This is a genomic window from Streptomyces sp. NPDC058195, assembly GCF_042883525.1.
In the GTDB taxonomy this organism is placed as follows: Bacteria; Actinomycetota; Actinomycetes; order Streptomycetales; family Streptomycetaceae; genus Streptomyces.
Window position 1 is genome coordinate 1 of record NZ_JBHVVM010000029.1, and the last position, 56079, is coordinate 56079.

The window sequence follows — 56079 nt, forward strand, 5'->3', positions numbered from 1 at the left end:
GGCCCCGGGAGTGCGCACTCCCGGGGCCTCTCGCGTACCGGTGACTCAGCCGAGCGGCAGGCCGCCCTGGGTGGCGGCACCGGCGGCGTTGCCGAGGACCTGGCCCGCGGTGCCGGCGGCGCCGCCCGCCGCCTTCTGCACGGTCGGGGCGGCGTCGCCGACGGTCCGCTGCGCGGCCGGGAGGGCCGTGCCGACGAGGCGTCCGCCGGTGTCGCCCGCGACCCGGGTGCCCTGCTTGGCCGTGCCGTCGACCGTCTTGCCGAGATGGGAGCCGTCGACGCTGGTCAGACCGCCGAGGTCCGGCGCCTGCGGGAGCTCCGCGGCGCCCGCGGCTCCGGCCGCACCGACCACGGGGGCCGCACCCGCGGCGATCAGCAGCGCGGCTCGGGCGATCCGGCGGGTCAGGGGGAGGGACATGATGCTCCTTCGACGGAATGAGAAATGCGGTCTGTCCGTTGATCGGACGCAATGACAACCGTCGAAAGGGCGGGGGAGGTTGCGGTGGGCCAAGGTAAAGAGTAGGCAATGCGGCGCGTGGTCCGTGACGGAGGAATCCGGGCGAACGCGGCATTGCGGCGGAGGTTGGTGAACCGTCACTTCACCGCTCCCAGCAGGGAGTTCGCGCGCGGACGGGTGAGTGCGGGAGGGGAGTGCGAGGGGGCGCTCGAAACGGGCCGGAGCGCACCCCTCGGGTGACCGTGCGAACTCCTGCCCGAGCCGGAGGCGGCGTGCCGTCCGCGCCCGGTGCGGTCTACCGCGCGAGCCGGATGCGAACGTCCGTGCCGCTCGCGTCCTCACGTTCCGTACGCCACCCCGCCCCGGCCTCCCATACCCGGCCCGCGTACGAGACCTGGCCCAGCCGGAGCGCCTCGGACTGCGCCACCGCCCAGTGCGCGAGCTCCCAGCCGCGCCGGGCCGCACCGCCGCTAGCGGCGTCCGCGCCCGAACCGCTCCCGGACTTCCGGGCCGCGGGCACCGGCACCGAGACGATGCCCGTCGCCGTCGCACCGGCCGCGCCCGCGCCCGCGCGGGGCGCCTCGTCCACGGCGGGCAGCACGTTCTTGCCGAAGGCGCGCACCAGTTCCGCCCGCACCTTCGCGGGGTCGGCGCTCGCGGCCGTGGCCCGGGGCGGCGCGCAGTTCAGCGCGGCGGGCGTACGGCCGGTCAGCGCGGCCGCCAGCAGCGCGGCGTCCGGCTCGTGCTTCGCGTACGCCTGCGGGAATCCGCTGCGCTGCACCCGCTGCGCGGCGACCGTCAGCGGCAGCCGCGAATAGCCGGGGACCTGGGCCAGGTGGCGGTAGAACTCCCCGGCGGAGTAGACCGGGTCCAGAATCTGCTCCTCGGTGCCCCAGCCCTGGGAGGGGCGTTGCTGGAAGAGCCCCAGCGAGTCCCGGTCACCGTGCTCGATGTTGCGCAGCCCGGACTCCTGGAGGGCGGTCGCCAGCGCGATGGTCACGGCGCGCTCCGGCATCCCCCGAGAGGTGCCGACCGCCGAGATCGTCGCCGCGTTGACGGCCTGCTCCGGACTCATCCGGTACGTACGCCGTTCGCCCGCCGAGCCGTCGGCGGACTCCACGAGGCAGCCGTCGACGACCTTGCTGCTCGTTATGTACTGCACGGTCATGTAGCCGCCGAGGGCGGCGAGGACGACAAGGGCCGCAGTGATACGCAGGAGGCGGCTGCGGCCGGTGTGTCGGCGGGCAGGAGAGACGGTCCGGGGCACGGGCCCACCGTACTTGAGTGTTCCCCCGGGTCCGAGGGCCCAGGGGCCCTCTTCGCGAACCACGGGCCCACGTACCGCGTGGCGCCGCCCGGCCGGGCGCGCCGCCCGGTCCCTTAGGGTCGGTCCCATGCCCGAAACCACACTTGACCTCACCCTCGACGGCCCGGCGCTCACCGCCCGGCTCGTCGACTTCCCGTCGGTCAGCGGTCAGGAGAAGGACCTCGCGGACGCGATCGAGGCGGCGCTGCGCCCCCTGCCGCACCTGACCGTCGACCGGCACGGCAACAACGTCGTGGCCCGGACGAGCCTGGGCCGGGCCGAGCGCGTGGTGCTCGCCGGGCACATCGACACCGTGCCGATCGCCGGCAACGTGCCCTCCCGGCTCGACGGCGACGGGGTGCTGTGGGGCTGCGGCACCTCCGACATGAAGTCGGGCGTCGCCGTCCAGCTGCGGATCGCCGCGACCGTGCCCGAGCCCAACCGCGACCTCACCTTCGTCTTCTACGACAACGAGGAGGTCGCCGCGCACCTCAACGGACTCGGCCACATCGCCGACGCCCACCCCGACTGGCTCGCGGGTGACTTCGCGGTCCTGCTGGAGGGCTCCGACGGCGAGGTCGAGGGCGGCTGCCAGGGCACCCTGCGGGTCTTCCTGCGCACCGAGGGCGAGCGCTCGCACTCCGCGCGCGGCTGGATGGGGTCCAACGCCATCCACGCCGCCGCCCCGGTCCTGGCCCGCCTCGCCGCCTACGAGCCGCGCCGCCCGGTCATCGACGGGCTCGAATACCGCGAGGGCCTGAACGCGGTACGCATCGAGGGCGGTGTCGCCAACAACGTCATCCCGGACGCCTGCACCGTCGTCGTCAACTTCCGGTACGCGCCCGACCGGAGCGCCGAGGAGGCGCTGGCCCACGTCCGGGAGGTCTTCGCGGACTGCGGCGTCGCCGAGTTCGTCGTCGACGACCACTCGGGCGCGGCCATGCCCGGCCTCTCCCACCCGGCGGCGCAGGCGTTCATGGCGGCGGTGGGCGGCACCGCCCGGCCCAAGTTCGGCTGGACGGACGTCTCCCGCTTCGGCTCCCTCGGCATCCCCGCGGTCAACTACGGCCCCGGTGACCCGTTGTTCGCCCACAAGCGCGACGAGCACGTGAGGATCGCGCGGATCACCCACTGCGAGGAGCGGCTCCGCTCCTGGCTCACCGGCTGACCCACGGCATTCGCCCGCCGGTAACCTCCGGCGATCTACCCTGGCCTGACCAGGGGCGGCCGTCGCCCGACGGCCGCCCATCGTCGTCGGAGGGAGCAGGTCATGGGCAACCCCGAGGGAGCGCGCGTCCCCGAGGAACAGCGGCTCGGACCGGTACTGCGCCGCAGGGAACAGGTACAGCCCGGCACCACCGATCAGCGGCTGCTGGACAGCGAGGGTGACTCCGAGTGGGTGCACACCGACCCCTGGCGGGTGATGCGCATCCAGTCGGAGTTCGTCGAGGGGTTCGGCGCGCTGGCCGAACTGCCGAGTGCGATCAGCGTCTTCGGCTCGGCCCGCACCCCGGCCGGCGGACCCGAGTACGAAGCGGGCGTGCGCATCGGCAAGGCCCTGGTCGAGGCCGGGTTCGCGGTGATCACCGGGGGCGGGCCGGGCGCGATGGAGGCGGCGAACAAGGGGGCACGGGAGGCGAAGGGCGTCTCGGTCGGCCTCGGCATCGAGCTGCCCTTCGAGTCCGGCCTCAACCAGCACGTCGACATCGGCGTCAACTTCCGCTACTTCTTTGTCCGTAAAACGATGTTTGTGAAGTACGCCCAGGGGTTCGTCGTCCTGCCGGGCGGCCTCGGCACGCTGGACGAACTCTTCGAGGCCCTCACCCTCGTCCAGACGCGCAAGGTCACCCGCTTCCCGATCGTGCTGTTCGGCACGGCCTACTGGAGCGGGCTGGTGGACTGGCTGCGGAACACGGTGGTGGCCCAGGGCAAGGCGTCCGAGCACGACCTGCTGCTCTTCCACGTCACGGACGACGTGGACGAGGCGGTCGAGCTCGTCACGAAGGAGGTCGGCCGGTAGGAGGCGGGCCGGGTCCGGGCCGCGGGGAAAGCGGCGGCCCGGGTCAGGCCAGGCCGCGCCGGGCCACGGCGGGTGCCCGGTGCCCGGCGATGGACGCCACCATGTCCAGCACCTGCCGGGTCTCGGCCACCTCGTGGACCCGGTACACCTGCGCCCCCAGCCAGGCCGACACGGCCGTGGTCGCGAGCGTTCCGATCACCCGCTCCTTCACCGGCCGGTCCAGGGTCTCGCCGACGAAGTCCTTGTTGGACAGGGAGACGAGCACCGGCCAGCCGGTCCCGGTCATCTCGCCGAGCCGCCGGGTCGCCTCCAGGGAGTGCCGGGTGTTCTTCCCGAAGTCGTGACCGGGGTCGATCATGATCCCGTCGGGCCGCACCCCGAGCGCCACCGCCCGCTCGGCCAGCCCCACCGTCACCCGCAGGATGTCCGCCATCACGTCGTCGTACGCGATCCGGTGCGGCCGGGTACGCGGTTCGGCGCCGCCCGCGTGCGTGCAGACCAGACCGGCGCCGTACCGCGCGGCGACCTCCGCGAGCTTCGGGTCGACGCCGCCCCACGCGTCGTTCAGCAGATCCGCCCCGGCCTCGCAGACCGCCTCGCCCACGTCGTGGCGCCAGGTGTCGACACTGATCACCACGTCCGGGTGGCGGCGGCGGACCTCCGCGACGAAGCCCACCGTGCGGCGCGCCTCCTCCTCGGCGGTGACCTCCTCGCCGGGGCCCGCCTTCACCCCGCCGATGTCGACGATCGCCGCACCGTCCGCGATCGCCTGCTCGACCCGGGCGAGCGCGGGCTCGTCGCGGAAGGTGGCGCCCTGGTCGTAGAAGGAGTCCGGGGTGCGGTTCACGATCGCCATGATCACCGGCTCGTGCGCACCGAACTCGCGCCGCCCCAGCCTGAGCCCACCGCTTCGCATCCGCGTCTCTCCTCTGCTCCGACACCCGTGAGTCGCCTGTGACCTTAAGCGATGACGGGGCTGGCGCAGGGACGGCCGTCCCGCCGGGCACCGGCTGTCAGTGCCGCATGGCACGATCGGACCCGGACAGGTTTCCGCTTCCGGGGAGATGCGCGTGTTCTGGTTCTTGCTGGTGACGATGGTCGTGGTGGTCGCCGCGGTCACCCTGGCGGTGGTCGGCGGGGGGAGAACGGCGATCCTCCAGGACGTGGCGCCCGAGCGGCTGACCGACCCGCTGCCCGCGACGCGCCCGGTCGGCCGGGCGGATCTCGACGCCCTGCGCCTCCCGGTGGCCCTGCGCGGCTATCGGATGATGGACGTCGACGAGGCGCTCGACCGGCTCGGTGCCGAGCTCGCCGAGCGGGACGCGCGGATCGCGGAGCTGGAGTCCGCGCTGGCGGGCGTGCAGGCCACGGCGGTCGGCGGCCCCGGCCTGGTCGAAGAGCCCCGGGAGCGGGCTTCCGAGGGGCGGCAGCTGGCCGAGGACCGGCCGAGGTCCCCCTGGGAGGCACCGGCCGACCCGGGGCCGGAGCGGGGCACCGACGGCCCCGGAGAGGAGCCCCGGCGATGAGCGACGGCACCGAGGCGGGACCGGACGGCGCGCCGCGCTGCCCCTGGGGCCTGTCCGCCGAGGACTACCTCGCGTACCACGACACCGAATGGGGCCGCCCCGTCCACGGCGACGACGCCCTCTTCGAACGGCTCTGCCTGGAGGCCTTCCAGTCCGGCCTGTCCTGGCTGACGATCCTGCGCCGCCGGGAGGGCTTCCGGGCCGCCTTCGCGGGCTTCCGGATCGCCGACGTCGCGGAGTTCACCGACACCGACAAGGAGCGCCTCCTCGCCGATACGGGCATCATCCGCAACCGGGCGAAGATCGAGGCGACCCTCGCCAACGCCAAGGTGCTGGCCGGCTGGAGCCCCGGTGAGCTGGACGAGCTGATCTGGTCCCACGCCCCCGACCCGGCCGTCCGCCCGGCCCCGCTGACCACGGGCGACGTCCCCGCGGTCACTGCGGAGTCCACCGCCCTCGCCAAGGACCTCAAGAAGCACGGCGTCCGCTTCGTCGGCCCCACCACGGCCTACGCCCTGATGCAGGCGTGCGGGCTGGTCGACGATCACCTCGCCGACTGTGTGTCCCGCGGCACCAGGGCGTAGCCGGGAGCCGCGGGGGGTGTCCCGGCACCCCCCGCGGTGCCCTCAGCGGCCGAGGTACTTCGGCTTCTCCTTGTTCAGGAACGCCCGCACCGCGATCGTGTGGTCCTCGGAGGCGCCCGCCCGGGTCTGGAGCTCGTCCTCCTTCTCCAGCGCCTCGCCCAGCCCGTGGTCCGCACCGTGGGCCAGGGACTCCTTGAGCGCCGCGTACGCCACCGTGGGGCCGTCCGCCAGCGCGCGGGCCACCGCCGCGGCCTCGGAGGCCAGGTCGGCGGCGGGCACCAGCCGGTTCACGATGCCCAGCTCGTAGGCGTCCGCCGCGGAGATCGAGCGCGGGAAGAACAGCAGGTCGGCGGCGCGGCTCTGGCCGATCAGCCGGGGCAGCGTCCAGGAGACGCCGGAGTCCGCGGTGAGGGCCACCCCGGCGAAGGAGGTGTTGAACGAGGCGGTGTCGGCGACCACCCGGTAGTCGCAGGCGAGCGCGAAACCGAAACCGGCTCCGGCGGCCACCCCGTTCACCCCGGCCACGACCGGCTTCGGCATCGTGGTGATCGCCCGCACAATGGGGTTGTAGTGCTCCTTCACGGTGCTCAGCGCGTTGCCGCCGCCCGCCGCACGGGTGCTTTCGAGCGTGGCGACGTGCTCCTTCAGGTCCTGCCCGACGCAGAACGCCCGCCCGGTGGCGGTGAGCAGCACGGCACGTACGGCGGTGTCGGCGGCCACGGACTCCAGAGCGTCCCGCAGCGCCACCTTGGCCGCGGTGTTCATGGCGTTCATCGCATCGGGACGGTTGATCGTGATCGTCGCCAGTCCGTCGCTCACTTCGCAGAGCACGCTGTCCGCCATGTGGTCGGCCATTTCGTAGTCCCTTCGCACCTCGGCCATGCCTGTCCAGGCAAGCATGGCCGACTCGGGCGGAGGCCGGCATGTGACCTGCGTCTAATAATTGAGGTCCGCTGTGGGGGTACGAGGGGCGGAGTATCGCAGGCGGATCGCCGAATTGGGTGGTTTTGCGAGAGCGCGTTGCACAAGCGATGCAGACCGATGTTGGTCATTGGGGTCTGTGATGCGGGATAATGGCCTGGAAGCAATGTGTTCGATGCCGGTGACACAGCGCCTTTCATTGGGGCCGCCGGTGGCAATGAAGCTGGTTTCAGGAAGGGGAACGAGCATGGCGGCCATGAAGCCGCGGACGGGCGACGGCCCGCTCGAGGTGACAAAGGAGGGGCGGGGCATCGTCATGCGCGTTCCGCTCGAAGGCGGCGGTCGGCTTGTCGTTGAGCTGACGCCGGACGAGGCCGATGCACTCGGCGACGCTCTCAAGAAGGTCGTCGGCTGAACCCAGGAGCCCATACTTTTGCCGCTGCCCCGGTACGTCGTCCGTACCGGGGCAGCGGTGTGTCCACGGCCTTCCCGCACCCGCCGGGCCTGCCGGGGCCGGTCCGGCTCAGCCCCGGCGCACCGCGCACAGCAGCCCGTCGCCCACCGGCAGCAGCGTCGCCATCAGCTCCTGGCTCTCCCGCACCGCGCGCAGCAGCTCCCGCACCCGCAGCACCTCGGCGGGCTGCGCCGCCGAGTCGACCGTGCGGCCGTCCGCGAACATGCCCTCGAAGCAGACCAGGCCGCCGCGGCGGAGCAGGCGCAACGATTCAGCGAGATATTCCAGGGTCTCCAGCCGGTCGCCGTCGCAGAACACGAGGTCGTACCCGCCGTCCGCGAGCCGCGGCAGTACGTCCAGGGCGCGGCCCGGAATGAAACGGGCCCGGTTGGCGGCGTACCCCGCGGCCCGGAAGGCCTCACGGGCGAACTGCTGGCGCTCGGGCTCCGGGTCGACCGTGGTCAGCACGCCGTCCGGCCGCATCCCGTCCAGCAGGTAGAGGCCGGACACGCCCGTCCCGGTGCCGATCTCGGCCACAGCTTTGGCGTCCGTCGTGGCGGCGAGCAGACGCAGCGCGGCGCCGGTACCTGGAGACACCGAGCGGAGCCCTGATTCGTGGGCCCGGTCGCGGGCCCAGTTCAGTGCTTCGTCCTCGGCGACAAAGGCGTCGGCGAACGCCCAGCTCGTCTGCCGGTTGGCGGTAATGACCCTCTCCTGTCCCCTTAGTTGGCGCAACGGTGACTGTATCCGCTGCGCCCGGGAACCCGCAGATGGGACCGGGCGTTATGTGGGGGCAGGGGAAAGCCTGGGGAAACGGCCCGCGGATCGGGTCCTGTTCCGAGGGCCGGAGGTTCCCGGGGGCGATCCCCGGCCCCAGCAGGAATAAGGCTTATCCGGAGCTAACGGGCGAGGTGGCTATGGTAGGGGCTCCACTGGACACCACCAGAGCCGATAGGGGAGGTGCGGCTGCGCCTGTGGATCGGGGAGGAGTGCTGCGGCGCTTTCTCAGGTCGGCGGGTGAGCCGAAATCCGTGACCAACATCGCTGACCGTTCTTCCAACGACTCCGCAACGACCGCGACCTTCGCCTCCGACGCGGAATCCCAGGCGTGGACACCGCCCTCTTGGGAAGAGATCGTCAGCACGCACAGCGGCCGGGTCTACCGCCTCGCGTACCGGCTGACGGGCAACCAGCACGACGCGGAGGACCTCACCCAGGAGGTCTTCGTCCGGGTCTTCCGATCGCTGTCGACGTATACGCCCGGCACGTTCGAGGGCTGGCTGCACCGCATCACGACCAACCTGTTCCTCGACATGGTCCGCCGTAAGCAGCGGATCCGCTTCGACTCGCTCGGTGACGACGCCGCCGAGCGGCTGCCGAGCCGCGAGCCCTCTCCGCAGCAGGTCTTCAACGACACCCACTTCGACGCGGACGTGCAGCACGCGCTGGACACCCTCGCGCCCGAGTTCCGCGCCGCCGTCGTGCTCTGTGACATCGAGGGCCTTTCGTACGAGGAGATCGCCGCGACGCTGGGTGTGAAGCTCGGCACCGTGCGCAGCCGTATCCATCGCGGTCGCTCGCACCTGCGCAAGGCCCTGCGCCACCGTTCGCCCGAGGCCCGCGCCGAGCAGCGCTCGCTGGCGGGCGTGGCCCTGGCAGGGGAGGGCGGAACGGCGTGAGTGGCACAGGTCCGACCCCCGCGGAACAACACCTGGGGGACCGCCTCGCCGCGCTTGTCGACGGCGAGCTGAAGCACGATGCCCGTGAGCGGGTCCTCGCGCACCTCGCCACCTGCGCCAAGTGCAAGGCCGAGGCCGCGGCGCAGCGGCGCCTGAAGAACGTCTTCGCCCAGTCCGCCCCGCCCTCGCCGTCCGAGGGCTTCCTCGCCCGGCTGCAGGGCCTTCCCGGGGGATCGGGGGGCGGCGACGACGGGCCGGACGGGCCGTTCGGCGGCTCCGGACGCTTCGCGGACGGGTTCTTCCCCGTGATCCAGCCGCCCGGCGGCCGCCCCGACGGGCGGGCGGACGAATCGCTCGGCTTCGGCTACCTGCCGGTTCCGCACGGCTCGTCCGCCGTGCTGCCGACCGGCTCCGCCCGTTCCGGCTTCCGTATCCACGAGGTGGGCCGGGAGGGCGAGCGGTCGCCCTGGCGCGGCCGGAGATTCGCCTTCGCCGCGGCGAGCGCCGTCTCGCTGGCCGCGATCGCGCTCGGCGGCGCGCTGCCCTCGGGCGCCGGTTCCAGCCTCTCGGCCCGGTCCGCGGGCGGCGGCAACGCGGTGACCCCGCTCGACACCGCGCTGCGCGGCGAGAAGGGCGGCTCGGTCAGCCGTCGCAACAGCGGCGGCCAGGGTCTGTCCGGGGTACGCGACCGCTCGACCGCCGCCGTTCCGTCGGCCGCGCCGAGTGCCGCTCCGGCGGAGCCGGTCACCGCCGCCACCCCCGCGGTGCTCTCCGGGAACAGCGTCTCGGGCAGCCCGTTCGGCACGGGGGCGCTGAGCAGCATGTCCACGTCCCCGCTGATACGTCCGACCACCACCACCCCGCTCTTCGCCGAGGTCTTCGGGAGGCTGGCCGCGAAGCCCCCGAAGTCCGCCGTGCCGCCGCTCGGGGCACAGCCGTCATCCCCACCAGGGGCCAGGCCGTCGAGTTCGGCGATGCCCGCCCCCGCCGATCTCCGTCTGCCGCTCTCCTCCCGGCGCTGACCGGGGGCCGGGGCCGGCAGCCCGGGGTCTGCGCACCCATGCGCAAACCTGGTTGAATTCCGGGAGCAGTTCCGGGAGGCACGCCCCCGGCGGGGGCGTGCACAAGCCAGTTGCGGCAGTTGCGGGGAGAGCATGGAAGACGGTAAGTCCACCGGGCCGAAGGCGAAGTGGTGGAGCAGGCCCACGCCAGCGGTCGCCACCCGCACCACGTCGGACGAGCCGCCCACCAGCGAGGAAGCATCGTCCCCGGCCGAGGCACCGGCCCCCGGGCCGCTGCCCGGGGCCCCGGCGGCCAGGCCCGTGAAGCCCCTGCACGAGCCCGACGAGTACAGCACCCCGCCCTACGGCGGCCCCGGCCCCTGGGCCCCCGCTCCCCCCGTGCAGCGGCCGGTCCCGACCCCGGCGCACGGCACCCCCGTACCCCCGCAGTACTCGGGGACGAACGGCGCGGGCATCCCCGCGCCGCCCGCCGTCGCCCCCGCGCCGCCCCAGCCGCACACCGCACAGCAGCCGCTCGCCGCGCCGCAGACCCTTGCGGCTCCGCCGCCCCCGCAGCAGGGGACCTCGTCGCAGTGGCTCCAGTACGACCCCTGGGGCGCCCCCGGGCAGCCGCTCACCAATCCGGGCCCGCCGCTCGGCTCCGGGACCGGCCGCAAGAAGAGCCGGCGCGGCTCCGTGCTGATCGGCGCGGTGCTGCTCGCCCTGGTGGCGGGCGGTATCGGCGGTGGCATCGGCGCCTACATCGAGCGCAACGGCGGGCTCACCCGGGTCGAGCTCCCGCAGGCCTCCCGCGACACCGGCGGCCGCGCGCCCGACAGCGTCGCCGGTATCGCGGCCAGCGCCCTGCCCAGCGTGGTCACCCTCCATGTCAGCGGTTCCACCGAGTCCGGCACCGGCACCGGCTTCGTCCTCGACGCCTCCGGCCACATCCTCACCAACAACCACGTCGTCGCCCCGGCCGGCCGGGGTGGTGAGATCACCGTCACGTTCAGCGGCGGGGAGACCGCGCGCGGCGAGGTCGTCGGCAAGGACAGCGGCTACGACCTGGCGGTGGTCAAGGTCTCCGGCGTCTCCGGCCTCAAGCCGCTGCCGCTGGGCAACTCCGACAACGTGCGGGTCGGCGACCCGGTGGTGGCCATCGGCGCTCCCTTCGACCTGTCCAACACCGTCACCTCCGGCATCATCAGCGCCAAGGACCGGCCGATCACCGCGGGCGGCGAGAAGGGCGATGGCAGCGACATCAGCTATGTCGACGCGCTCCAGACCGACGCACCGATCAACCCCGGCAACTCCGGCGGGCCGCTGGTCGATGTGGACGCCCATGTCATCGGCATCAACAGCGCCATCCGGGCCGCCGACAGCGGTTCGTCCGAGGAGGGCGGTCAGGCGGGGTCCATCGGCCTCGGCTTCGCGATACCGATCAACCAGGGCAAGCGGGTCGCCGAGGAGCTGATCAACACCGGGAAGGCCACCCACCCGGTGATCGGTGTCACCCTCGACATGAAGTACGCCGGGGACGGCGCGAAGGTGGGCGCGCGGGGCGCGGACGGCAAGGACGCGGTGACACCGGGCGGCCCCGGGGCCAAGGCCGGGATCAAGTCCGGGGACATCATCACCGAGGTCGGCGGCCGACGGGTGCACAGCGGCGAGGAGCTGATCGTGAAGATCCGGGCGCACCGCCCCGGCGACCGTCTGGAACTCAAGCTGACCCGCGGTGGTAAAGACCTGTCCATCTCTTTGACGCTCGGCTCGGCCGACGGCACGTGACAGGCCTGGCACGCTACCGCGGGGACAGTTTGGGCGGGTACCGTGGGCCGGGTCCGGACCTCGACCGACATGGTCTCGGAGAACACAGGGAGCAACAGGGTGTTCAATGACATAGGCGTACTCGAGCTGGTGACGCTCGCGGTTCTGGGCATGCTGATCTTCGGCCCGGACAAGCTGCCGAAGGTTATCCAGGACGCCTCGCGCTTCATCCACAAGGTCCGCGCCTTCTCGGAGAGCGCCAAGCAGGACATCCGCACGGAGCTCGGTCCGGAGTTCAAGGACTTCGAGTTCGAGGACCTCAACCCCAAGACGTTCGTCCGCAAGCAGCTCATGGAGGGCGGCGACGACCTCGGGCTGAAGGAGATCCGCGAGAGCTTCGACCTCCGCAAGGACCTGAGCGAGGTCGCCGACGCGGTGAACGGCCGGGAGATCGAGTCCGCCGACACCCGCAGCAGCGTGTCGAGCGGTTCGGCGATCACCGCCGCCAACGGCTCCGCAGGCGCCCCCGACCTGCTCAAGAAGCGTGACCAGCCCGGCAAGGACGACCGGCCGCCGTTCGACGCCGACGCCACCTGACCCCCCGCCAATCCCGGCTCGCCGGGAGGCTATGGCTATCCTCCATCTGTCCGGTTGTGAGTACGCCCGCTGGGGGGCGGGCCGTTCCGGACCCAACGGATCGAGGAGGCGGCCGGGCAGATGGAGACGACCAGTCGGGTGGGCGCGGAAGCCGCGCCAGGCACCACCACCGCGGAAGACCCGCAGGGCACAGCTACCGCGGACGGGGTGTCGGCCGCCCGGCGTACGGTCGTCGACGGCTTTCTGACGGCAGGGTTCCCCTGGTACGGACTGGACGGGGCCTTCACCGGCCCGCGCCGTCTGATGCAGGTGGGCACCGCCGCGGACGGCACGGTGCAGCACGGCTCCATCGGCCATGGCGACGAACTCTCGGTCCGGGAGGCGGGTGCCGAGAAGCAGCGGTTCGCCGTCGTCGTATCGATGGCCAGCAGCCCGGTGCGGCACAGCGGGGACGGTACGGGGGTGCTGGACGCGACCACGGTGTCCTCCGCGGCCTGGCTGGCCGGTTCCGGCCTGCTCGCCTGCACCTGGCCCGCCCAGATGGACCACTCGCTGCGCGACGACTGGCTGGACCAGCAGACGGAGACGGCGTTCGAGCTCGCCGACGATCTGGACGGCCCCGCCTGGTCGGCCCTGTCACTGCCGGTGGACGGCGTCCCGGTGCACTTCCACTACCGCGAGTCCGAGTACGGCTGGGTGCTGGCGGGCTCCACGCCCCAGGGCACGCACCTCGGGGCGTACGGGCGCGGGATGAGCGCGTACGGGCTGGGCTTCTCGCTGATCGACGACATCACGACGTACGTCTAGGAACGGGACGCGCGGTGACCGGGTGGTCCGGTCACCGCGCGTCCCGCCTGTCCGGAACCGCCGCGCGTCTCAGAACTTGTTGCGCGGGGTGATGCCCAGCGACATGCCCGACAGGCCGCGCTGACGGCCGCCCAGCTTGTCCGCGATGGTGCGCAGTGCCTTGCCCGCCGGGGAGTCCGGGTCGGAGAGCACGACCGGCTTGCCCTCGTCGCCGCCCTCGCGCAGCCGTACGTCGATCGGGATGGAGCCCAGCACCGGCACCTCGGCGCCGACCGTCTTCGTCAGCCCCTCGGCGACCCTCTGGCCACCGCCCGTACCGAACACGTCGACCATCTCGTCGCAGTGCGGGCAGGGCATGCCCGACATGTTCTCGACGACACCGACGATCTTCTGGTGGGTCTGCACCGCGATCGAACCGGCCCGCTCGGCGACCTCGGCCGCCGCCTGCTGCGGGGTCGTGACGACCAGGATCTCGGCGTTCGGCACGAGCTGCGCCACGGAGATCGCGATGTCGCCGGTGCCCGGCGGCAGGTCGAGCAGCAGGACGTCCAGATCGCCCCAGTACACATCGGCGAGGAACTGCTGGAGTGCGCGGTGGAGCATCGGTCCGCGCCACACCACCGGGGTGTTGCCCGGGGTGAACATGCCGATGGAGATGACCTTCACGCCGTTCGCCGACGGCGGCATGATCATGTTCTCGACCTGGGTCGGCTTCCCGTCCGCGCCGAGCATCCGCGGCACGCTGTGGCCGTAGATGTCCGCGTCCACGACGCCGACCTTGAGGCCATCGGCCGCCATCGCGGCGGCGAGGTTCACCGTCACGGAGGACTTGCCGACGCCGCCCTTGCCGGACGCGACCGCGTAGACCCGGGTCAGCGAACCGGGCTTGGCGAACGGCACCTCGCGCTCCGCCGTACCGCCGCGCAGCGAGGACGCCAGCTCCTTGCGCTGCTCATCGCTCATCACGTCGAGCGTCACGTCGACCCGCGTGACGCCCTCGACGCGGGCGACCGCGTCCGTCACGTTCTTGGTGATCGTCTCGCGCATCGGGCAGCCTGAGACCGTGAGATAGACCGTGACAGCGACCGCACCGTCAGCGCCGATCTCGACCGATTTCACCATGCCGAGTTCGGTGATCGGACGGTGGATCTCCGGGTCGTTCACTGTCGCCAGTGCCTCAAGCACCGCGTCTTCCGTAGCCATACCGACGATGGTACGGCGCGTGCCGCTACGCGCGAGTAGCCCCGTCAGCGGTCTTCGTCACTCTCGCTCCGTGACAGGGCCCTGTGGTCGTCCAGGTCCCGGATCAGGTCCTCCAGTTCGGAGCGGATCCAGTCACGGGTGGCGACCTCGCCGAGCCCCATCCGCAGCGCCGCGATCTCCCGGGTGAGGTACTCGGTGTCCGCGATGGAGCGCTCGTTCTGCTTGCGGTCCTGCTCGTGGGTGACCCGGTCGCGGTCGTCCTGCCGGTTCTGCGCGAGCAGGATGAGCGGGGCCGCGTACGAGGCCTGGAGCGACAGCATCAGCGTCAGGAAGATGAAGGGGTACTGGTCGAACCGGAGCGTCGGCGGCGCGAAGATGTTCCACGCCACCCAGACGATGATGACCAGCGTCATCCAGACGATGAACCGCCCGGTGCCCAGGAAGCGGGCGATCCGTTCGGAGAGCCGTCCGAACGCCTCGGGGTCGTAGTCCGGGACCAGCCGCCGCCTGGGGGGCTTCGGCTGGTCGAGGCGGACGCGGGGCGGGCGCACGAGGCCCGAGGCGCCCGTCGACGCGGCCCTCGCCCGGTCCTCACCGGCCATGGGGGGCCTCCACACCGTGGAAGTCGGTCTCCCGCCAGTCCTCGGGCAGCAGGTGGTCGAGGACGTCGTCGACCGTCACCGCGCCGAGCAGCGACCCGCTCTCGTCCACCACGGGCACCGAGACCAGGTTGTACGCGGCCAGATAGCTCGTCACGGCCGGCAGCGGGGTGTCCGGGCCCAGGGGCACGAGATCGCTGTCCACCACCGAGCTGACCAGGGTGTACGGCGGATCGCGCAGCAGCCGCTGGAAGTGCACGGTGCCCAGGTACCTCCCGGTCGGTGTCTCGTCGGGCGAGCGACACACGTACACCTGGGCGGCCAGCGCCGGGGACAGGTCCGCCTGCCGGACCCGGGCCAGCGCGTCAGCCACGGTCGCGTCCGGCCGCAGGATGATCGGCTCCGTGGTCATCAGCCCGCCCGCGGTCCGCTCCTCGTACGACATCAGGCGCCGTACGTCGGCCGCTTCGTCCGGCCGCATCAGCGTCAGCAGCCGTTCCTTGTCCTCCTCGGGCAGCTCGGACAGCAGGTCGGCCGCGTCGTCCGGGTCCATCGCCTCCAGGACGTCGGCGGCGCGTTCCTCCTGGAGCTTGCCGATGATCTCCACCTGGTCGTCCTCGGGCAGCTCCTCCAGGACGTCGGCGAGACGGTCGTCGTCGAGCGCGGCGGCGACCTCGGCGCGCCGCTTGGGCGACAGGTGGTGCAGCGCGTTGGCCACGTCCGTCGGGCGCAGCCGCTCGAAGGTGGCGACCAGCGACTCCGCGCCCTGCCCCTCCTCCTCCAGTGAGAAGCCGCGGACCGCCGACCACTCGACCGTCAGGGTCTCGCCCTTGCGGCGCAGCGCCCCGCCCTTGCCCTTGCGTACGAAGTACTTGTCGATCTCCCAGTCGCGGCGGGCCGGGAGCTGCTGGATGGAGACGTCCAGGACGGTGACCTCCTCGCCGGTCTCCACCAGGCGGACCCGCCGGTCGAGGAAGTCGCCCAGCACCAGGCGTTCGGTGGGCCGTTGTTCGAAGCGCCGCACGTTGACCACTCCGGTGGTGATGACCTGGCCGGACTCGATCCCGGTCACCCGGGTCATCGGGAGGAAGATCCGGCGGCGGCTGAGCACCTCGACGACGAGCCCCAGCAGCCGTGGTGGCCGTCCGCCGACCCGGAGCATCGCGACCAGATCGCGCACCCGGCCCACCTGGTCGCCGTTGGGGTCGAAGACCGGCACGCCGGCCAGGTGGGAGACGAAAACCCGGGGGGCGCCTGCCACCATCGCGCGCCTCCTTCTTCCGCTTCTTCCGTACGGGATGTCACCAGCCGGCCCGGTTGGCGGTTGAATCAACCGTTATGACGGGATCAGGCTAGCCCGTACCGCTCCGGGACGCCCCGGCGGAGCCGTCCGTACGGCTGCCTGCCGGAGGGGCCGGGCGGCACGGGTACGCTGCGGTCTGCCACCCCCCGCGATGCAGATGAGAGGCAGCGTGCCTGTGACCTCCTCCGTTCCGCCCGTCCGGGCCCGATGCCGGACCGCCCTGGCCGCCCTGCTCTGTGCCGGGCTGGCGACCGTGCTCACGGCGTGCGGCGAGGATCCGGACGAGGGGACCAACGGTGTCGGCAAGCTGACCGCCCCGGAGATCGAGAAGAAGGCCCAGAGGGCGGCGGACGCCGCTGGCACGGTGCGCCTCGCCGGGACGCTGGTCGGCAAGGGCGGCACGTACAAGCTCGACATGCGGCTCAAGGCCGAGGGCGGCACCGGCTCCGTGGTCTCCAAGGACAGCAGGTTCGAACTGCTGCGGATCGGCGACGAGCTCTACCTGAAGGCGGACGCCGGGTTCTGGAGCCACGAGGAGGAGTCCGGCGGCGACAGCGAGGCGTCCGGCGCGGCGGCGGACAAGCTCCAGAACAAGTACGTCAAGGTGCCCCGGAACGACCCCACGTACAAGCAACTGCGCGGTTTCACCGAGAAGAAGACCCTGCTCGACGGCCTGCTCAGCCTGCACGGCACCCTCAACAAGGGGGACCGGGACACGGTCGGTGCGACCCGGACCGTCCAGATCACGGGCGGCGAGGGCGAGGGCGGCACCCTCGACGTCTCGCTGGAGGGCAAGGCGTATCCGCTGCGCTTCGCGCGCGGCGGCGGCGCGGGGACCGTCACCTTCGCGGACTGGGGCAAGGACTTCCCGCTGGAGGCCCCGGCCCGGGTGGACACGGTCGACTACGGCAAGCAGCTGCCCCGTACGACCTCCTGAGCCCGGGGTTCAGCCCTTCAGGCCGCGCTTCAGCAGGCGCGGCAGCCCCGCGGGCACCGGCCGCCGGGTGGTGGCGGGCGTCGGCAGCGGGGCGGCGGCCAGCGAGCCGTCCGGCAGCCCGGTACGGACCTCTCCCGGCGTCAGCCGCAGCACCCGGCACTCGCGGGCCCAGCGCTCCGTCATCCGCTCGGCGTCCGGCGCGTTCAGCCGCTTGCCCTTGAGCTCGGCGACCGCGGCCTCCCACTGGGGCGACCGGGGGGCGAGCTCGGCGACGGTGGCCGTCCAGGCGACCAGCCGGCCGCCCTTGTCCTTGCTGCGTACGGTCACCTCGGCGACGGAGCCGTCGGTGAGCCCGGCCGGCAGCGGCTGTTCTCCGGGGCCGTCGCCGACCAGATGCGCCGCGCCCTCGTGCCACAGGTGCCACACCGCCCGGGCGGGGCCGGTGCCCCGCACCCAGACGAGGCCGGACTTCTTGGTGGCCTCCTCGACAAGGGCCCGGTCCAGCGACGTACCGGCAGCAGCAGAAGTCATGCCCGCACTCTAGGCGACCGCACCCGGGCGGGCGCCGCCGAGGCTCACAGCCAGCCGTTGCGCTTGAGGGTGCGGTGGATGGAGAAGCAGACCACCCCGATGACGCCCAGCACCATCGGATAGCCGTACGTCCAGCGCAGCTCCGGCATGTGCTTGAAGTTCATGCCGTAGACACCGCAGATCATCGTCGGTACGGCGACGATGGCCGCCCAGGAGGTGATCTTGCGCATGTCCTCGTTCTGCGCCACCGTCGCCTGTGCCAGGCTGGCCTGGAGGATCGAGTTGAGCAGCTCGTCGAAGCCGATGACCTCCTCGTGGACGCGGGCCAGGTGGTCGGCGACGTCCCGGAAGTACTTCTGGATGTCCGGGTCGATCAGCCGCATCGGCCGCTCGCTCAGCAGCTGCATCGGCCGCAGCAGCGGCGAGACGGCCCGCTTGAACTCCAGCACCTCGCGCTTCAGCTGGTAGATCCGCCCGGCGTCCGTTCCGCGCGGGCTGCCCTTCACCGGTGCCGAGAAGACCCCGATCTCCACCTCGTCGATGTCCTCCTGGACCGCGCCCGCCACGGCGATGTACCCGTCCACGACATGGTCGGCGATGGAGTGCAGCACCGAGGACGGGCCCTTGGCGAGCAGTTCGGGGTCGTCCTGGAGCCGGTGGCGCAGTGCGCGCAGCGAGCCGTGGCCGCCGTGCCGCACGGTGATGACGAAGTCCCGGCCGGTGAAGCACATCACCTCGCCGGTCTCCACCACCTCGCTGGTCGCGGTGAGTTCGGCGTGCTCGACGTAGTGGATGGTCTTGAAGACGGTGAAGAGCGTGTCGTCGTACCGCTCCAGCTTGGGCCGCTGATGGGCGTGGACGGCGTCCTCGACGGCCAGCGGGTGGAGGCCGAACTCCCGGGCGATACCGGCGAATTCCTCTTCGGTCGGCTCGTGCAGGCCGATCCACGCGAAGCCGCCCTCCTCGCGGACCTGGAGCATCGCCTCGTGCGGCGTGAGGCAGCCCCGGCGCTCCAGGCGCCGCCCGTCGCGGTAGACCGCGCAGTCGACGACCGCGCTGGAGGCCGAGGGGTCGCGGGTGGTGTCGTAACTGCTGTGCAGGGTGTTGGTCTTGCGCAGGGACGGCCGCACGGCGGCACGCAGGTCACGGATCATCGACATGGCTGGCTCCTTCACGGAGGGCCGTCGGCGGGCACGTGGAACAGCCCGGAATGGGGACGTGTGCTCACGTCCGCAAAGCGGGCGGCACCGCGGCGGCGCGATGACGGCGTTCGCTACAGACAGGCAGAAGGGGAGTGCTCTTCCGTCGTGCGCAACGCCACGCGCGTGGGGCGGGAGGCCGTGGGCGCGGCGCGATGCCTTGAGCCTTGACCGGTGAGTAAGTGGATCACCGGGAAAGGCAGGAGGCGGAAGAGCGGTTGGTACTGCACGATCGACTTCGATCCATGGCAGCCCCACCTCCTCCAGCCGGTCCCCCTTGGGGGATGACGTGTCGCCGGGGCCGAGAGCGACGCTTCTGCGTGCTGCCCCGAACAGCGGCCAAGACTATCAGCCGACTGACGGTCAATCCCTTACTTTGCCCGTTCCATACGCGACCTATGCTCGCGGGATGGAAGAAATTCTTGCTCTGGTCGAGGCACGGTTGCTCACGGCTCTCGGCGAACCGGACGCGCGCGCCTCGGTGACCTTCCTCGGCACGGACCGGATCGAGGTGCTGCGCTTCGCCGACGGGGACGTGGTGCGCTACGCCACGCTCGGGATGTCGGCCCAGCCGATGGCCGATCCGGCCGCCGTCGTGGTGGACCCGCTGAAGGGCCCGCGCGCCGAACTGGTCCTCTCCGTACGGGCCGGGCTCGCCGACACCGACAAGGTGCTGCGCCCGCTGGCCGTGCTGGCGGCCTCGCCGCAGGTCGAGGGGGTGATCGTGGCGCCGGGCGCCTCGCTGGACCTGGGCGGACCGCTGTGGCCCGGGGCGCCGTTCGACTCGGTACTGGTCGCCGAGTCCGGGGGGCTGGTGGAGGATCTGGAACTGGACGCGCCGAGGGAGCCGGTGCGGTTCCTGCCCTTGCTGCCGATGACGCCCAACGAGGCCGCGTGGAAGCGCGTCAGGGGCGCGCAGGAGCTCCAGGAACGCTGGCTCTCGCACGGCACGGACCTGCGCGATCCGCTGCGCGGCTCGGTGTCGCTGGACTGACGCCTGCGCGGGCGTACGCCGGGCCCCGCCGCGCGGCCGGGAGGGGGAGCCGCGGGCGGGGCGGGGCGGGGGAGCGGGTCCGGGTCAGTCGGCGAAGACCGTGACGCTGTCCTCGGTGGCGTGCTTCGGCTCCAGCGCGTGGGCCTCGTGGGTCAGGGCCGAGCGCCGGATCCAGACGACGGCCGCACCGGCGACGGCCGCGATCGCGGCGACGACGAACGGCATGTGGATGTCGCTCCACTCCTCGATCTTCGGCGCGAGGTAGGGGGCGGCGGCCGCGGCGAACCAGCGGACGAAGTTGTAGCCCGCGCTGGCCACCGGGCGCGGCGCGTCCGAGACGCCGAGCGCCAGCTCCGTGTACACGGTGTTGTTCATGCCGATGAAGGCACCGGAGACGATCGTGCAGACGATCGCCGCGGTGTGGTTGCCGTAGCCCAGCACCAGCAGGTCGGCGGCGAGCAGCACCAGCGAGGCGCCGAGCACCTTCAGCGAGCCGAAGCGCTCCTGGAGCCGCGGCGCGACGAGCACCGAGAACACCGCGAGCAGCAGCCCCCAGGCGAAGAACACCGCGCCCGACTTGTACGGCGTCATGTTCAGCACGAACGGGGTGAAGGCCAGGATGGTGAAGAACGCGTAGTTGTAGAAGAACGCGGAAGCCGCGACCGAGGCCAGCCCGCCGTGGCCGAGCGCCTTGACCGGGTCGAGCAGCGAGGTCTTCCGGGCGGGCCGGGGCTGCTCCTTCAGGAACGCGGTGATGCAGAGGAATCCGACGGCCATCAGCGCGGCCGTACCGAAGAACGGGTAGCGCCAGCTGGCGTCGCCGAGCAGGGCGCCGAGCAACGGCCCGCAGGCCATGCCGAGGCCCAGCGCCGACTCGTAGAGCAGGATCGCCGCCGCGCTGCCGCCGGCCGCGGCGCCGACGATCACGGCCAGCGCGGTCGATACGAAGAGCGCGTTGCCCAGTCCCCAGCCGGCCCGGAAGCCGACGAGCTCGCCGACCGACGACGACGTGCCGGAGAGCGCGGCGAAGACGACCACCAGCGCGAGCCCGAGGAGCAGGGTCTTGCGGCCTCCTATCCGGCTGGACACGAAGCCGGTGACGAGCATCGCCACGGCGGTGATCAGGAAGTACGAGGTGAAGAGCAGAGACACCTGGCTCGGTGTCGCCTCCAGGCCCCTGGCGATGGACGGCAGGATCGGGTCCACCAGCCCGATCCCCATGAACGCCACGACGGACGCGCCCGCCGTCGCCCAGACGGCCTTCGGCTGGCGCAGGATGCTTCCGGCGCCTTGATCGAACGGATCCTCTGTCTGCATGGGCCCTCTCGCTCTCCATGGGTTGCCCTGGGTAGCTGTGCTATACACAGAATAAGTTAGACACTCTAATGAGTGTAAGCTACATCTATTTGCGCTGGTGAGGCGCCCCTCGCGTACGGGTGATCTTGCTTGACGCGGCGGCGGTCGTGGAGGACCGTTGGTCGCTATGAGGGGCGAACCCAGTTGCCCGAAGTGCGGAGGCCGGGTCAGGGCGCCCGGTCTGTTCGCCGACACCTGGCAGTGCGCCGAGCACGGCAGTGTGCAGCCGCTCCAGCCGGTGATCCCGCCCAGTGTCGACGCGCTGGGAGTGGTGGTGCGCCGCGCGCGGGTGCCGGTGTGGATGCCCTGGCCGCTGCCGGTGGGCTGGCTGTTCACCGGAGTGGCGAGCGCGGGCGACGACCGCAGCGGGGGCCGGGCCACCGCCGTCGCCTGCTCCGGCCCCGGCCCGGTCGGCGGCATCGGAGAACTGCTGCTCGTCACCGAGGACCTCGGCGTCGGGCTCGGTGCGCGGTACGCCGGGGTCGAAGGCCCCGATCCCGGTCCGTATCTGGACGTCGACGGCCCGCCGGACGTCAAGATGCTCGCCGCCGGCCGCCCCACGCCGCTCTGGCATGTCAAGGGCGCCCCGGCCGACCGGGCGGTCTTCGCGGGAGAGGCGCGCGGGCTCTGGCTCTGGGCGATCGTCTGGCCCGAGCAGTCCGGACTGCTGATGTATGACGAGCTGGTGCTCGCCGATCTGCGCGAGGCCGGGGGAGAGATGGACCTGGTGCCCTGCGGGGCGCTCACCCCGCGCCTGCTCGGCTGAGACCGGGCCGCGCCCGCCCCGCCGAGCCCCCTCCCGCCCTGCTGAGCCCCTCTCGCCGGGCGCGGCTGATACGCCGGTTATCCTTGAATGTCCCCTTGTCCGGCCCCGAGCACTGGAGTACGCGTCGTGCGCATCGACCTGCACACCCACTCCACCGCTTCGGACGGCACGGACACCCCCGCCGAGCTGGTGCGCAACGCCGCGGCCGCGGGCCTGGACGTCATCGCCCTCACCGACCACGACACCGTGCGCGGCCACGCCGAAGCGATCGCCGCTCTGCCGGACGGGCTCACCCTCGTCACCGGCGCCGAGCTGTCCTGCCGGCTCGACGGCGTGGGCCTGCATCTGCTGGCGTACCTCTTCGACCCCGACGAGCCCGAGCTGGCGCGCGAGCGCGAGCTGGTGCGCGACGACCGGGTGCCGCGCGCCCGGACCATGGTGCGCAAGCTCCAAGAGCTGGGCGTGCCCGTCGCGTGGGAGCGGGTCGCCGAGATCGCCGGGGACGGCTCCGTCGGCAGGCCGCACATCGCCACCGCCCTCGTCGAGCTGGGCGTCGTCGAGACCGTCTCCGACGCCTTCACGCCCGACTGGCTCGCGGACGGCGGACGCGCCTACGCCGAGAAGCACGAACTCGACCCGTTCGAGGCGATCCGGCTGGTCAAGGCGGCCGGTGGCGTGACGGTCTTCGCCCACCCCGCCGCTGTCAAGCGGGGCCGGGTGGTGCCCGAGGCGTCGATAGCCCGGCTCGCCGCCGCGGGCCTCGACGGCATCGAGGTCGACCACACCGACCACGACGAGCCGGCCCGGGCCAGGCTGCGCGAGCTCGCCCGCGGCCTGGGACTGCTGACCACCGGGTCGAGCGACTACCACGGCAGCCGGAAGACCGTCGGGCTCGGCGAGTGCGTCACCGACCCCGAGATCTACGGCGAGATCACCCGGCGCGCCACGGGAGCCTTCCCCGTGCCGGGCGCTGGCGGACCTCGCCCCGCGTAACGGCACACGCGCCGGGGCACGTGCCTCCGCCGCGCCCTCGTACCTCACTCCTGTCACCGCGCACCGCTGCCGCGCGCCCCGGCCGTCCGGCCGCCGTCATGGCTGCGCGGTGCGCTCCGCCAGGCCGTTTCACCCCCCTCCGCTCATCTCTCTTCTCGCAAGGCTCACTGTGTTCGACGTCGCTGTCTTCGGATCCCTTTTTCTTACGCTATTTGTGATTATGGATCCGCCCGGGATCACCCCGATCTTCCTCGCGCTCACCGCGGGCCGCCCCGCCAAGATGCAGCGCAGGATGGCGCTCCAGGCGGTCATCGTCGCCTTCGGCGTGATCGCCGTCTTCGGCGTGCTCGGCCAGCAGATCCTCGACTACCTGCATGTCTCCGTACCCGCCCTGATGATCGCGGGCGGGCTGCTCCTGCTGCTGATCGCGCTCGACCTGCTGACCGGCAAGACCGACGAGCCGACGCAGACCAAGGACGTCAACGTGGCGCTCGTACCGCTGGGCATGCCCCTGCTGGCCGGGCCCGGCGCGATCGTGTCGGTGATCCTCGCGGTGCAGCACGCCGACACGGTGGCCGCCCAGGTCTCGGTCTGGTCGGCGATCATCGTCATGCACCTCGTGCTCTGGCTGACCATGCGCTACTCGCTGCTGATCATCCGGGTCATCAAGGACGGCGGCGTCGTGCTGGTGACCAGGCTCGCCGGAATGATGCTCTCCGCCATCGCCGTACAGCAGATCATCAACGGGGTCACCCAGGTCATCCAGGGCTCCTGACCGCCCCGCCCGGCGGACACCACAGCGCCCCCGCACGGACCTTCCGTACGGGGGCGCTTCGTCTTTTTACGTCGTACAGCGTTACGAAGCCGAGGTTTCGGCCGGGCGGATGTAGATGCGCTGGCCCATGGCTGCGGCCTGCTGCACGATCCGGTTGACGGAGGCGGCGTCCACGACGGTGCTGTCCACGGCGGTACCGTCGACATCGTCAAGGCGCATGATCTCGAAGCGCATAAGGCTCCCCTTCGTCTGATCCTCCTGATGGAGAACTGCTGGGAGGACGGATGAACCGTCCGCAAAGATGAGGGCACCGGACATCGCCGTCCTGCGCTCCACACGGGGTACAACGGCTTGCCAGGAGCAAACATTCCCTACGCTAAGGAAATTTTTTGGATGTCTAAGCATCAGTTGGTCACCGGGCGGCCGAGGACGACGAGGCGCGCATGAACGAAGCAGAGATCCGCGAGCGGCTGGACCGCACCAACGAACTGCTCCAGCGGGTGCTCGCCGAGGTGTCGAGAACACCCTCGACCCACGCGATCTTCGTCGACGCGGGCTATGTGTACGCCGCCGCCGGACTGCTCGTCACCGGCACCGAGGACCGCCGCTCCTTCGACCTCGACGCGGAAGGACTGATCGAGGCCTTCATCGACAAGGCCCGGACGATCTTCGCCGACAGCAGGCTGCTCCGCGTGTACTGGTACGACGGAGCCAGACGGCGCATCCACACCGTCGAGCAGCAGTCCATCGCCGAACTCCCCGACGTCAAGGTCAGACTCGGCAACCTCAACGCCAACAACCAGCAGAAGGGCGTCGACTCACTCATCCGCACCGACCTCGAATCGCTCGCCCGGCACCGCGCCATCAGCGACGCGGCCCTGGTCGGCGGCGACGAGGACCTGGTCTCCGCCGTGGAGGCGGCGCAGGGGTACGGGGCCCGGGTGCACCTGTGGGGCATCGAGGCGGGGGAGGGACGCAACCAGGCGGAACCGCTGCTCTGGGAGGTCGACAGCCAGCGTACCTTCGACCTGGACTTCTGCCGCCCGTACGTCACCAGACGGCCCGTCACCACCTACGAGGACGACACCCCGGCGCCGCCGCGCGACGACGTCCGCTTCGTCGGCGCACAGATCGCCGCGGCCTGGCTGGCCGCCCGGGGCCGCGACTCCCTCGCCGACCTGCTGCCCGGACATCCGTATCTGCCGGGCTCCGTCGACCAGGACCTGCTGGTCGAGGCCGAACGGCTGCTCCAGCACTCGCTGCGCGGCCACGCGCACCTGCGCCGGGCGCTGCGCGACGGTTTCTGGCAGCACCTCCAGTCGCAGTACTGACGAGAACCGCCCCACCCCGCCGTACCTGACGAGAACCGGTCGCCCCGTCGCCCTACAGGCTGTCCCAGAACGCGGCGAGGGCGGCCGCCGTCGGCTCCGGGCGGTCCGTGTTGGGGGAGTGCTCGGCGCCGACGATCCGGGTGCGGCGCGCGCCGAGCCGCAGGGCCATCTCGTCGAGCACCGGCACCGGCCAGGTGTCGTCGTGCTCGCCGGAGAGCACATGGACCGCAAGTCCCAGGGCGGCCAGCTCGTCCACCCGGTCCGGCTCGGTCACCAGCTGGCGACCGGTGGCGATCAGCTGGGCGGGCCGGTGCAGCAGCCAGCGCCGCCGCAGCGCCTCGTCGCGCGACACCAGGTCCTCCGGCGGGTCGAGGGCGCGCATGGCCTGCCAGACCCTGGCCATGCTCATCGTCGCGAGGGCGTCGCTGAGCACCTTCACCTTGAGCCGCTGGGCCTCGACGACCGCCGCGGGCCCCGACGACATGAGCGTCAGCGAACGGAACGGCGAGGCGTCGAGCAGCACCGCGGCGCGGGCGATCAGCCCGCCGAGCGAATGCCCCAGCAGGTGGACGGTGCCCGCCCCTCTGCCGCCGAGCGCGGTGGCCTGGGCCAGCACGTCGAGGGCCAGCTCGCCCTGGGCGTACTCCTCCGGGCGGTCCGCCCCGGCCACGGTCTCGTACTGCCCGCGGCCGTCCACCGCGACGGTGCGGTACCCGGCGGACGCGAGCGGTTCGAGCAGCGCGACGAAGTCCTCCTTGCTGCCCATGTACCCGGGCACCAGCAGGGCGGTGCCGCGCACGGCACCGGGCGGCGAGGCGTCCAGCACCGCGAAGTCGCCGCGCGGGGTGCGCAGCTCGCGGGCGTGGGCGCAGGGCGGCGGGGTGAAGGTGTGCGGCCGGCTCATGGGAGGAGGGTAAGCCGTGGCGCGCCGGGCGGGCAGGTGCGGGGCGCGGGAACGCCGGACGGGCCCGAGGTCGTCCTCGGGCCCGTCCGGCGTATCGGGTGCTGAGCGGTGGCCGCTCAGCCCTCGGTCTTGGCAGCGGCCGCACGCGGCGCCCGGCGCCTGCGCGGCTTCGCCTCGCCCTCGGCGGCCGGAGCCTCGGCCACCGCCTCCGTCTTCGGCTTGGCGGCCGTACGGGTGCGGCGGCGCGGCTTGCTCTCCGGGACCGGCTCGGAGATGGGCGCGATCTGGAAGTCGACCTCGTCCTCGGGCTTGACGACGCGGACGCGGCGACGCGGCTTGGTCACCGTCTTCGCCGGGGCGGCCGGCTCGGAGATGGGCGCGATCTGGAAGTCGACCTCGGCCTCGGCCGGCTTGGCCACCCGGGCACGGCGGCGGCGCGGCTTGGCCGCGGGCGCCTCCTCAGCGGTCTGCTTCGGCTCGGCGGCGGCCTGCGGCTCCACCTCGATCACGGCCTCCACCGTGCTCAGTACCACCTCGGCCGCGGCCTCCGGTCCGGCGGAGACCCGGGTACGGCGACGGCGGCGCGGCGTACGCGGCTCCGCCGGGGCGTCGGCTGCCGCTGCCTCGGCCGGGGCCGGTGCGGTGGTGGCCGCCTCGTCGGCGACGGAGGCTCCGGCCCGGGTACGACGGCGCTGGCGCGGGGTGCGCGGCGGGCGCTCCTCGCGCTCCTCGCGCGCCGCGGGCGCGGCGGACTTCCGGCCGCGGCCACCCGTCTCGCCCAGGTCCTCGATCTCCTCGGCCCGCAGCCCCGCCCGGGTCCGCTCGGAACGCGGCAGGACACCCTTGGTGCCCGCCGGGATGTCGAGCTCCTCGAAGAGGTGCGGCGAGGTGGAGTAGGTCTCGGCCGGGTCGTTGAAGCGGAGCTCCAGCGCCTTGTTGATCAGCTGCCAGCGCGGGATGTCGTCCCAGTCGACCAGCGTGATCGCGATGCCCTTGGCGCCCGCGCGGCCGGTCCGGCCGATGCGGTGGAGGTAGGTCTTCTCGTCCTCCGGCGACTGGTAGTTGATGACGTGGGTCACGCCCTCGACGTCGATGCCGCGGGCCGCGACGTCGGTGCAGACCAGGACGTCCACCTTGCCGTTGCGGAAGGCGCGCAGCGCCTGCTCACGGGCGCCCTGGCCGAGGTCGCCGTGGACCGCTCCGGACGCGAAGCCGCGCCGCTCCAGCTGCTCGGCGATGTCGGCCGCCGTGCGCTTGGTGCGGCAGAAGATCATCGCGAGGCCGCGTCCGTTGGCCTGGAGGATGCGGGAGACCATCTCCGGCTTGTCCATCGAGTGGGCCCGGTAGACGTGCTGCGAGATGTTCGCGACGGTCGCGCCCTCGTCGTCGGGCGAGGTGGCGCGGATGTGCGTCGGGTGCGACATGTAGCGGCGGGCCAGACCGATGACCGCGCCCGGCATGGTCGCCGAGAACAGCATCGTCTGCCGCTTCGCCGGAAGCATGGTGATGATCTTCTCGACGTCGGGCAGGAAGCCCAGGTCGAGCATCTCGTCGGCCTCGTCGAGCACCAGGGCGCGGACGTGCGAGAGGTCGAGCTTGCGCTGTCCGGCCAGGTCGAGCAGCCGGCCCGGGGTGCCGACGATCACGTCGACGCCCTTCTTCAGGGCCTCGACCTGGGGCTCGTACGCCCGGCCGCCGTAGATCGCGAGAACGCGGACGTTGCGCACCTTGCCGGCGGTCAGCAGGTCGTTGGTCACCTGCTGGCAGAGCTCACGGGTGGGGACGACGACGAGCGCCTGCGGCGCCTCGGTCAGCTTCTCGGGCCCGGCCCGGCCCGCCTCGACGTCCGCGGGCACGGTGACGCGCTCCAGCAGCGGCAGACCGAAACCGAGGGTCTTGCCGGTGCCGGTCTTGGCCTGGCCGATCACGTCGGAGCCGGAGAGCGCGACGGGGAGCGTCATCTCCTGGATGGGGAACGGGGACACAATGCCGACGGCTTCGAGGGCCTCGGCGGTCTCGGGAAGAATCCCGAGTTCACGAAACGTAGTCAGGGTGCTGCCTCTTCTGTGAGACGCGGCCCGAGGCGAACGCGGGGGGTCGTACCACGCCGGTATGGGTCATCCGGCCGGGATGGGCCGGGTGGCGTGGGACCACTGCCGTCGCTCGAGCGCTCGTGCCGCTGAGGGGGCCCCTCATCTGCGGTCGTACGTGCTGTACGACCCGCGTGGAGGGCTGTCGGGTCGGAGCCGATCGGGCCACCGACCGGGCATCCTCATTCGTTTTCACCATTTTCACGCCACCGGCACATCCAAAATACTCAGTAGGCGCAATACCACTGTACCCCGGATTCGCGCATGTGTGTTGGGCGAATTCATCGGAACGGTGTGATGTCACTGGTTGGCCAGGCCCCTCCGTCCTTCGCCGGGCGGGCTATTCTGCGCTCCATGGAGACGCCTGACAACGCCACTGAAACCCCTGAACCCACCGGTATCGCAGCCCAGGACTGGGCCACCGCGTCGGTGGAGCCGCAGTACCGGGCAGCGGTCGTGGACCTGCTGGGAGCACTCGCGTACGGGGAGCTGGCGGCCTTCGAGCGGCTTGCCGAGGACGCCAAGCTCGCGCCGACGCTGACCGACAAGGCGGAGCTGGCGAAGATGGCCTCCGCCGAATTCCACCACTTCGAGCGGCTCTCCGAGCGGCTGGCCGCGATCGAGACGGAGCCGACCGCCGCGATGGAGCCGTTCGCCAGGGCGCTCGACGACTTCCATCGCCAGACCGCGCCCTCGGACTGGCTGGAAGGCCTGGTCAAGGCGTACGTCGGCGACTCGATCGCCAGTGACTTCTACCGCGAGGTCGCCGCCCGGCTGGACTCGGACACCCGCTCGCTCGTCCTGGCCGTGCTCGACGACACCGGGCACGGGAACTTCGCCGTGGAGAAGGTGCGTGCCGCGATCGAGGCCGACCCGCGTGTCGGTGGCCGCCTCGCGCTGTGGGCCCGACGGCTGATGGGCGAGGCGCTCTCCCAGGCGCAGCGGGTGGTGGCCGACCGCGACGCGCTCTCGACGATGCTCGTCGGCGGCGTGGCGGACGGCTTCGACCTGGCGGAGGTCGGGCGGATGTTCTCCCGGATCACCGAGGCGCACACCAAGCGCATGGCCGCGCTCGGACTGGCCGCGTAACGGGCCGTTCACCGGGGCCGGCCGCCGGGCCGGCCTCAGGCCGCGGCTGATCGGCTCAGCCGATGACTGCGGGGGCGGATCAGCAGGGAGAGCGTCACGGCTCCGATCAGCGTCGCGCCGATCAGCGTGGCCACGGCATGGCCCGGACCCAGCACCGTGTGCATGAGATACGCGCCGAACAGCGTTCCCAGCGCGCCGGTGGTGAGGACGGCCCGGCGGGACGGCAGCCGGTGCGACAGCGAGCGGAGCGCCAGCCAGGCGAGGACGAGCCCGAGGGCGACGGAGCCGAGCGGTTCCAGGATCACAGATGATCACCTCGCGGATAGCGGGGCGGTGAGGGGCCGACCGGCACGTGCGCGCCGGACGGACCCCAGATGCGGTCGTGGGTGGTCCTACCCGAGGTGGCCGGAACGCAACCCTCCTCCGCACCGCCTTCGCAACCGGAATCCCTGCCGCGCACCCGCGGTCGTCACGCGCGGTCGTCACGGGTGCGGCGGTACGGCCGCACCCGTGCGGCCCGCGCCCGGATCAAGTCGCGCTGTGTCCGAGGAGCGGGCCCGTACGGCCGCGTCCGTGCGTCCCGCGCCGCACGGCCCGGCACGCGCAAACGGGCGGGGGGCCCGGGGGGGTACCACCCCGGCGCCGCCCCGGGGTTGGGGCCGGGCGGGTTTGGGTAAACCGCGCGGACCCCCCGCCGCGGGGGGGGGGGGGGCCCCGGGGGGGGGGCCGGGGGGGCCCCCCCCCGGGCCCCCCGCCGCGGTTATCGCTCGGAGCGTGTTGCCTACAGCGCGCCGAACCCCACGCGCCGCGTGGTCGGCTCGCCGATCTCCACGTAGGCGATCCGGTCGGCCGGCACCAGGACCTTGCGGCCCTTCTCGTCCGTGAGGCTGAGCAGCCGCGCCTTGCCGTCGAGCGCCTCGGCGACCGCGCTCTCGACCTCTTCGGCGGAAAGTCCGCTCTCCAGAACGATCTCCCGGGGCGAGTGCTGCACCCCGATCTTGACCTCCACGGCTATGTCCCTCCGACGGTCAGTCCCTGCGCGGTGAGCCGCGCCGTACGCAGCACACACTAGCCCGCTGGGCGGGGCCGTCCGGCGCTGGAGGGCAACGCCCGCAGCGAACACGGACGGCGGCCGCGCCGGGCGGCCCGCGTCAGTGCTGATCGATGCCGTGCAGCGGGAAACCGGCGATGCCCCGCCAGGCCAGGGATGTCAGCAGCTGGACCGCGGTGTCGCGCGGGATGGTGGACCGGCTGGAGAGCCAGTAACGGGCCACGACCTGGGAGACGCCGCCCAGCCCCACCGCGAGCAGCATGGACTCGTCCTTGGACAGCCCGGTGTCACCGGCGATGACGTCGGAGATCGCCTCCGCGCACTGAAGCGACACCCGGTCCACGCGCTCGCGCACCGCCGGTTCGTTGGTCAGATCGGACTCGAAGACCAGCCGGAAGGCGCCGCCCTCGTCCTCGACGTACGCGAAGTAGGCGTCCATCGTCGCGGCGACCCGGAGCTTGTTGTCGGTGGTCGAGGCCAGGGCCGTGCGGACCGCCTGGAGGAGCGCCTCGCAGTGCTGGTCGAGCAGCGCCAGGTAGAGCTCCAGCTTGCCGGGGAAGTGCTGGTAGAGCACCGGCTTGCTGACCCCGGCCCGCTCGGCGATGTCGTCCATCGCCGCGGCGTGGTAGCCCTGCGCCACGAAGACTTCCTGCGCGGCGCCCAGCAGCTGGTTGCGTCGGGCGCGGCGAGGCAGGCGAGTGCCTCGCGGGCGCGCCGCCTCGGTCTGCTCGATGGCTGTCACGCCGCCTCCCAAATATGTGATCTGACTCAGCCTTTCCGTACACGCTGCGCCCTACAGCCATCGTACTTTTGGGTATCCCGGGTGTGCGCGGCGCGGACGCAGAATTTCATGGACCGGACGGCTGCGGTAGCCACAGATTCCCCGGCCATCGGGACAAAGCGGCTTGTATTAGCGGTAATCGTCCTCATCCTGTGCCACGACGCGGGCCTGTTCCACCGCGTCGGCCTCATCGGCGCCGTCCCGGTCGAGGTCCGTGAGCGGTTCGTCGTCCCGCTGCTGGAGATCGGCCTGCTGCTCGGCGGCGTCCGCGCGGGGGGTCTCCTGATCCGGTTCGTCCGGCTGTACGGCCTCGAAGGTCTCCGGGTCGCTGGGGTCGACCGTCATGGTGACTCCCTTCCTTAGCTTCGAGCGTAGGAGTTCCCTCCACGGGCCGCTACGCGGTCTGTGACCGCGAACACATGAATCGAGGTGTGATCGTCTCGTAACATTGCCGCATGTCTTCGACCGAGCTGCCGGGAATCCGTGCCGTCACCGCCGCGGTGCCGACTCCGCCGGGCCTCGGGGGAGCAGTGGAGGGGAAGGAGCTGCGGTCCGTCGCCCTTCCCGGGCTGACCCTGACCGTCCGGTCCCGGCCCGCGGGGCGGGCCGGACTGCCGCCCGCGCTCTACGTGCACGGGCTCGGCGGCTCCTCGCACAACTGGTCGGCGCTGATGCCGCTGCTCCAGGACGCCGTGGACGGCGAGGCGGTCGACCTGCCGGGCTTCGGTGACTCCCCGCCACCGGACGACGGCAACTACTCGGTCACCGGGCACGCCCGTGCCGTGATCCGTTTCCTCGACGCCAGGGAGCGCGGGCCGGTCCACCTGTTCGGCAATTCGCTCGGCGGTGCCGTGGTCACCCGGGTCGCCGCCGTCCGTCCGGACCTGGTGCGCACCCTCACGCTGATCTCGCCCGCGCTGCCCGAGATCCGGGTGCAGCGGACGGCCGTGCCGACCGGGCTGCTCGCGGTGCCCGGGATTGCGGCCCTGTTCGCCCGGATGTCCAGGGACTGGACGGCGGAGGACCGCACCCGCGGGGTGATGGCGCTCTGCTACGGCGATCCGGCGCGGGTCACCGAAGCCGGATTCCGCGAGGCGGTGGCCGAAATGGAACGCCGGATGGCGCTGCCGTACTTCTGGGATGCGATGGCCCGCTCGGCACGTGGCATTGTCGACGCGTACACGCTGGGCGGGCAGCACGGACTGTGGCGCCAGGCCGAGCGGGTGCTCGCACCGACCCTGCTCGTGTACGGCGGACGGGACCAGCTCGTCTCGTACCGGATGGCGCGCAAGGCGTCCGCGGCCTTTCGGGACGCGCGGCTGCTGACGCTGCCCGACGCGGGGCACGTGGCGATGATGGAGTACCCGGAGGCGGTCGCCCAGGCCTTCGGGGAACTGCTCGACGAACGTGGCGGGAGCTGATCCGGGGCGTGGGACGACACAGCCGAAAGGGCCCCAAACCCTCGGGGGTCGAGAGTGAGGCCGCCGACGCGGAAGCGGGCGGCGGGCGCGGGGCCACCGGTTCGCCGCACCCCGGCACCGGGCGTCGGCGCAAGCAGGCGGACGTACCGGCCGGCTCCGGGGGGCACGCCCCGTTCCAGCAGCCCGGCGATGTCCGTGGCGGCCACCCCGAGCAGCACGAGCCCGGCGGCGGCTGGGGCACCGGCCCGCAGCCCCGCTTCCGGATCGACGAGCCCCGGTCCGCCGCGCCGCGCCCCCCGGCCCGGCCGCAGAAGCCGGACCGGGGTCGGCCGACGGCCGACGGCCGGCCGCTGATACCAGGCCCGCGGCGCGAGTTCGTCGAGGCGTTCGGCGAACCGGCCGTACCGTCCGCGCCGAGCGGGCCCGCAGCGCCCCCGGCCCGCCCCGCCGGTCCGAACACCGCGGCCGGGGACGGGGACGGGCAGCCGCCCGCTCCTTCGGCCGACGCCCCGGCCAAGGGCGGCAAAGGGGGCAAGGGCCGTACCTTCGCCGGGATCACCGCCGCCGCGGTGACCACCGTGCTCGCGGTGGTGGTGGCCGGTCAGGTAGCCCAGGGCGGCGGCTCCGGCAGCACCGCGGCCCAGCCCCCGGGTGTCGACCGGGGCGGCTCCGGCGACGCCTCCCGCTCGGACGACCGGGGAACCCCGCAGCCGGTGCGGGTCAAGCCGCTCTCGTACCCCGAGAAGATGGCCAGGGCGTATCCGCTGGATCCGGAACTCACGTCGTCCGGGAAGTTCGAGGCGGTGCCCGGCACGGCCAAGGCCCCGGGGAGCGGGCGCACGTACCGCTACCGGATAGACGTCGAGAAGGGCCTCGGCCTGGATGTCGCGCTCTTCGCGCGGGCCGTCCAGGAGACCCTGAACGACGACCGCAGCTGGGCGCACGACGGGGCGATGACCTTCGAGCGGGTCTCCGCCGACGACCCGGACTTCGTGATCACCCTGGCCAGCCCCGGCACCACCGCCGAATGGTGCGCCAAGTCCCGGCTGGACACCACCGTGGACAACGTCAGCTGCGACTCCGCGGCGACCGAGCGCGTCATGATCAACGCCTACCGCTGGGCGCAGGGCTCGTCGACCTTCGGGCCGGACAGACTCTTCGCGTACCGCCAGATGCTGATCAACCATGAGGTCGGCCACCGGCTGGGGCACAACCATGTGAGCTGCGGCACGCCCGGGGCGCTCGCCCCCGTGATGCAGCAGCAGACCAAGTCGCTGGACATCGACGACATCAAGTGCCGCCCCAACCCCTGGGCGTATCCGCGTAGTTGAGCGCATTCCGGGCGGGCCTGCGGATGCCGTGGGCCCGCCCTCGTGCCGCTCCCGGCTCCCGGCCGTACGCGGAGCGTGGTGTGCCCGCACCCACATCTCGCCCACATAGTGAGATGACTGTCTCGAATCGCGTTGACAGTGCTCCGGCGCTGAACCATATTTCTCGGCATGTCACACGGCCCCGTCTCCCCCGATCGCGCAGTCATCGAACTGGCGCTCATCGGCGTGACCGGGCACAGTGTCGCCGACATCCACTGTTGCTGACGCCTGTCCGAGCGCGCGTCCGCCCGCGGTCCGGCCCCTGAGGGGCCGTCACCGCCCCGCGTCACCGCCGCCCCGGACACACCTTTGTCCGCAGGCGCGGCAGTGAACCGGTGCCCCCCGACCGTTCTTTCCGGTCGGCCGGCCGTACCCCCCACCTCTCGCCGCTGCCCGCGCGGACTCTCACGTCCCGATCCCAGGCAGTACACCCGAGAGGTCATCTTCCGATGCGTCAACCGTCCGTCACAGCCCGCCGCGTGGCAGCCGCCACCGCCGTACTCGTCGTCGCCGCGAGTGCCGCGGCCTGCGGGCCCGAGGACAAGAAGGGCGGCGACGGCGCCGCCGGGGCGGCCGGAAAGCCGGTGAAGGGCGGCACGCTCACCGTCCTCAACAGCAAGCCGCAGTCGGACTTCGACCCCGCACGGCTCTACACCTCCGGCGGCGGCAACGTTCCGTCCCTGGTCTTCCGTACGCTCACCACCCGCAACCGGGCGGACGGCGCGGCCGGTGCCAAGGTCGTCCCCGACCTCGCGACCGACCTGGGCCGCCCCAGCAAGAACGCCACGGTGTGGACGTACACGCTCAAGGACGGGCTGAAGTACGAGGACGGCACCCCGATCACCAGCGCCGACATCAAGTACGGCATCGAGCGCTCCTTCGCCGGAGAACTCTCCGGCGGCGCCCCCTACCTGCGCGACTGGCTCATCGGAGGGGCCGGCTACCAGGGCCCGTACAAGGACAAGAAGGGCCTCGGCTCGATCGAGACGCCCGATGAGAAGACCATCGTCTTCCACCTCAACAAGCCGGAGGGCGAATTCCCCTTCCTGGCCACCCAGACCCAGACGACCCCGGTTCCGAAGGCCAAGGACACCGGCACCAGGTACGAGGAGCACCCGCTCTCCTCGGGTCCGTACAAGGTCGTCAGCAACGAGGGCGACGGCGAGCGGCTGATCCTGGAGCGCAACCCGCACTGGTCGGCCGCCACCGACGACCAGCGCAGGGCCTACCCCGACCGGATCGACGTGCGCTCCGGTCTCGACCCCGCCGTCATCAACCAGCGGCTGTCCTCCTCGCAGGGCGCCGACGCCGCCGCCGTCACCACCGACACCAACCTCGGCCCGGCCGAACTCGCCAAGGTCACCGGCGACAAGAAGCTCGCCGACCGCGTCGGCACCGGCCACTTCGGCTACACCAACTACATCGCCTTCAACCCGAAGGTGAAGCCCTTCGACAACCCGAAGGTGCGCCAGGCGATCGCGTACGCCGTCGACCGCTCCTCCGTGATCAACGCGGCCGGGGGCTCCTCGCTCGCCGAGCCCGCCACCACCTTCCTGCCCGAGCAGGCGGCCTTCGGCCACACGCCCTACGACCACTTCCCGGCCGGGAAGAACGGCGACCCGGCCAAGGCCAGGGAACTGCTGAAGGAGGCCGGTCACCCCAAGGGGCTGACCGTCACCCTCACCCACTCCAACGAGAAGGACTTCGCCACCGGCCCGGAGATCGCCACCGCGCTCCAGGAGGCGCTGAAGAAGGCCGGGATCACCGTCCAGCTCAAGGGCCTGGAGAGCAACGACTACTCCGACACCGTCTACAACGTGAAGAGCGAGCCCGGCTTCTTCCTCGGCGGCTGGGGCGCCGACTGGCCGTCCGGGGGCCCGTTCTTCGCGCCGGTCTTCGACGGACGGCAGATCGTCAGGTCCGGCTACAACTTCAACTCCGGACAGCTGAACGACCCCGCGGTCAACCAGGAGATCGACGAGATCAACAAGCTGACCGACCTGGACGCCGCCGCGAAGCGCTGGGGGGCACTGGACAAGAAGGTCGGTGAGCAGGCCCTGACCGTGCCGCTCTTCCACCCGGTCTACAAGCGCCTGTACGGCGAGGCCGTCAAGAACGTCGTGATCAGCGACTGGACCGGCGTGCTCGACATCTCGCAGGTCGCGGTCAAGTAGCCATGGCCGACGCACTTGCGGCCAAGGAGGCGGGGGCCGTCCGGGCCCCCGCCTCCGGGGCCCGTCCGTTCTGGCGGCGGCTGCGCACCCGGCGCTCGGCGCTGGCGGCCGCGGCCGTCGTCGCCCTGCTCCTCCTGGCCGCGCTCGCCGCCCCGCTGCTCACCGCCGTCGAGGGCCAGGACCCCACCACGTACCACCCGGACCTCGTCGACTCCGCCACCGGCGGGGTGCCGCTCGGCTCGTTCGGCGGGATCAGCGCCGGGCACTGGCTGGGCGTCGAACCGCTCACCGGGCGCGACCTGTTCGCGCGCGTCGTGTACGGGGCCCGGGTCTCGCTCGGCGTGGCGCTGGCCGCCACCCTGCTCCAGGTGGTCATCGGTGTCGTCGTCGGCCTCGCGGCCGGGCTCGGCAACCGTCTCGTCGACCAGCTGCTCAGCCGGGTCACCGATGTGGTGGTCGCGCTGCCCGTCATGGTGATCGCGCTCGGCGCGCTCGCCGTCGTACCCGCCGGCTTCCCCCGCCCGGTCCTGATCGCCGTGATCATCGGCCTGGTCGGCTGGTCCGGCATCTCGAAGATCGTGCGCGCCCAGACGCTCTCGCTGAAGTCGCGCGACCACGTCGCCGCCGCCCGGCTCAGCGGCTGGGGCTCCTGGCAGATCGCCCGTCGCGAGCTGCTGCCCGCCCTGGCCGCCCCCGTCATCACGTACGCCGTGCTGCTCTTCCCCGGCAACATCGTCGTCGAGGCGGCCCTGTCCTTCCTCGGGGTGGGCATCAAACCGCCCACCCCGTCCTGGGGACAGATGCTCAGCGACGCCGACACCTGGTACCAGGCGGCGCCCGTCTACCTGCTCATCCCCGCCCTGCTGCTCTTCGTCACCGTGCTGGCGCTGACCGTCCTCGGCGAGGGCGTACGCACCGCGCTCGACCCGCGTGCCGCATCCCGGCTGCGGGTGGGCACCGGACGGAAGAAGGAGGCCGACGCGTGAAGTGGTTCCTGCTCCGACGCCTCGGCGGGGCGGTCCTCGTCCTGTTCGTGCTCAGCGTCGCCGTCTACGCGGCCTTCTACGTCGCCCCCGGCAACGTCGCGCAGATCGCCTGCGGTCCGCGCTGCTCGCCCGCCCAGGTGGCGCAGGTCAGCGAGCAACTGAACCTGGAGGATCCGCTGTACGTGCAGTACGCGCACTTCCTCCAGGGGCTCCTCACCGGCCGCGACTACTCGACCGGGACCGGCGTGCTGCACTGCCAGGCGCCCTGCCTGGGGCTCTCCTACCAGAGCGACCAGCAGGTCACCCAGCTGATCCTGGCCAAGCTCCCGGCCACCGCCTCGCTCGCGCTCGGTGCCTTCGTGCTGTGGATGCTGCTGGGCGTCGGCACCGGGCTGCTCTCGGTCTGGCGGCGCGGGCGCCCCACCGAGCGGGTCCTCACCTGGATCACCCTGGCCGGCATGGCCACCCCGGTCTTCGTCATCGGACTGCTGCTGATCATCATCCTGGTCACGGCGCTTCAGATCCTGCCCTTCCCGGACTACGTGCCGCTCACCGAGGACCCGGAACAGTGGGCCTGGAACCTGCTGCTGCCGTGGATCTCGCTGGCCCTGGTGTCGGCGGCGCCGTACGCCCGGATGACCCGGGCCTCGATGCTGGAGACCCTGGCCGAGGACCATGTGCGCACCTTCCGGGCGTACGGGGTCGGCGAGCGGGCGCTCGTCGGGCGGCACGCGCTGCGCGGCGCGCTGGCGCCGGTGATCGCGCTCGGCGCACTGGACGTCGGCTCGATGTTCGGCGGCGCCGTGCTCACCGAATCACTCTTCGGGATTCCGGGGGTCGGCCGCGAACTGGTCGACGCCGTGAAGCACGTGGACCTTCCGGTCGTCGTGGGTCTGGTGCTGGTCACCGGGTTCTTCGTCGTCCTCGCCAACACCGTCGCCGACATCCTCCAGGCGATGGCCGACCGACGGGTGGTACTGGCATGAGTCTGGTCGAAGTCTCCGGTCTCACGGTCACGTTCGGCGACGTACGGGCGGTGGACGGGCTGTCGTTCTCGCTGGAGGCCGGTGGTGCGCTCGGCGTGGTCGGCGAGTCCGGCTCCGGCAAGAGCGCCTCGGCGTACGCCCTGCTCGGACTGCACCGGGGCACCGGCGCCAAGGTCACCGGCTCGGTCCGGGTCGCCGGGGTGGACGTGACCGCCGCGAGCGACGCGGAGCTGCGGGGCCTGCGGGGCGCCGGAGCCGCGATGGTCTTCCAGGACCCGCTGTCCTCGCTCGACCCGTACTACGCGGTGGGCGACCAGATCGCCGAGGTGTACCGGGTGCACAACAAAACCTCCCGCCGGGCGGCGAGGGCCCGCGCGGTGGAGGTGCTGGACCGGGTCGGCATCCCCGGCGCGGCCCGGCGCTCCCGGTCCCGGCCGCACGAGTTCTCCGGCGGGATGCGGCAGCGGGCGCTGATCGCGATGGCCCTGGCCTGCGAGCCCCGGCTGCTCATCGCCGACGAGCCGACCACCGCACTGGACGTCACCGTCCAGGCCCAGATCCTGGACCTGCTGCACGAGCTGCGCCGGGAGACCGGCATGGGGCTGCTGCTGGTCACCCATGACGTGGGCGTGGCGGCGGAGTCGGTCGACGAGGTGCTGGTCATGCGGGCCGGACGGGAGGTGGAACGGGGGCCGGTCGGCCAGGTGCTGGTGGCCCCGCGCGCACCGTACACGCGGGAGCTGCTGGCGGCGGTGCCGAGGGTGACGGGGCCGCGGACGACGGGGCCGCGCGCCGCCTCCGGCCCGCGGCCGGCGGACGGTGCGCGGGTGCTGGTCGAGGCCGACGGCGTACGGCAGGTCTTCGGGCGGGGGAAGGGCGTGCTCGCCGCCGTCGACGGGGTCTCGCTCACCGTGCGGCGCGGCGAGACCCTCGGCATCGTCGGTGAGAGCGGCAGCGGCAAGACCACGCTCGGCCGGATGCTCGTCGGGCTGCTGGAACCCACCTCGGGGCGGCTCACCCGTGACGCCCGGGTGCAGATGGTCTTCCAGGACCCGGTCTCCTCGCTCAACCCGCGCCGCTCGGTCGGCGAGTCGGTCGCCGACCCGCTGCGGGCCGCGGGGCAGCGCGACGAGAAGGCGATCAGGGCCCGGGTGGCGGAGCTGCTGACCCGGGTCGGCCTCGGCCCGGAGGGCTACGACCGCTACCCGCACGAGTTCAGCGGCGGGCAGCGCCAGCGCGTCGGGATCGCCCGCGCACTGGCCGCCGAGCCGGAGCTGATCGTCTGCGACGAAGCCGTCTCCGCGCTCGACGTGACGACCCAGGCCCAGGTGACCGCGCTGCTGGCACGGCTCCAGCGGGAACTCGGACTGGCCCTGGTCTTCATCGCGCACGACCTCGCCGTCGTGCGCCAGGTCAGCGACCGGGTCGTGGTCATGCGGCAGGGCCGGATCGTCGAGCAGGGCACGGTGGACGAGGTGTACGGAGATCCGAAGGAGCCGTATACCCGCCAGCTTCTGGCGGCGGTGCCCGCGCTCGATCCGGCGCTGGCGGCGGTGCGCCGCGCGGCCCGCAAGGAGTTGGCCGCCGTTTGACGCTGAGTGATCTTCCGTATTTCCTGCGCAACAAAACGTCGCCGGGGCGGGAAGGTTACGACGGTTCACCCCTTTCGGTGGTGCGACGGACAACCGTCCGTCGCACCACCGGCGTATCCGCTTACGGTCTTCCCGCTGTGAGCCGCCGTTTCCGCGGTGGCCACCGACCAGGGAGAGCGGGGGTGTACTCGTGCGGATCGGACTTCTCACCGACGGTGGATATCCGTATGCGGCCGGTGAGTCCGGGCTCTGGTGCGACCGGCTGGTACGCGGACTCCCGCAGCACGAGTTCGACCTCTTCGCTCTCGTCCGCTCCGTCGAGCGGGAGGCGCGGGACCGGCCCCCGCTCCCGGCGCACGCGGGGCGGGTGCGCACGGCGCATCTGTGGACCGCGGATGAGCGCCTCCCGGGCGCCCGGGGCCCGAAGGGCCTGTTCGCCCGGATGGCGACGGGCGGCGCCGCCCGCGCGTACGGCCGTCGCGAGCGGCAGTGGTTCACGGACCGGCTCGCGGACCTCGTGAGCTCGGTCTGCGCGGCGGGCGGCGAGGACGAGACCGCCGTCCGCGGTCCGGCCGACACCGACCCCCGGTTCGCCGACGGCCTGTACGGACTGGCCGAACTGGCCCGCGAACACGGCGGACTGGCCGCGGCCCTCCGCTCGGAATCCGCCGTACAGGTGCTCGAAGCGGCCTGCCGCGCCCGGGGCGCCGGGCGCACCGTGCAGCGCGCCACCGTCCCGGACCTCCTCGCCTTCGCGCAGGAGCTCGGCCGGGCACTGCGCCCGCTCTCGCTCGACTGGTACGACGAACGGGGTCTCGGCGCGGTCGACCTCTGCCACACGGCCTCCGGTGGTGCCGCCGCCCTCCCGGGGCTGCTGGCCAAGCGCTTCTTCCGGACGCCGCTGCTGGTCAGCGAGGACGGCGTACGGCTTCGGGAGCACTACCTCGCCGCGAGCGACGCCCCGCTGAACGCGCCGGCGCGCGCCCTGCTCGCGCGTTTCCACGGCAGGCTGGCCACCGAGGTGTACCGGCAGGCCACGATCGTCACCGCGGGCAACACCCACGCGCGGCGCTGGCAGGAGCGGTGCGGCGCCGACCGCGCGAAGCTGCGCACGGTCCATCCCGGCATGGACTGCGACCCCTTCACGGCACTGGGGGAGAGCGGCGACCGCGGCCCCGACGACACCCTGGTCTGGGTCGGCCGGATCGAGCCCGCCAAGGACCTGCTCACGCTGCTGCACGCCTTCGCGCAGGTGCGCACGGCGCAGCCGGGGGCCCGGCTGCGGATCATCGGTACCCCGGTGCCGGGGCCGGAGGGCGAGGAGTATCTCGCGCGGTGCCGGGCGCTCACCGCGCGGCTGTCCGCCGATGCCGCGGTCTCCTTCGAGGAGCTGGGCGGGGCCGGGGTATCCGCGCTGCCGGACGCCTACGCGGCGGGCGGGGTCGCCGTCCTGTCCAGCGTGGCCGAGGGGTTTCCGGCCGGTCTCGTCGCGTCGATGTTCTGCGGCCGGGCCACGGTCTCCACGGACGTCGGCGCGGTCGTCGAGACCATCGGCGGCACCGGACTCGTGGTGCCCCCGCGTGACCCCGGGGCGCTGGCCGGTGCCTGTCTCGCGCTGCTGCGCGATCCCGAGCGCCGTGCACGGCTCGGTGCGGCGGCGCGCGCTCGGGCGCTCGAACTGTTCACCGTCGAACAGAACCTCGCGGCCTTCCACGGCCTCTACCTGGAGCTGATCGCGCGGGCCCCGGTGCGCGGCCAGGCGGTGACGGGGGGCGGCGGCGGAGGGCCGCGCCCGTTCGCCATGCCTCCGGAGGCGCACGTCCTGGACGCCTGGACCGCCGCGGACACCGTCCGGTCCGCCGCCGTCTGCCGCAAGCCCAGCTGGGCCGTCGCACCCCGGACCATCTGCGCGGGCGCACGGGAGGCGGGTGACCGCGATGTATGAGGCGGGACAGACCGGACGCGAGACCTCCGCCCCGGACCGCGCCGGACAGGACCGCAACGGTCCCGGCCGCGCGGGGGCGGGGAAGGCGGGGGCGGGCGGCGACGACCACAGAGGAACCACCATGGACGGCCCGGCCGCGGTGCCCGGCACCTCCGGCAACCCCGCGACGCCCGATGTACCGGGCGCACCCGACGTACCGGGTGTCTCCGACGTACCGGGTGTCTCCGATGTGCCGGGGGTATCCGGCGCACCGGATACCCCCGCGGCGCCCGGCACGCCTTTGACGACCGGCACCCCCGTGGCGTCGCGCGCCCCGGGCTCCGCCCTCCCCTCCGGCTCCGTCCGCGCCCCCGAGATCGCGTGTTCCGCCCCGCCGGGGCACCCGGCGCGCCGGACCACCGCCGTGCGCCGCGGTCCCGCCGACCCCGTGCGCTCGCTGATGCACCGGCACCGCGAGCTGTGCGAGCGGGCCGTCGATCCGCTGGAGCTCGCCGCCGGGCTCGAAGCCCACGGCGTCACCGACCGCACAGCCGCCCGCTACCGGCACCGCGACGTCTTCTCGCTCGCCGAGGAACTCTTCGCCCGGATGCCCGGCTCGCCGACCGGACGCACGAGCGCGCCGGAGGCTCCGGCACGCGACACCGCGACCCGCGCCGCCTGGACCCTGCGCGCCCTCCTGCCGGGCGCCGCCTGCGCCGCGACCCTGGGGGCGCTCGCCCTCACCGAGGGAGTGCTCGGCGGCCGGGCCCGGCTCGCGATCGGCTCCGCCGGAGCCCTCGCCGTACTCACCGGGCTCGCGCTCGTCCTGCGCAGCGGCCCGCTGCGCACCGGGGCCCGCCCCTCTGCCACGGCCACGGCGTACACCTGCTGGCTCCTCGGCTACGTCCTGTACGGCGAACCCCTGCTCGACCAGGTACTCAGCGGTGGCCCCGACGGCCCCTGGGCGCTCACCCCCGCACCGCTGCTCGGCCTGGCCCTCGCGCTCGTCCCGGCCGTCTGGTGCGCGCACCTCTTCTCCCTGCACGCCCGGCGACGACTCATCGGCAGCCGCGCGCTGGAGGAGTTCGGCGCGGGCGTGCGCCCCCTGCTCCTCGGGGCCGTCGCACTCCATCTCTGCGCCGTCGTCGGCCTGCTGTACCTCGCCCACCGGGCGTACGGGGGCGGCGGGGCGTACACCGGGGCGGGCGCGCTCGGGCTGCTGCTCCTGGCCGCCCGGCTGCTCGCCGTGCACGGCTTCCCCGGGATCGCCACCGGCGGACTGGCCGCCGCCTGCGCGGCCGAGGCACTGGCCCCCGCGCTGGTGCTGGCCGGACGGCTGCCGGGGCTCCACCTCCTGTCCCGCCCCGTAGACCTTCTTGTCCTGACGGCCGGCACCGCAGTGGTGCCAGCCGTCGCCTGCGGCGGAGCCGCGCTCGGACTGCTGATCGCGGCCACCGCAGTCCTCTCCCGCGCATCCGCCCACAGCACCGCCCGGCCGGTCGACGAAGGCCCGGTCGCCGCGTAACCCACACCAGTCACCTCACCGCCAACGCCTGCCCCGCGGAGCCGACGCCGCGGGTTACTGCCCTTCCACCGCACTCACATCCCCAAGGAGACACCGGACATGACCCCCCAACCCCCTTCCCCGGCAGCTGGCCGTCGGCGCCGAGGGGGCGCGCGATGAGGGTTCTGCTGCTCGGAGCCAACGGCTTCCTCGGCCGCTTCGTGGCCGACCGGCTGCTCGCCGACCCCGCCGTGCACCTCACGGCGCTCGGCCGCGGCGACGACGCCGACGTACGCTTTGACCTCGCCAGCGGCAGCCCCGGCGCGCTGACCCGTTTCCTGGACGCCGTCCACCCCGGAGTCGTCGTCAACTGCGCGGGCGCCACCCGCGGCGGGGCCCGCGACCTCACCCGGCACAACACCGTCGCCGTTGCCACGGTCTGTGAGGCCATGCGGCGCAGCGTCTGCACCGCCCGGCTCGTCCAGCTCGGCTGCTCCTCGGAGTACGGGCCCTCGCAGCCCGGCTCGTCCACCGCCGAGGACGCCGTCCCGCGCCCCGGCGGCCCGTACGGGGTCAGCAAGCTCGCCGCCACCGAACTCGTCCTCGGCTCCGGCCTCGACGCGGTCGTGCTGCGGGTCTTCTCGCCGGTCGGCCCCGGCACCCCGGCCGGTTCCCCGCTCGGGCGGCTGGCCGAGGCGATGCGCCGGGCCATGCAGTCCGGCGACGGCGAGCTGAAGCTCAGCGGCCTCGGCGTGCAGCGCGACTTCGTGGACGTACGCGATGTCGCGCGCGCGGTGCACGCCGCCTCGCTCTCCGCCGCCCAGGGCGTCGTCAACATCGGTACCGGCCGGGCCGTGCGCCTGCGGGACGCCGCCGCCGTCCTCGCCAGGGTCGCCGGGTTCGCCGGTGCGCTCCACGAGCTGGACGCGCCCCCGTCCCGGCTGCCCATCGGCGCCCCGCGCAGCTCCGGTGAGTCGGTGATCGAGCACCTCTCGGCGACCCCGTCGCCCTACCCGGACGGCTGCGGCGCCTGGCAGCAGGCCGATGTCCGCACCGCCCGGGACCGGCTCGGCTGGCGCCCCCGGATCAATCTGGAGGAGTCCCTCGCGGACATCTGGATGGAGGCGGCGTGCCGCATCTGACCAGCCCCGGCACCGCCCGCCGGACCAGCGGCGCCGAGCGGCTCGGCTTCGGCGTGCCCGGGTACGCGCATCCGCTGCTCGCGCCGACCGAGTGGGCCGAACTGGCCCGGCCCGGCACGCCGCTGCACTGGGCCGTGCTCAACATCGACAACGGTCCCGGCGCCCGCCCCGACCCGCACTGCCTGGAGGCCGTGGGACGGCTCCGCCACGCCCACGGACGGACCGGGCACGGCCAGGGCCCGCGGGATGCGCGGGCGGCGGGCGGACGGCTCTTAGGCCATCTCGACCTGGCGTACGGCAGCCGCCTCTTCGCCGAGCTGATCGCCGACGCGCAGTGCTTCCTCGACTGGTACCGCGTCGACGGCTTCTACCTCGACCGCTGCCCGGCCGAGCGCAGCCACCTCCCGGTGGTGCGCCGGCTCACCAGCACGCTCGCGGCGTTCCTTGAGCACGGCGGCCGCCCGTACGGGAGGGGGAGCGGGCCGCTGGTGCTGGGCGTGGGCACTCACCCGTACCCCGGCTACGCCGAGGCCGCCGACCAGCTGGTCACCTTCAACGGGGGGTGGACCGACTACCGCTGGTCCCAGGTGGCGGAGTGGACCGCCTCCTATCCGCCGGAGCGGTTCGCGCACTTCGTCCACGGGGTTCCGCGCACCCACCTCGACGAGGCGATGCGGGTCGCCCGCTGGCAGGGCGCGGGCACGATCTTCTTCACGGATCGAGACGGCCAACGCGGACAGAACGACCCCTTCACGACGCTGCCCAGGTACTGGGACGAAATCGTCTCGCGGATCGGACCAGGTATCTCGGAATGAGAGGGGGCGTGGCAGTGTTACCGGAAGAACAACCGTACGCAGTCGAAGTACGTAGAAACCGACCACCTGCATTGTTGAGGTTCCTGTGTCGCTGCCACCCCTGGTCGAGCCAGCCGCTGAGCTCACCGTCGACGAGGTCCGCAGGTACTCCCGCCACCTGATCATCCCGGATGTCGGGATGGACGGACAGAAGCGACTGAAGAACGCGAAAGTGCTCTGTGTCGGCGCCGGAGGTCTCGGCTCGCCGGCCCTGATGTACCTGGCCGCGGCCGGTGTCGGCACGCTCGGCATCGTGGAGTTCGACGAGGTCGACGAGTCGAACCTGCAGCGCCAGATCATCCACAGCCAGTCCGACATCGGGCGCTCCAAGGCCGAGTCCGCCAGGGACTCGGTGCTGGGCATCAACCCGTACGTGAACGTGGTCCTTCACGAGGAGCGGCTCGAAGCCGACAACGTGATGGACATCTTCGCCCCGTACGACCTGATCGTGGACGGCACGGACAACTTCGCCACCCGCTATCTGGTCAACGACGCGGCGGTGCTGCTGAACAAGCCGTACATCTGGGGCTCGATCTACCGGTTCGACGGCCAGGCGTCCGTCTTCTGGTCCGAGCACGGCCCCTGCTACCGCTGCCTCTACCCGGAGCCGCCGCCGCCGGGCATGGTCCCGTCCTGCGCCGAGGGCGGTGTGCTCGGGGTGCTCTGCGCCTCCATCGGCTCCATCCAGGTCAACGAGGCCATCAAGCTGCTCGCCGGTATCGGTGACCCGCTGGTCGGCCGGCTGATGATCTACGACGCCCTGGAGATGCAGTACCGCCAGGTCAAGGTCCGCAAGGACCCCGACTGCGCGGTCTGCGGCGAGAACCCCACCGTCACCGAGCTCATCGACTACGAGGCCTTCTGCGGCGTCGTGTCCGAGGAGGCCCAGGAGGCGGCGGCCGGTTCCACGATCACTCCCAAGCAGCTCAAGGAGTGGATCGACGCGGACGAGAAGATCGAGATCATCGACGTCCGCGAGCCGAACGAGTACGAGATCGTCTCGATCCCGGGCGCCAGGCTGATCCCGAAGAACGAGTTCCTGATGGGCAACGCCCTCCAGGACCTTCCGCAGGACAAGCGCATCGTCCTGCACTGCAAGACGGGCGTCCGCAGCGCCGAGGTCCTCGCGGTCCTCAAGTCGGCGGGCTTCGCCGACGCGGTGCACGTGGGCGGCGGAGTGATCGGCTGGGTCAACCAGATCGAGCCCGAGAAGCCGGTGTACTGAGACACCGTGTGCTCAGGGTGAAGGGGCCGGTCCGCACGGACCGGCCCCTTCACCCTTCCAGCCCGGCGTCACGAGCAGGTCGTGCCGTCCTCCGGGACAGCCCCGTCGAGGAAGTACGCGTCCACGGCCGAGGTCACGCAGGAGTTCTGGCCGTACGCGCCGTGCCCCTCGCCCTTGTTGGTGAGCAGCACCCCCACGCCCCTGCCCAGCTCGTCCGCCATCCGCCGGGCGCCCTCGTACGGGGTCGCGGGGTCGCCGGTCGTCCCGACGACCAGCACCGGACCGGCGCCCGGGGCGCTCGTCTCCGGGTTCTCGCGCTCGCCCGCCACCGGCCACCGCGCGCACCACCCGGCGGTGTCCCACGCCAGGAACGGGCCGAACACCGGGGACAGCTTCCGGAACTCCGGCAGCAGCGCCCGCGCCTCGTCCGTGGTCGGCCGGAGCTTGCTGTCGGCGCAGGCGACGGCACGCTGGGAGTGGCTCTCGGTGGTGTAGCGCCCCCGCGCGTCCCGGCCGTTGTACGCGTCGGCCAGCCGGAGCAGGGCGTTCCCGGTGCCGCTCTTCTCGGCCTCGTCGAGCGCCTGGGTCAGGACCGGCCAGCTGGACTTGGAGTAGAGCGGCGCGACGATGCCGATGATGGCCAGCGATTCGTTGAGTTCGCGGCCCGATGCGGTCGGCAGCGGCGTGCGGTCGATCCGCTCCAGCAGCCGTGCGATGCGCCGGGTGCCGTCCTTCGGGTCCTGTCCGGAGGCCGTCAGGTAGTTGTCCAGGGCCCGCTGGAAGCCGGTCGCCTGGTTGCGGGCGTGCCCGATCGCGTCGGCGGTCGGGTCGACGACGGCGTCCAGGACGGTCCGCCCGACGCGCGCGGGGAAGAGGTGCGCGTAGGTGCCGCCGAGTTCGGTGCCGTAGGAGATGCCGAAGTAGGTGAGCTTCCGGTCGCCGAGGACCTCGCGGATCAGGTCCATGTCCCGGGCGGCGTTCGACGTGCCGACGTACGGCAGGACCGTGCCGGAGCGGCGTGCGCAGCCGGCGCCGAAGTCGGCGCCGTACTTCATGAAGGCCGCCTCCTCCGCCGCCGTGTCCGGCGTCATGTCGACCTTCTGGTTGTCGGCCTCCTGCTCCTTGTCGGTGCGGCAGTTCACGCCCTCGCTGCCCGCGACCCCGCGCGGGTCGAAGCCCACCAGGTCGTAGCGGGAGTTGAGGTTCGTGTACGAACCGGCGGCGCGCGGCAGTGTCGAGACGCCGGAGCCGCCGGGGCCGCCGAAGTTGAAGAGCATCGAACCGAGGCGTCGGCCCTGGTTCGCGGCCCGCTTGCGGATCAGCGCGATCCCGAGGGTGTCGCCGTCGGGCTTCGCGTAGTCCAGCGGCACCCGGACCGTCGCGCAGCGCCACTCGGAGCCGGGCGCGCTCTCCCCGGCGCGGGCCTCGCACCGCTTCCAGTCCGGCCGCTGGGAGGTGAGGGAGGCGGGGAGCCGGGGCGGGCCCGGCTCCCCGGCGGACGGGGAACCGGCCGGGGACGTGCCCGCGCGGTCCCTGCCCCCGTCCGTACTCCCGCCGGTACTCCCGTCCGTACTTCCGCCGCAGCCCGCGAGCAGCCCGGTCAGCAGAAGTGCGGCGGAGACCAGGGCTCCGGCGCGTGCGTGTACGGCCACGTGGTACGTCCTCCCGATGGGGCTGCTCGGCGTCGGAGCCGAGAGAGGCCGCCCATGCTAAGGGCTGCTCCGCAGCGGTCGTCGCACGCCCGCCGGGAACCACGCGGCAGTCCTGAGGCGTACGTGCCGGGGGGAGGCGTTACTTGCAGACCGTGTCGGCCGAGGGGACCTTGCCGTCCAGCAGGTAGCCGCCCACGGCCTGCTGCACACAGGCGTTGCCGCTGTTGTACGCGCCGTGCCCCTGGCCCTCGTACGTCATCATCACGCCGACCCCCTTGCCCAGCGCGTCGGACATCGCCTTGGCCCCCTCGTACGGGGTCGCCGGGTCGCCGGTGTTGCCGATGACCAGGATGGGGGCGGAGCCCGGGGCGCTCACGTCCGGGGTCTTCCACGCGCCCGCCACCGGCCAGCCGGTGCAGGTCATCAGGGACCAGCCCAGGTAGTCACCGAAGATCTTCGAGGCGGAGCGGAAGTCGGGGAGCTTGGCCTCGGTCTGGCCGGAGGTGAACCGCTGCTTGGAGTCGGCGCAGTTGATCGCGGTGTTGGCGGCCATCGAGTTGTCGTAACGACCGTTCTGGGAGCGCCCGTTCAGCGAGTCGGCAAGGGCCAGGAGCAGTCCGCCGTTGCCGCCGTCGGCTTCGTCAAGGCCCTGTTCCAGCAGCGGCCAGGTCTGCTTGGAGTAGAGGGCGGCGGCGATGCCGGTGATCGCCAGGGACTCCGTCAGGTGGCGCTGCCCGAGCCCTTGGATGGGCTTCTTCTCCAGCCGGTCGAGCAGCTCGGAGATGTGCTGCTCGACTTCCTTGGAGGTGGAGCCGGGCAGCTTGCAGGCGTCACCGCGGTCCACGCAGTCCTGGGTGAAGTTGTCCAGGGCGTGCTGGAAGCCCTTGGCCTGGCCGAGGGAGGCCTGCTCGGTGTCCTGCGTGGGGTCGACCACCGCGTCCAGCACCGCCCGGCCGACGTTCTTCGGGAACAAGTGGGCGTAGACGCCGCCGAGTTCGGTGCCGTAGGAGATCCCGAAGTAGTGCAGCTTCTGGTCACCGAGCACCTGGCGCATCAGGTCCATGTCCCGGGCGGCGTCGGTGGTGCCGACATAGGGGAGCTGCTTGCCGGACTTCTGCTTGCAGGCCAGCGCGAACGTCTTGGTGTTCTTGACGAGGGAGTCCACCTCCTCGCTGTTGTTCGGGGTGGCGTCGCTCTCGTAGCGGGCGTCGAGCTGCTTGTCGTCCTCGCACTTCACGCCCTCGCTGCGGCCGACGCCGCGCGGGTCGAAGCTGACCAGGTCGTAGCGCGCGCGGAGCTTCTCGTAGTCGGTGCCGAAGGCGGGCAGGGTGGCGACGCCGGAGGCACCCGGGCCGCCGAAGTTGAAGAGGAGGGAGCCGATCCGCTGGTCCTTGTCCTTGGCGGCGGCCCGGATCAGGGCCAGCCGGATCGTGTCGCCCCCAGGCTTCGCGTAGTCGAGCGGCGCGTTCATGAACGTGCACTCCCAGGGGGTGCCACCGGGCAGCGGGGACGGCGCCTTTCCGCCGCCCTGCGCCGCGGACGGGGCGGGGCAGGGCTGCCACGTCAGCTTCTGGGAGCCGAGGTCGCCGGAGCTGCTGGCCTCGGCGGCGTTCGCGGCGACCGGCGAGTTCCGTGACCCGGCCGGGCCGCTCCCGTCGCTCTTCGAGCAGGCGGTGAGGGGCAGGAGCAGGGTGGCGGCGGCGGTCAGGGCGGCGGTGCGCAGGGCAGGGGAGGTCCTCATGCGTCCATGGTGCGGCGTGACCCGGGGCCCTGCACGGGGCGCCGGTCCAAGCGGGTGGCGGGCGGCCGGGGCGTCGCCCGACTGGCCTCCCGGCCGCCCCCGACCGAGGGGTGAGGGGGCGTCAGAGCGCACCCTTGCGGGTCAGGTGGTTGAAGCAGAGCCAGCCGGGCAGCACCGGCAGCCACAGCGTCAGCAGGCGGTACAGCAGCACGGCGGGGGCCGCGACCTCCTTCGGCAGCCCGACCGCGATCAGACCCAGCGTCAGCGCGCCCTCCACCGCCCCCATTCCGCCCGGGGTGGGCGCCGCCGACCCGAGCGCGTTGCCCGCCAGGAACACCACCGCGATGCTCGCGTAGCTCAGATGCGGAACGTCCGGACCGCTGAACGCCCGGACCGAGGCGTCCAGGCACATCACGAACAGACCGGTCAGCAGCAGCATTCCGCCGATGCCGGTCAGCAGCTTCTGGGGCCGCTGCACCACGTCGAGCATGCGCGGCACCACCCCGGCGAACAGCGACCGCACCCGGGTCACCACGAACTTCCGCAGGAACGGGACGGCCGTCACCACCAGCACCAGCACGGCGACCGTCAGCAGCCCGGCGATGACCGTCCTGGACGGGGTGAGCGAGGACGGGGTCTTCTCGGTGCCGGTCAGGTAGCCGAAGGCGGCCAGCAGCAGGATGTGGCAGCCGAGGCCGAACAGCTGCGAGGCGCCGACACTCGCCACGGCGAGCCCGGGGCGCACCCCGGCGCGCTGCAGGAAGCGGGTGTTCAGCGCCACTCCGCCGACCGCGGCCGGGGCGACGATCTTCACGAAGGAACCGGCGACCTGCGCCAGCACCGTCTTCCCGAACGGCACCCGCTCCGGAACGAAGCCCAGCAGGCTCATCGCCGCCGCCACGTAGCTGAGCGCGGAGAAGCCCACCGCCGCCGCCACCCAGCCCCACTCCGCCTGCTCGGCCACCGCGCCGAAATCGGGCTGGGTGATCTGCGAGATGAGGAAGTACGCGGCGATCGCCCCGGCGATGCAGCTGACCAGGGTGCGCGGCTTGATCCGTTCCAGCCGCACCGGTTCGACCGGTGCCTGCGGCCGGATCAGCAGCACCTGGCGCCGCATCTGGCTGAGCAGGTCCTCCTCGCGGGCTTCTTCGAGGGCGTCGTCCAGGGCACGCTTCTCGGCCTGCTTCTGGTTGCGCAGTGCCTTGCGGTCGGTCCTGGCGCCGGTCTTCGGGCCGGTGTCCGCCCCGCCGTCCGGGGACACGGCGGGCTGGGCCGTGTGTTCCTGCGCCCTGGCCCGCTTCGCCGCGTCCGAGGCCGCCAGCACCGCCTCGCGCTCCCGCTGCGAACGTTCCCGGGCGAGCCGCCGCAGGGCCGCCCGGGTGGAGCGGCTCAGCGCGATCGGCTGGAGCAGCGGCAGGCAGTCCGCGACGGCGTCGGGGCCGAGCACCTCCAGCGCCCCGGCGACGGCCCGCTCCGCTCCCACCCGCAGACCGGTGGTGGTGAGCAGCTGGGCGACGTCCATCCGCAGGACCAGATCACCGGCCGCGATCTCACCGCCGCGCAGATCGGTGACGAACACCGTGCCGGAACGATCCACCAGGATGGCGTCACCGGTGAGCCTGCGGTGCGCGATCCGGCGCGACTGGAGCGCCTTCACCTGCCGCCAGGCCCCGTGCAGCAGCTCGTCGGTGATCTCCGCGTCCTCCAGGGCGTCCAGGGAACGGCCGCCGATGTGCTCGTACACCAGCATCACGGCGTCCGGCCCGAGCTCGGAGGTGGCGATCAGCTTGGGCGCGTTGGCCCCGGCGGCGATCGCCGCGTACGCGAGCAGCGCCTCCTGTTCCAGGGCCTGGCGCAGCGACTGGATGGAGCGGCGCTCGGTGATGCCGCGGAGGGTGAGGCGGCGCCACACCCGGTAGAAGAAGCCCTGGGCCTGCTGCTCGCGGTCGACGACCGTCACATCCAGCGGAGGCCCGTCCTCCAGGGAGACCAGATAGCGGCGCCCCCGGTCGCTCTGGTCGCCCGAGTCGAGCGTCTCGTCGGCGCGCATCGCGCTGACCGGGCGGAAGCCGACACGGCGCAGACCGGCCATCAGGTGCTGGCCGGTCGGCCGTACGTTCGGTGAGCCGACCGCGTACAGCGTGCCGTACGCCACGGTCCAGCCGATCAGCACGGTGAGGATGATCGAGAACGGGGTGGTGTAGCCGCCCACCAGCATCGCGAAGGCGTCGAGCAGCAGCACCACCCAGAGCACCACCCGCCAGCGCGGCCGTCTCGCCATGCCGACGGCCGTCATGTACGCGATCACCGGAGCGAGATAGCCGTGCACGGGGTCGCTGAGCGCGTCCCCCGGCTGCGGCTGGGTCAGGGCGTCCTGGATGGTGCCGGGGGCCGACTGGGCGACCCAGAGGTCGGCGGCGAGCGTGACGCCGTGGGCCAGTACGGCGGCGAGCACCCCGTCGGCGATCCGCAGCCCGTCGCGTTTGATCAGCCGCTCGATGGCGAAGACGACCGGGACGAGCAGGACCGCGATGCTGGAGACCAGGCCCGCGATCTTGATCAGGAGGTCGGGTGCCTGGCCGGTGCCCTTGGTGATGTCCTGTTCGAGGCCGGTGGTGGTGCCGTGGGCGAACGCGGCGAACGCGAAGAGCACCGCGACCGCCAGGACACCGATGAGGAGCCGCATGAGGTCGGAGGGGCGGTGCACCCGGGCGGGGAGCAGCGGCTCGTCCCCCGAGACGCGCTCGGCCTGCTCCTCGGCGACGGCCGAGAGCGTCGAGCCGACCGTGCCGGGGGTATCGGGTCGCGGCTCGGCATCAGGGGCGTCCGCCGCCTTCGGTGGCTGCACGCCCTGCTCCTTCGTCGCCTCTGATGGGTCTTCGTGTTCTCGTATCACCGGTCACCGTCCGCACGATGGTGGCACGGTCCGGCGGCGGAGGGCGGCGCCAGGGTGCACCGCACCGACGCGCGAAGCGCAAGATACGCCCCTTCGACGCCGCCCGCACACCTGATGATCCGACAGCTGAAACAGGTGGGGCCGCGATGTCGGTGGCGTACGGCAGGATGGGACGGATGAGCCAGGAGCCAGCGGACGGCGAGGGGCCGGTCCACGAACTGCCGGAGTACGCGGAGCGGGTGCTCGACGCTGTCGAGCTGGTCCCGCCCGGCCGCGTCATGACCTACGGGGACGTCGCCGAATGGCTCGGTGAGGGCGGCCCGCGCCAGGTCGGCCGGGTCATGTCGCTGTACGGGGCCGCGGTGCCCTGGTGGCGCGTGGTGCGCGCGGACGGCGGGCTGCTGCCCGGCCACGAGCTGCGGGCGCTGGACCACTACCGGGCGGAGGGCACCCCGCTGCGCGAGGCCCCCCGCGGCGCGGAGGGCCATCTGCCGCGCCTCGACATGAGAAGGGCGCGGTGGGACGGCGGCACCGCGGGCGGTGGCGCGGACCGGGACAAGGACCAAGGTGCTCACACCTGACAGCTTCGGCCATCCGGCGGCGCGGAGGGCGGCGCCGGGGCCGCACAACGTACCCGGTATGCCGGAACGTGTGGGGCGATGTGACGAGGAACGTGACGAGGGACGCAGCGCGGGCGGCCCGGATCGCGCCGCCACTGGCGTAGCTTCGTAGGTTCGCGGCGCGCACCGCGCGCCCGGCACCCCGGGCGTCCCTTTCACCCCGGGCGTCCCCTTCACCCCGGGCACCCTCCGCATCCTCGACATCAGTACACCCACCAGGACCGGCGATCCACGTGAGCTCCTCCTCCACCACCCGGCACAGTCCGCACCGTCCCGCACGGCAGCGGGCCGCGGGCGCGTACCGGCTGGTGCGCACCCCGCCGGGCTCCGTGGACCCTCCTGTTCTGGACGCGGCACAGCGCGCGGTGGTTGATCACCCGGGCGGTCCGCTGCTGGTACTCGCCGGACCGGGCACGGGCAAGACGACCACGCTCGTCGAGGCGGTCGCCGCACGCATCGCCCGGGGCGCCGAGCCGGCCCGCGTCCTGGTGCTCACCTTCAGCCGCAAGGCCGCCGTCGAACTGCGCGACCGGATGGCCGCCCGCCTCGGCGCCGCCCGGGGCCCGCAGGCGACCACGTTCCACTCCTTCTGTTACGCCCTGGTCCGCGCCCACCAGGACGCCGACCTCTTCGCCGAACCGATGCGGCTGCTCTCCGGGCCGGAGCAGGACGTCACCGTCCGCGAGCTGCTCGCGGGCCAGATCGAGCTGGAGCGGGACGGCTTCGCGCACATCCGCTGGCCCGACGAGCTGCGGGCCTGCCTGACGACGCGGGGCTTCGCCGACGAGGTGCGCGCGGTGCTGGCCCGCAGCCGCGAGCTGGGCCTCGGGCCGGACGCGCTGGCCGCCTTCGCCCGCCGCACCGGCCGGCCGGACTGGGGCGCCGCCGCCGGGTTCCTCGCCGAGTACCTGGACGTGCTGGACGCGCAGGGGGTGCTGGACTACGCGGAGCTGGTGCACCGGGCGGTGCTGCTCGCGGAACGCCCCGAGGTGTCGGCGCTGCTCGCCGGGCAGTACGACGCGGTCTTCGTGGACGAGTACCAGGACACCGACCCGGCGCAGGTGCGGCTGCTGCACGCGCTGGCCGGGAACCGGGGGAGCGCCCCGGGTGCCGGGGGCGGCCGGGACCTGATCGCCTTCGGTGACCCGGACCAGTCGATCTACGCGTTCCGGGGCGCCGACGTGAACGGCATCCTGGACTTCCCGGAGACCTTCCGGCGGGCGGACGGCGCCCCGGCCCCGGTCGGTGTGCTCACCACGTCGCGGCGCTCCGCCGGGCAGCTGCTGGCCGCCACCCGGCTGCTCACCCGCCGGATGCCGCTGACCCGGCTGCCCGCGGAGAAGGTCCGCGCCCACCGCGAGCTGACCGCGGTCCGCGAGGGCGGCGGCGTGGAGGCGTACACGTATCCGACCGCCTCCACCGAGCTGGACAACATCGCCGACCTGCTGCGCCGGGCCCATCTGGAGGACGGCGTCGCATGGAACGAGATGGCCGTGCTGGTACGGGCCGGGGGCCGCACGATCCCCTCGCTGCGCCGGGCCCTGACCGCGGCGGGCGTTCCCCTGGAGGTCGACGGCGACGACCTCCCGCTGCGCCACGAACCGGCGGTGGCCCCGCTGCTCACCGCCCTGCGGGCCGTCGCCACGGCAGCCGTGCGCCGGAGTGCGCCGGAGCCGGAGGCCACGGAACGGTGTGAGGACGCCGGGGCCCCGGACACAGAGGCCGCGCAGGCCGCGGAGAAGGCCGGACAGCCTGAGGACACCGAGGCCCTGGCCCCGGCCCCGGAGAGCGTGGCGACCCCTGCGAACGCGGCGAACCTGGAGAGCGCGGAGAACGTAGCGGCCCCGGCGAACCCGGCGAACCCGGCGAACGCCGGACAGCCTGAGGCCACCGAGGCCCCGGACCCGGACCCGGCGGAAGGAAAGCCGGAAGCCGCGGCAGGAGCGGAGCCGACGGACGGCGCCGGGCCGCCGGAGCACGACCGGGGTGCGAACGGCGGGAGCGGCACGGAGACGGAGTCCGCGGCCACGTCCTCCTGGCTGGACACCGAGACCGCGCTGACCCTGCTCGGCTCCCCGCTCGGCTCCATGGACGCGGCCGACCTGCGCCGCCTGGGCCGGGCCCTGCGCGACGAGGAGCGCGCCGCCGGAATCCGCGTACCGGCGCCCTCCGGCGACCTGCTGGCCCGCGCGCTCGCCGAGCCCGAACGGCTCGTCACGCACGATCCGGCGTACGCCCGCGGCGCCCAGCGCCTCGGCGCGCTCCTGCGCAAGGCGCGTGAGCTGCTCGAAGGCGGCGGCACCGCGGAGGAGGCCCTGTGGGCCCTGTGGTCCGGTACCCCATGGCCGGGCAGGCTGGAGCGCGCCGCCCTGCGCGGCGGCGCGGGCGGCCGCAACGCCGACCGCGACCTCGACGCCGTCTGCGCCCTCTTCGACACCGCGGCCCGCGCCGAGGAGCGCACCGGCGGACGCGGCGCGCTCAACTTCCTGGAGGAGGTCGACGCCCAGGACATCGCCGCCGACACCCTCTCCCGGCGCCTGGTGCGCCCCGATGCCGTACGGCTGATGACCGCCCACCGTTCCAAGGGCCTGGAGTGGTCCCTGGTGGTCGTCGCGGGTGTCCAGGAAGGGCTCTGGCCGGACCTGCGCCGCCGCGGCTCGCTGCTGGAGGCGGACCGGATCGGCCGCGACGGCCTCGCCGAACCCCTCACCCCCGGCGCCCTCCTCGCCGAGGAGCGACGGCTCTTCTACGTCGCGGCGACCCGCGCCCGCGAACGGCTCGTCGTCACCGCGGTGAAGGCCCCGGCCGACGACGGCGACCAGCCGTCCCGCTTCCTCACCGAGCTGGGTACCGAACCCCGCGACGTCACCGGCCGCCCCCGGCGCCCGCTCGCCGTCGCCGCGCTCGTCGCCGAACTCCGCGCCACCACCGTCGACCCCGCCGCCTCCGACGCCCTGCGCGAGGAGGCCGCC

General features: G+C 72.7%; 52 protein-coding genes (1 of these 52 only partly in view). 31 read left to right on the forward strand and 21 right to left on the reverse strand.

Going from position 1 to position 56079, the window contains the following annotated elements:
• Positions 1 to 45: 45 nt before the first annotated feature.
• Together ACFVWY_RS28560 and ACFVWY_RS28565 are read right to left on the reverse strand one after the other, a co-directional pair.
• Complete coding sequence (locus ACFVWY_RS28560) at positions 46 to 417, reverse strand: ATP-binding protein (protein WP_389877475.1); 372 nt, start codon at positions 415 to 417, stop codon at positions 46 to 48.
• A gap of 334 nt (positions 418 to 751) precedes the next feature.
• A complete protein-coding gene (locus ACFVWY_RS28565; RefSeq protein WP_389877477.1) occupies positions 752 to 1723 on the reverse strand; it encodes a hypothetical protein in 972 nt (323 codons plus the stop codon).
• A gap of 127 nt (positions 1724 to 1850) precedes the next feature.
• On the opposite strand from ACFVWY_RS28565, the gene dapE reads away from it, so the two are divergent.
• A complete protein-coding gene (gene dapE / locus ACFVWY_RS28570) occupies positions 1851 to 2930 on the forward strand; it encodes a succinyl-diaminopimelate desuccinylase (protein ID WP_389877478.1) in 1080 nt (359 codons plus the stop codon).
• A gap of 102 nt (positions 2931 to 3032) precedes the next feature.
• Positions 3033 to 3782, forward strand: a complete 750-nt coding sequence (locus ACFVWY_RS28575) for a TIGR00730 family Rossman fold protein (RefSeq protein ID WP_389877479.1) — start codon at positions 3033 to 3035, stop codon at positions 3780 to 3782.
• A gap of 43 nt (positions 3783 to 3825) precedes the next feature.
• On the opposite strand, the gene folP is transcribed toward ACFVWY_RS28575, so the two are convergent.
• Entirely contained in the window at positions 3826 to 4698 is an 873-nt protein-coding gene (gene folP / locus ACFVWY_RS28580) for a dihydropteroate synthase (RefSeq protein WP_389877480.1), read from the reverse strand.
• A 154-nt stretch (positions 4699 to 4852) separates the two neighbouring features.
• Between folP and ACFVWY_RS28585 the strand changes: the two genes are divergently transcribed.
• Positions 4853 to 5308 carry a hypothetical protein gene (locus ACFVWY_RS28585; protein ID WP_389877481.1) on the forward strand — a complete coding sequence of 152 codons (456 nt, stop codon included), beginning with the start codon at positions 4853 to 4855 and terminating at the stop codon, positions 5306 to 5308.
• Complete coding sequence (locus ACFVWY_RS28590; protein ID WP_389877482.1) at positions 5305 to 5892, forward strand: DNA-3-methyladenine glycosylase I; 588 nt, start codon at positions 5305 to 5307, stop codon at positions 5890 to 5892. The genes ACFVWY_RS28585 and ACFVWY_RS28590 overlap by 4 nt, the downstream gene beginning before the upstream one ends.
• Before the next feature lie 42 nt (positions 5893 to 5934).
• Here ACFVWY_RS28590 and ACFVWY_RS28595 read toward each other — a convergent pair whose 3' ends face one another.
• Entirely contained in the window at positions 5935 to 6747 is an 813-nt protein-coding gene (locus tag ACFVWY_RS28595; protein WP_389877624.1) for an enoyl-CoA hydratase/isomerase family protein, read from the reverse strand.
• A gap of 313 nt (positions 6748 to 7060) precedes the next feature.
• Between ACFVWY_RS28595 and ACFVWY_RS28600 the strand changes: the two genes are divergently transcribed.
• Positions 7061 to 7228 carry a DUF3117 domain-containing protein gene (locus tag ACFVWY_RS28600; protein WP_003966491.1) on the forward strand — a complete coding sequence of 56 codons (168 nt, stop codon included), beginning with the start codon at positions 7061 to 7063 and terminating at the stop codon, positions 7226 to 7228.
• Between the two features lie 108 nt (positions 7229 to 7336).
• On the opposite strand, the gene ACFVWY_RS28605 is transcribed toward ACFVWY_RS28600, so the two are convergent.
• Positions 7337 to 8002 (reverse strand): O-methyltransferase, encoded by a 666-nt coding sequence (locus tag ACFVWY_RS28605; protein WP_389877484.1) that lies wholly within the window; start codon positions 8000 to 8002, stop codon positions 7337 to 7339.
• Between the two features lie 182 nt (positions 8003 to 8184).
• Here ACFVWY_RS28605 and sigE point away from each other — a divergent pair, with 182 nt between their 5' ends.
• The 5 genes from sigE to ACFVWY_RS28630 all read left to right on the forward strand — a co-directional run bounded on the left by sigE (position 8185) and on the right by ACFVWY_RS28630 (position 13118).
• Positions 8185 to 8946 carry an RNA polymerase sigma factor SigE gene (sigE, locus tag ACFVWY_RS28610; protein WP_389877485.1) on the forward strand — a complete coding sequence of 254 codons (762 nt, stop codon included), beginning with the start codon at positions 8185 to 8187 and terminating at the stop codon, positions 8944 to 8946.
• A complete protein-coding gene (locus ACFVWY_RS28615) occupies positions 8943 to 9968 on the forward strand; it encodes a zf-HC2 domain-containing protein (RefSeq protein WP_389877486.1) in 1026 nt (341 codons plus the stop codon). Before sigE ends, ACFVWY_RS28615 begins: the two co-directional genes overlap by 4 nt.
• A 132-nt stretch (positions 9969 to 10100) precedes the next feature.
• A complete protein-coding gene (locus ACFVWY_RS28620; RefSeq protein WP_389877488.1) occupies positions 10101 to 11735 on the forward strand; it encodes a S1C family serine protease in 1635 nt (544 codons plus the stop codon).
• Between the two features lie 99 nt (positions 11736 to 11834).
• Positions 11835 to 12311, forward strand: coding sequence for a sec-independent translocase (locus ACFVWY_RS28625; RefSeq protein WP_389877490.1), 477 nt, complete (start codon positions 11835 to 11837; stop codon positions 12309 to 12311).
• A 120-nt stretch (positions 12312 to 12431) separates the two neighbouring features.
• Positions 12432 to 13118 (forward strand): hypothetical protein, encoded by a 687-nt coding sequence (locus ACFVWY_RS28630; RefSeq protein ID WP_389877492.1) that lies wholly within the window; start codon positions 12432 to 12434, stop codon positions 13116 to 13118.
• A 69-nt stretch (positions 13119 to 13187) separates the two neighbouring features.
• Here the strand turns inward: ACFVWY_RS28630 and ACFVWY_RS28635 are convergent, their stop codons facing one another.
• From ACFVWY_RS28635 to ACFVWY_RS28645, 3 genes are read right to left on the reverse strand one after another with little or no spacing between them, the layout of a single operon-like run.
• Positions 13188 to 14321 (reverse strand): Mrp/NBP35 family ATP-binding protein, encoded by a 1134-nt coding sequence (locus ACFVWY_RS28635; protein ID WP_389877494.1) that lies wholly within the window; start codon positions 14319 to 14321, stop codon positions 13188 to 13190.
• 44 nt (positions 14322 to 14365) lie between these two features.
• The gene (locus ACFVWY_RS28640; protein ID WP_389877496.1) at positions 14366 to 14923 is read right to left on the reverse strand and encodes a DUF1003 domain-containing protein; all 558 of its coding nucleotides are present in this window, start codon (positions 14921 to 14923) and stop codon (positions 14366 to 14368) included.
• Positions 14913 to 16184, reverse strand: a complete 1272-nt coding sequence (locus ACFVWY_RS28645) for a magnesium transporter MgtE N-terminal domain-containing protein (protein WP_389877498.1) — start codon at positions 16182 to 16184, stop codon at positions 14913 to 14915. Before ACFVWY_RS28645 ends, ACFVWY_RS28640 begins: the two co-directional genes overlap by 11 nt.
• Before the next feature lie 214 nt (positions 16185 to 16398).
• Between ACFVWY_RS28645 and ACFVWY_RS28650 the strand changes: the two genes are divergently transcribed.
• Positions 16399 to 17160, forward strand: a complete 762-nt coding sequence (locus ACFVWY_RS28650; protein WP_389877625.1) for a hypothetical protein — start codon at positions 16399 to 16401, stop codon at positions 17158 to 17160.
• A gap of 9 nt (positions 17161 to 17169) precedes the next feature.
• On the opposite strand, the gene ACFVWY_RS28655 is transcribed toward ACFVWY_RS28650, so the two are convergent.
• Both ACFVWY_RS28655 and ACFVWY_RS28660 read right to left on the reverse strand, forming a co-directional pair.
• Entirely contained in the window at positions 17170 to 17691 is a 522-nt protein-coding gene (locus ACFVWY_RS28655; RefSeq protein WP_389877500.1) for a hypothetical protein, read from the reverse strand.
• A 44-nt stretch (positions 17692 to 17735) separates the two neighbouring features.
• On the reverse strand, positions 17736 to 18851 hold the full coding sequence (locus ACFVWY_RS28660; protein ID WP_389877502.1) for a magnesium and cobalt transport protein CorA: 1116 nt from the start codon (positions 18849 to 18851) through the stop codon (positions 17736 to 17738).
• A 448-nt stretch (positions 18852 to 19299) separates the two neighbouring features.
• Here ACFVWY_RS28660 and ACFVWY_RS28665 point away from each other — a divergent pair, with 448 nt between their 5' ends.
• The gene (locus ACFVWY_RS28665) at positions 19300 to 19884 is read left to right on the forward strand and encodes a suppressor of fused domain protein (RefSeq protein ID WP_389877503.1); all 585 of its coding nucleotides are present in this window, start codon (positions 19300 to 19302) and stop codon (positions 19882 to 19884) included.
• An 84-nt stretch (positions 19885 to 19968) separates the two neighbouring features.
• Here ACFVWY_RS28665 and ACFVWY_RS28670 read toward each other — a convergent pair whose 3' ends face one another.
• On the reverse strand, positions 19969 to 21201 hold the full coding sequence (locus tag ACFVWY_RS28670; RefSeq protein ID WP_389877505.1) for an MFS transporter: 1233 nt from the start codon (positions 21199 to 21201) through the stop codon (positions 19969 to 19971).
• A gap of 166 nt (positions 21202 to 21367) precedes the next feature.
• Here ACFVWY_RS28670 and ACFVWY_RS28675 point away from each other — a divergent pair, with 166 nt between their 5' ends.
• The 3 genes from ACFVWY_RS28675 to ACFVWY_RS28685 all read left to right on the forward strand — a co-directional run bounded on the left by ACFVWY_RS28675 (position 21368) and on the right by ACFVWY_RS28685 (position 23774).
• Entirely contained in the window at positions 21368 to 22006 is a 639-nt protein-coding gene (locus tag ACFVWY_RS28675) for a DUF6758 family protein (protein WP_389877507.1), read from the forward strand.
• Between the two features lie 126 nt (positions 22007 to 22132).
• Positions 22133 to 22999, forward strand: coding sequence for a PHP domain-containing protein (locus ACFVWY_RS28680; RefSeq protein WP_389877508.1), 867 nt, complete (start codon positions 22133 to 22135; stop codon positions 22997 to 22999).
• A 169-nt stretch (positions 23000 to 23168) separates the two neighbouring features.
• Complete coding sequence (locus ACFVWY_RS28685) at positions 23169 to 23774, forward strand: MarC family protein (protein ID WP_389877509.1); 606 nt, start codon at positions 23169 to 23171, stop codon at positions 23772 to 23774.
• A gap of 81 nt (positions 23775 to 23855) precedes the next feature.
• On the opposite strand, the gene ACFVWY_RS28690 is transcribed toward ACFVWY_RS28685, so the two are convergent.
• On the reverse strand, positions 23856 to 24008 hold the full coding sequence (locus ACFVWY_RS28690; RefSeq protein WP_093549992.1) for a hypothetical protein: 153 nt from the start codon (positions 24006 to 24008) through the stop codon (positions 23856 to 23858).
• 209 nt (positions 24009 to 24217) lie between these two features.
• Between ACFVWY_RS28690 and ACFVWY_RS28695 the strand changes: the two genes are divergently transcribed.
• The gene (locus ACFVWY_RS28695) at positions 24218 to 25105 is read left to right on the forward strand and encodes an NYN domain-containing protein (RefSeq protein WP_389877510.1); all 888 of its coding nucleotides are present in this window, start codon (positions 24218 to 24220) and stop codon (positions 25103 to 25105) included.
• Positions 25106 to 25157: 52 nt separating this feature from the next.
• Here the strand turns inward: ACFVWY_RS28695 and ACFVWY_RS28700 are convergent, their stop codons facing one another.
• Both ACFVWY_RS28700 and ACFVWY_RS28705 read right to left on the reverse strand, forming a co-directional pair.
• Positions 25158 to 26009 carry an alpha/beta fold hydrolase gene (locus tag ACFVWY_RS28700; protein ID WP_389877512.1) on the reverse strand — a complete coding sequence of 284 codons (852 nt, stop codon included), beginning with the start codon at positions 26007 to 26009 and terminating at the stop codon, positions 25158 to 25160.
• 116 nt (positions 26010 to 26125) lie between these two features.
• Complete coding sequence (locus ACFVWY_RS28705; RefSeq protein WP_389877514.1) at positions 26126 to 27970, reverse strand: DEAD/DEAH box helicase; 1845 nt, start codon at positions 27968 to 27970, stop codon at positions 26126 to 26128.
• A 483-nt stretch (positions 27971 to 28453) separates the two neighbouring features.
• On the opposite strand from ACFVWY_RS28705, the gene ACFVWY_RS28710 reads away from it, so the two are divergent.
• A complete protein-coding gene (locus ACFVWY_RS28710; RefSeq protein ID WP_389877516.1) occupies positions 28454 to 29188 on the forward strand; it encodes a ferritin-like fold-containing protein in 735 nt (244 codons plus the stop codon).
• Between the two features lie 35 nt (positions 29189 to 29223).
• Here the strand turns inward: ACFVWY_RS28710 and ACFVWY_RS28715 are convergent, their stop codons facing one another.
• From ACFVWY_RS28715 to ACFVWY_RS28730, 4 genes are all read right to left on the reverse strand, one after another.
• Positions 29224 to 29493 carry a hypothetical protein gene (locus ACFVWY_RS28715; protein WP_389877518.1) on the reverse strand — a complete coding sequence of 90 codons (270 nt, stop codon included), beginning with the start codon at positions 29491 to 29493 and terminating at the stop codon, positions 29224 to 29226.
• Between the two features lie 476 nt (positions 29494 to 29969).
• Positions 29970 to 30197, reverse strand: coding sequence for a DUF3107 domain-containing protein (locus ACFVWY_RS28720; protein WP_389877520.1), 228 nt, complete (start codon positions 30195 to 30197; stop codon positions 29970 to 29972).
• A gap of 142 nt (positions 30198 to 30339) precedes the next feature.
• Entirely contained in the window at positions 30340 to 30981 is a 642-nt protein-coding gene (locus ACFVWY_RS28725; protein WP_389877521.1) for a TetR/AcrR family transcriptional regulator, read from the reverse strand.
• Positions 30982 to 31149: 168 nt separating this feature from the next.
• Positions 31150 to 31365: a hypothetical protein gene (locus tag ACFVWY_RS28730; RefSeq protein WP_389877522.1), complete on the reverse strand. Its 216-nt coding sequence runs from the start codon at positions 31363 to 31365 to the stop codon at positions 31150 to 31152.
• Positions 31366 to 31475: 110 nt separating this feature from the next.
• On the opposite strand from ACFVWY_RS28730, the gene ACFVWY_RS28735 reads away from it, so the two are divergent.
• From ACFVWY_RS28735 to moeZ, 12 genes are all read left to right on the forward strand, one after another.
• The gene (locus tag ACFVWY_RS28735) at positions 31476 to 32441 is read left to right on the forward strand and encodes an alpha/beta fold hydrolase (protein WP_389877524.1); all 966 of its coding nucleotides are present in this window, start codon (positions 31476 to 31478) and stop codon (positions 32439 to 32441) included.
• Positions 32442 to 32449: 8 nt separating this feature from the next.
• On the forward strand, positions 32450 to 33772 hold the full coding sequence (locus ACFVWY_RS28740) for a DUF3152 domain-containing protein (RefSeq protein WP_389877526.1): 1323 nt from the start codon (positions 32450 to 32452) through the stop codon (positions 33770 to 33772).
• Positions 33773 to 33940: 168 nt separating this feature from the next.
• Positions 33941 to 34036, forward strand: a complete 96-nt coding sequence (locus tag ACFVWY_RS28745) for an Ms4533A family Cys-rich leader peptide (RefSeq protein ID WP_389877527.1) — start codon at positions 33941 to 33943, stop codon at positions 34034 to 34036.
• A 224-nt stretch (positions 34037 to 34260) separates the two neighbouring features.
• The gene (locus ACFVWY_RS28750; protein WP_389877528.1) at positions 34261 to 35985 is read left to right on the forward strand and encodes an ABC transporter substrate-binding protein; all 1725 of its coding nucleotides are present in this window, start codon (positions 34261 to 34263) and stop codon (positions 35983 to 35985) included.
• 2 nt (positions 35986 to 35987) lie between these two features.
• Positions 35988 to 36971 carry an ABC transporter permease gene (locus ACFVWY_RS28755; protein WP_389877530.1) on the forward strand — a complete coding sequence of 328 codons (984 nt, stop codon included), beginning with the start codon at positions 35988 to 35990 and terminating at the stop codon, positions 36969 to 36971.
• Positions 36968 to 37957 carry an ABC transporter permease gene (locus tag ACFVWY_RS28760; RefSeq protein ID WP_389877532.1) on the forward strand — a complete coding sequence of 330 codons (990 nt, stop codon included), beginning with the start codon at positions 36968 to 36970 and terminating at the stop codon, positions 37955 to 37957. Before ACFVWY_RS28755 ends, ACFVWY_RS28760 begins: the two co-directional genes overlap by 4 nt.
• Positions 37954 to 39549 (forward strand): dipeptide ABC transporter ATP-binding protein, encoded by a 1596-nt coding sequence (locus ACFVWY_RS28765; RefSeq protein WP_389877534.1) that lies wholly within the window; start codon positions 37954 to 37956, stop codon positions 39547 to 39549. The genes ACFVWY_RS28760 and ACFVWY_RS28765 overlap by 4 nt, the downstream gene beginning before the upstream one ends.
• Positions 39550 to 39739: 190 nt before the next feature.
• A complete protein-coding gene (locus tag ACFVWY_RS28770; protein ID WP_389877536.1) occupies positions 39740 to 41494 on the forward strand; it encodes a DUF3492 domain-containing protein in 1755 nt (584 codons plus the stop codon).
• Entirely contained in the window at positions 41487 to 42998 is a 1512-nt protein-coding gene (locus tag ACFVWY_RS28775) for a hypothetical protein (RefSeq protein WP_389877626.1), read from the forward strand. The genes ACFVWY_RS28770 and ACFVWY_RS28775 overlap by 8 nt, the downstream gene beginning before the upstream one ends.
• Before the next feature lie 155 nt (positions 42999 to 43153).
• Positions 43154 to 44119: an NAD-dependent epimerase/dehydratase family protein gene (locus tag ACFVWY_RS28780; protein WP_389877537.1), complete on the forward strand. Its 966-nt coding sequence runs from the start codon at positions 43154 to 43156 to the stop codon at positions 44117 to 44119.
• On the forward strand, positions 44107 to 44934 hold the full coding sequence (locus ACFVWY_RS28785; RefSeq protein ID WP_389877539.1) for a spherulation-specific family 4 protein: 828 nt from the start codon (positions 44107 to 44109) through the stop codon (positions 44932 to 44934). Before ACFVWY_RS28780 ends, ACFVWY_RS28785 begins: the two co-directional genes overlap by 13 nt.
• A gap of 85 nt (positions 44935 to 45019) precedes the next feature.
• The gene (moeZ, locus tag ACFVWY_RS28790; RefSeq protein ID WP_389877541.1) at positions 45020 to 46198 is read left to right on the forward strand and encodes an adenylyltransferase/sulfurtransferase MoeZ; all 1179 of its coding nucleotides are present in this window, start codon (positions 45020 to 45022) and stop codon (positions 46196 to 46198) included.
• A gap of 68 nt (positions 46199 to 46266) precedes the next feature.
• Here moeZ and ACFVWY_RS28795 read toward each other — a convergent pair whose 3' ends face one another.
• The 3 genes from ACFVWY_RS28795 to ACFVWY_RS28805 form a co-directional block, all read right to left on the reverse strand.
• Positions 46267 to 47850: an alpha/beta hydrolase gene (locus ACFVWY_RS28795; protein WP_389877542.1), complete on the reverse strand. Its 1584-nt coding sequence runs from the start codon at positions 47848 to 47850 to the stop codon at positions 46267 to 46269.
• Between the two features lie 139 nt (positions 47851 to 47989).
• Entirely contained in the window at positions 47990 to 49591 is a 1602-nt protein-coding gene (locus tag ACFVWY_RS28800) for an alpha/beta hydrolase (protein ID WP_389877544.1), read from the reverse strand.
• A 121-nt stretch (positions 49592 to 49712) separates the two neighbouring features.
• Complete coding sequence (locus ACFVWY_RS28805; RefSeq protein ID WP_389877545.1) at positions 49713 to 52439, reverse strand: lysylphosphatidylglycerol synthase domain-containing protein; 2727 nt, start codon at positions 52437 to 52439, stop codon at positions 49713 to 49715.
• A gap of 224 nt (positions 52440 to 52663) precedes the next feature.
• Between ACFVWY_RS28805 and ACFVWY_RS28810 the strand changes: the two genes are divergently transcribed.
• Both ACFVWY_RS28810 and ACFVWY_RS28815 read left to right on the forward strand, forming a co-directional pair.
• Positions 52664 to 53068, forward strand: coding sequence for an MGMT family protein (locus tag ACFVWY_RS28810; protein ID WP_389877546.1), 405 nt, complete (start codon positions 52664 to 52666; stop codon positions 53066 to 53068).
• A 272-nt stretch (positions 53069 to 53340) separates the two neighbouring features.
• Positions 53341 to 56079, forward strand: the 5' portion of a protein-coding gene (locus ACFVWY_RS28815; RefSeq protein WP_389877548.1) for a UvrD-helicase domain-containing protein. The gene runs 936 nt beyond the window's last position; only the first 2739 of its 3675 coding nucleotides appear in the window; the start codon lies at positions 53341 to 53343; the stop codon falls past the right edge of the window.

What these genes read in the sequence shown, in the direction of transcription:
- ACFVWY_RS28560 (WP_389877475.1), bottom strand. Translation starts at nt 417, where the DNA reads ATGTCCCTCCCCCTGACCCGCCGGATCGCCCGAGCCGCGCTGCTGATC.
- dapE (WP_389877478.1), top strand. Translation starts at nt 1,851, where the DNA reads ATGCCCGAAACCACACTTGACCTCACCCTCGACGGCCCGGCGCTCACC.
- ACFVWY_RS28575 (WP_389877479.1), top strand. Translation starts at nt 3,033, where the DNA reads ATGGGCAACCCCGAGGGAGCGCGCGTCCCCGAGGAACAGCGGCTCGGA.
- folP (WP_389877480.1), bottom strand. Translation starts at nt 4,698, where the DNA reads ATGCGAAGCGGTGGGCTCAGGCTGGGGCGGCGCGAGTTCGGTGCGCAC.
- ACFVWY_RS28590 (WP_389877482.1), top strand. Translation starts at nt 5,305, where the DNA reads ATGAGCGACGGCACCGAGGCGGGACCGGACGGCGCGCCGCGCTGCCCC.
- ACFVWY_RS28595 (WP_389877624.1), bottom strand. Translation starts at nt 6,747, where the DNA reads ATGGCCGACCACATGGCGGACAGCGTGCTCTGCGAAGTGAGCGACGGA.
- ACFVWY_RS28600 (WP_003966491.1), top strand. Translation starts at nt 7,061, where the DNA reads ATGGCGGCCATGAAGCCGCGGACGGGCGACGGCCCGCTCGAGGTGACA.
- sigE (WP_389877485.1), top strand. Translation starts at nt 8,185, where the DNA reads ATGGTAGGGGCTCCACTGGACACCACCAGAGCCGATAGGGGAGGTGCG.
- ACFVWY_RS28620 (WP_389877488.1), top strand. Translation starts at nt 10,101, where the DNA reads ATGGAAGACGGTAAGTCCACCGGGCCGAAGGCGAAGTGGTGGAGCAGG.
- ACFVWY_RS28630 (WP_389877492.1), top strand. Translation starts at nt 12,432, where the DNA reads ATGGAGACGACCAGTCGGGTGGGCGCGGAAGCCGCGCCAGGCACCACC.
- ACFVWY_RS28635 (WP_389877494.1), bottom strand. Translation starts at nt 14,321, where the DNA reads ATGGCTACGGAAGACGCGGTGCTTGAGGCACTGGCGACAGTGAACGAC.
- ACFVWY_RS28640 (WP_389877496.1), bottom strand. Translation starts at nt 14,923, where the DNA reads ATGGCCGGTGAGGACCGGGCGAGGGCCGCGTCGACGGGCGCCTCGGGC.
- ACFVWY_RS28645 (WP_389877498.1), bottom strand. Translation starts at nt 16,184, where the DNA reads ATGGTGGCAGGCGCCCCCCGGGTTTTCGTCTCCCACCTGGCCGGCGTG.
- ACFVWY_RS28655 (WP_389877500.1), bottom strand. Translation starts at nt 17,691, where the DNA reads ATGACTTCTGCTGCTGCCGGTACGTCGCTGGACCGGGCCCTTGTCGAG.
- ACFVWY_RS28660 (WP_389877502.1), bottom strand. Translation starts at nt 18,851, where the DNA reads ATGTCGATGATCCGTGACCTGCGTGCCGCCGTGCGGCCGTCCCTGCGC.
- ACFVWY_RS28665 (WP_389877503.1), top strand. Translation starts at nt 19,300, where the DNA reads ATGGAAGAAATTCTTGCTCTGGTCGAGGCACGGTTGCTCACGGCTCTC.
- ACFVWY_RS28670 (WP_389877505.1), bottom strand. Translation starts at nt 21,201, where the DNA reads ATGCAGACAGAGGATCCGTTCGATCAAGGCGCCGGAAGCATCCTGCGC.
- ACFVWY_RS28675 (WP_389877507.1), top strand. Translation starts at nt 21,368, where the DNA reads ATGAGGGGCGAACCCAGTTGCCCGAAGTGCGGAGGCCGGGTCAGGGCG.
- ACFVWY_RS28690 (WP_093549992.1), bottom strand. Translation starts at nt 24,008, where the DNA reads ATGCGCTTCGAGATCATGCGCCTTGACGATGTCGACGGTACCGCCGTG.
- ACFVWY_RS28695 (WP_389877510.1), top strand. Translation starts at nt 24,218, where the DNA reads ATGAACGAAGCAGAGATCCGCGAGCGGCTGGACCGCACCAACGAACTG.
- ACFVWY_RS28700 (WP_389877512.1), bottom strand. Translation starts at nt 26,009, where the DNA reads ATGAGCCGGCCGCACACCTTCACCCCGCCGCCCTGCGCCCACGCCCGC.
- ACFVWY_RS28705 (WP_389877514.1), bottom strand. Translation starts at nt 27,970, where the DNA reads ATGACGCTCCCCGTCGCGCTCTCCGGCTCCGACGTGATCGGCCAGGCC.
- ACFVWY_RS28710 (WP_389877516.1), top strand. Translation starts at nt 28,454, where the DNA reads ATGGAGACGCCTGACAACGCCACTGAAACCCCTGAACCCACCGGTATC.
- ACFVWY_RS28730 (WP_389877522.1), bottom strand. Translation starts at nt 31,365, where the DNA reads ATGACGGTCGACCCCAGCGACCCGGAGACCTTCGAGGCCGTACAGCCG.
- ACFVWY_RS28735 (WP_389877524.1), top strand. Translation starts at nt 31,476, where the DNA reads ATGTCTTCGACCGAGCTGCCGGGAATCCGTGCCGTCACCGCCGCGGTG.
- ACFVWY_RS28745 (WP_389877527.1), top strand. Translation starts at nt 33,941, where the DNA reads ATGTCACACGGCCCCGTCTCCCCCGATCGCGCAGTCATCGAACTGGCG.
- ACFVWY_RS28750 (WP_389877528.1), top strand. Translation starts at nt 34,261, where the DNA reads ATGCGTCAACCGTCCGTCACAGCCCGCCGCGTGGCAGCCGCCACCGCC.
- ACFVWY_RS28755 (WP_389877530.1), top strand. Translation starts at nt 35,988, where the DNA reads ATGGCCGACGCACTTGCGGCCAAGGAGGCGGGGGCCGTCCGGGCCCCC.
- ACFVWY_RS28765 (WP_389877534.1), top strand. Translation starts at nt 37,954, where the DNA reads ATGAGTCTGGTCGAAGTCTCCGGTCTCACGGTCACGTTCGGCGACGTA.
- ACFVWY_RS28775 (WP_389877626.1), top strand. Translation starts at nt 41,487, where the DNA reads ATGTATGAGGCGGGACAGACCGGACGCGAGACCTCCGCCCCGGACCGC.
- ACFVWY_RS28780 (WP_389877537.1), top strand. Translation starts at nt 43,154, where the DNA reads ATGAGGGTTCTGCTGCTCGGAGCCAACGGCTTCCTCGGCCGCTTCGTG.
- ACFVWY_RS28800 (WP_389877544.1), bottom strand. Translation starts at nt 49,591, where the DNA reads ATGAGGACCTCCCCTGCCCTGCGCACCGCCGCCCTGACCGCCGCCGCC.
- ACFVWY_RS28810 (WP_389877546.1), top strand. Translation starts at nt 52,664, where the DNA reads ATGAGCCAGGAGCCAGCGGACGGCGAGGGGCCGGTCCACGAACTGCCG.